49 protein-coding genes and 4 tRNA genes (1 of these 53 only partly in view) are annotated in these 43,223 nt (G+C 68.6%); 25 read left to right on the forward strand and 28 right to left on the reverse strand.

What is annotated here, in order from left to right:
- Nucleotides 1-259: the 3' end of a beta-N-acetylhexosaminidase gene (locus tag ACIA8R_RS50995; protein WP_397045279.1), read on the forward strand. The gene continues 1,334 nt to the left of window position 1, outside the view; 259 of the gene's 1,593 nt are visible here — the last part of the coding sequence; its start codon lies off the left edge, out of view; it ends in the stop codon at nt 257-259.
- A gap of 7 nt (nt 260-266) precedes the next feature.
- Here the strand turns inward: ACIA8R_RS50995 and ACIA8R_RS51000 are convergent, their stop codons facing one another.
- Genes ACIA8R_RS51000 through ACIA8R_RS51010 form a run of 3 tightly spaced genes read right to left on the reverse strand, consistent with a single transcriptional unit; the run spans nt 267 to nt 2,558 of the window.
- Entirely contained in the window at nt 267-827 is a 561-nt protein-coding gene (locus ACIA8R_RS51000) for a GNAT family N-acetyltransferase (protein WP_397045281.1), read from the reverse strand.
- Between the two features lie 21 nt (nt 828-848).
- Nucleotides 849-1,901 (reverse strand): quinone-dependent dihydroorotate dehydrogenase, encoded by a 1,053-nt coding sequence (locus tag ACIA8R_RS51005; protein ID WP_397045283.1) that lies wholly within the window; start codon nt 1,899-1,901, stop codon nt 849-851.
- Nucleotides 1,902-1,907: 6 nt separating this feature from the next.
- Complete coding sequence (locus ACIA8R_RS51010) at nt 1,908-2,558, reverse strand: response regulator transcription factor (RefSeq protein WP_357708038.1); 651 nt, start codon at nt 2,556-2,558, stop codon at nt 1,908-1,910.
- Nucleotides 2,559-2,576: 18 nt separating this feature from the next.
- On the opposite strand from ACIA8R_RS51010, the gene ACIA8R_RS51015 reads away from it, so the two are divergent.
- Nucleotides 2,577-2,951: a tautomerase family protein gene (locus tag ACIA8R_RS51015; protein WP_357708036.1), complete on the forward strand. Its 375-nt coding sequence runs from the start codon at nt 2,577-2,579 to the stop codon at nt 2,949-2,951.
- Nucleotides 2,952-2,990: 39 nt separating this feature from the next.
- Nucleotides 2,991-4,370: a dihydrolipoyl dehydrogenase gene (gene lpdA / locus ACIA8R_RS51020; protein WP_357708034.1), complete on the forward strand. Its 1,380-nt coding sequence runs from the start codon at nt 2,991-2,993 to the stop codon at nt 4,368-4,370.
- A 56-nt stretch (nt 4,371-4,426) separates the two neighbouring features.
- Here the strand turns inward: lpdA and ACIA8R_RS51025 are convergent, their stop codons facing one another.
- A complete protein-coding gene (locus ACIA8R_RS51025; RefSeq protein ID WP_397045286.1) occupies nt 4,427-4,891 on the reverse strand; it encodes a DUF1772 domain-containing protein in 465 nt (154 codons plus the stop codon).
- Between the two features lie 116 nt (nt 4,892-5,007).
- Here ACIA8R_RS51025 and ACIA8R_RS51030 point away from each other — a divergent pair, with 116 nt between their 5' ends.
- Entirely contained in the window at nt 5,008-5,496 is a 489-nt protein-coding gene (locus ACIA8R_RS51030) for a hypothetical protein (RefSeq protein WP_397045288.1), read from the forward strand.
- On the opposite strand, the gene ACIA8R_RS51035 is transcribed toward ACIA8R_RS51030, so the two are convergent.
- Nucleotides 5,497-6,327 (reverse strand): nucleotidyltransferase family protein, encoded by an 831-nt coding sequence (locus ACIA8R_RS51035; RefSeq protein WP_397045290.1) that lies wholly within the window; start codon nt 6,325-6,327, stop codon nt 5,497-5,499.
- A 138-nt stretch (nt 6,328-6,465) separates the two neighbouring features.
- Between ACIA8R_RS51035 and ACIA8R_RS51040 the strand changes: the two genes are divergently transcribed.
- The 7 genes from ACIA8R_RS51040 (at nt 6,466) to ACIA8R_RS51070 (ending at nt 13,290) form a co-directional block, all read left to right on the forward strand.
- On the forward strand, nt 6,466-7,221 hold the full coding sequence (locus ACIA8R_RS51040; RefSeq protein WP_397045292.1) for a hypothetical protein: 756 nt from the start codon (nt 6,466-6,468) through the stop codon (nt 7,219-7,221).
- A 79-nt stretch (nt 7,222-7,300) separates the two neighbouring features.
- Nucleotides 7,301-7,768, forward strand: a complete 468-nt coding sequence (locus ACIA8R_RS51045; RefSeq protein ID WP_357708027.1) for a hypothetical protein — start codon at nt 7,301-7,303, stop codon at nt 7,766-7,768.
- A 76-nt stretch (nt 7,769-7,844) separates the two neighbouring features.
- On the forward strand, nt 7,845-8,561 hold the full coding sequence (locus tag ACIA8R_RS51050) for an ABC transporter ATP-binding protein (protein WP_397045294.1): 717 nt from the start codon (nt 7,845-7,847) through the stop codon (nt 8,559-8,561).
- Nucleotides 8,558-9,283, forward strand: a complete 726-nt coding sequence (locus ACIA8R_RS51055; protein ID WP_397045296.1) for an ABC transporter permease — start codon at nt 8,558-8,560, stop codon at nt 9,281-9,283. The genes ACIA8R_RS51050 and ACIA8R_RS51055 overlap by 4 nt, the downstream gene beginning before the upstream one ends.
- Entirely contained in the window at nt 9,280-10,461 is a 1,182-nt protein-coding gene (locus ACIA8R_RS51060; protein WP_397045298.1) for a sensor histidine kinase, read from the forward strand. Before ACIA8R_RS51055 ends, ACIA8R_RS51060 begins: the two co-directional genes overlap by 4 nt.
- Nucleotides 10,462-10,464: 3 nt before the next feature.
- Nucleotides 10,465-11,091 carry a response regulator transcription factor gene (locus tag ACIA8R_RS51065; protein ID WP_357708022.1) on the forward strand — a complete coding sequence of 209 codons (627 nt, stop codon included), beginning with the start codon at nt 10,465-10,467 and terminating at the stop codon, nt 11,089-11,091.
- Nucleotides 11,092-11,247: 156 nt separating this feature from the next.
- A complete protein-coding gene (locus tag ACIA8R_RS51070; protein ID WP_397045300.1) occupies nt 11,248-13,290 on the forward strand; it encodes a cellulose binding domain-containing protein in 2,043 nt (680 codons plus the stop codon).
- A 54-nt stretch (nt 13,291-13,344) separates the two neighbouring features.
- On the opposite strand, the gene ACIA8R_RS51075 is transcribed toward ACIA8R_RS51070, so the two are convergent.
- Complete coding sequence (locus tag ACIA8R_RS51075; protein WP_397045302.1) at nt 13,345-15,174, reverse strand: protein kinase; 1,830 nt, start codon at nt 15,172-15,174, stop codon at nt 13,345-13,347.
- Between the two features lie 152 nt (nt 15,175-15,326).
- Nucleotides 15,327-16,310 carry a DUF5937 family protein gene (locus tag ACIA8R_RS51080; RefSeq protein ID WP_397045304.1) on the reverse strand — a complete coding sequence of 328 codons (984 nt, stop codon included), beginning with the start codon at nt 16,308-16,310 and terminating at the stop codon, nt 15,327-15,329.
- A 141-nt stretch (nt 16,311-16,451) separates the two neighbouring features.
- Here ACIA8R_RS51080 and ACIA8R_RS51085 point away from each other — a divergent pair, with 141 nt between their 5' ends.
- Entirely contained in the window at nt 16,452-17,300 is an 849-nt protein-coding gene (locus ACIA8R_RS51085) for an isocitrate lyase/phosphoenolpyruvate mutase family protein (RefSeq protein WP_397045306.1), read from the forward strand.
- 90 nt (nt 17,301-17,390) lie between these two features.
- Here the strand turns inward: ACIA8R_RS51085 and ACIA8R_RS51090 are convergent, their stop codons facing one another.
- Complete coding sequence (locus tag ACIA8R_RS51090; protein ID WP_397045308.1) at nt 17,391-18,320, reverse strand: PP2C family protein-serine/threonine phosphatase; 930 nt, start codon at nt 18,318-18,320, stop codon at nt 17,391-17,393.
- Nucleotides 18,321-18,600: 280 nt separating this feature from the next.
- On the opposite strand from ACIA8R_RS51090, the gene ACIA8R_RS51095 reads away from it, so the two are divergent.
- Nucleotides 18,601-19,464, forward strand: a complete 864-nt coding sequence (locus ACIA8R_RS51095) for a pentapeptide repeat-containing protein (RefSeq protein WP_397045310.1) — start codon at nt 18,601-18,603, stop codon at nt 19,462-19,464.
- Here the strand turns inward: ACIA8R_RS51095 and ACIA8R_RS51100 are convergent.
- On the reverse strand, nt 19,430-19,822 hold the full coding sequence (locus ACIA8R_RS51100; RefSeq protein ID WP_397045312.1) for a hypothetical protein: 393 nt from the start codon (nt 19,820-19,822) through the stop codon (nt 19,430-19,432). The genes ACIA8R_RS51095 and ACIA8R_RS51100 overlap by 35 nt on opposite strands.
- A gap of 135 nt (nt 19,823-19,957) precedes the next feature.
- Complete coding sequence (locus ACIA8R_RS51105; RefSeq protein ID WP_397045314.1) at nt 19,958-20,266, reverse strand: hypothetical protein; 309 nt, start codon at nt 20,264-20,266, stop codon at nt 19,958-19,960.
- Nucleotides 20,267-21,741: 1,475 nt separating this feature from the next.
- On the opposite strand from ACIA8R_RS51105, the gene ACIA8R_RS51110 reads away from it, so the two are divergent.
- The 4 genes from ACIA8R_RS51110 (at nt 21,742) to ACIA8R_RS51125 (ending at nt 24,939) form a co-directional block, all read left to right on the forward strand.
- Nucleotides 21,742-22,350, forward strand: a complete 609-nt coding sequence (locus ACIA8R_RS51110) for a DUF6461 domain-containing protein (RefSeq protein WP_397045316.1) — start codon at nt 21,742-21,744, stop codon at nt 22,348-22,350.
- A 294-nt stretch (nt 22,351-22,644) separates the two neighbouring features.
- Nucleotides 22,645-23,454 carry an endonuclease/exonuclease/phosphatase family protein gene (locus tag ACIA8R_RS51115; RefSeq protein WP_364101287.1) on the forward strand — a complete coding sequence of 270 codons (810 nt, stop codon included), beginning with the start codon at nt 22,645-22,647 and terminating at the stop codon, nt 23,452-23,454.
- A 535-nt stretch (nt 23,455-23,989) separates the two neighbouring features.
- A complete protein-coding gene (gene xerC / locus ACIA8R_RS51120; protein ID WP_397045318.1) occupies nt 23,990-24,775 on the forward strand; it encodes a tyrosine recombinase XerC in 786 nt (261 codons plus the stop codon).
- Nucleotides 24,757-24,939, forward strand: coding sequence for a tyrosine-type recombinase/integrase (locus ACIA8R_RS51125; protein ID WP_397045320.1), 183 nt, complete (start codon nt 24,757-24,759; stop codon nt 24,937-24,939). The genes xerC and ACIA8R_RS51125 overlap by 19 nt, the downstream gene beginning before the upstream one ends.
- A gap of 32 nt (nt 24,940-24,971) precedes the next feature.
- Here the strand turns inward: ACIA8R_RS51125 and ACIA8R_RS51130 are convergent, their stop codons facing one another.
- The 5 genes from ACIA8R_RS51130 to ACIA8R_RS51150 all read right to left on the reverse strand — a co-directional run bounded on the left by ACIA8R_RS51130 (nt 24,972) and on the right by ACIA8R_RS51150 (nt 27,245).
- Nucleotides 24,972-25,286 carry a hypothetical protein gene (locus ACIA8R_RS51130; protein ID WP_397045322.1) on the reverse strand — a complete coding sequence of 105 codons (315 nt, stop codon included), beginning with the start codon at nt 25,284-25,286 and terminating at the stop codon, nt 24,972-24,974.
- Nucleotides 25,287-25,409: 123 nt separating this feature from the next.
- Nucleotides 25,410-25,486, reverse strand: a tRNA-Phe gene (locus tag ACIA8R_RS51135).
- A gap of 5 nt (nt 25,487-25,491) precedes the next feature.
- A tRNA-Asp gene (locus ACIA8R_RS51140) sits at nt 25,492-25,566 on the reverse strand.
- A gap of 100 nt (nt 25,567-25,666) precedes the next feature.
- A tRNA-Glu gene (locus ACIA8R_RS51145) sits at nt 25,667-25,739 on the reverse strand.
- A complete protein-coding gene (locus ACIA8R_RS51150) occupies nt 25,740-27,245 on the reverse strand; it encodes a metallophosphoesterase (RefSeq protein WP_364101293.1) in 1,506 nt (501 codons plus the stop codon).
- 87 nt (nt 27,246-27,332) lie between these two features.
- On the opposite strand from ACIA8R_RS51150, the gene ACIA8R_RS51155 reads away from it, so the two are divergent.
- Both ACIA8R_RS51155 and ACIA8R_RS51160 read left to right on the forward strand, forming a co-directional pair.
- Nucleotides 27,333-27,683 carry a metallopeptidase family protein gene (locus tag ACIA8R_RS51155; protein WP_397045324.1) on the forward strand — a complete coding sequence of 117 codons (351 nt, stop codon included), beginning with the start codon at nt 27,333-27,335 and terminating at the stop codon, nt 27,681-27,683.
- A gap of 109 nt (nt 27,684-27,792) precedes the next feature.
- Nucleotides 27,793-29,079 carry an MFS transporter gene (locus tag ACIA8R_RS51160; protein WP_357709938.1) on the forward strand — a complete coding sequence of 429 codons (1,287 nt, stop codon included), beginning with the start codon at nt 27,793-27,795 and terminating at the stop codon, nt 29,077-29,079.
- On the opposite strand, the gene ACIA8R_RS51165 is transcribed toward ACIA8R_RS51160, so the two are convergent.
- Entirely contained in the window at nt 29,080-29,373 is a 294-nt protein-coding gene (locus ACIA8R_RS51165) for a PspC domain-containing protein (RefSeq protein ID WP_357709940.1), read from the reverse strand. It lies immediately after the preceding gene.
- A 91-nt stretch (nt 29,374-29,464) separates the two neighbouring features.
- On the opposite strand from ACIA8R_RS51165, the gene ACIA8R_RS51170 reads away from it, so the two are divergent.
- Both ACIA8R_RS51170 and ACIA8R_RS51175 read left to right on the forward strand, forming a co-directional pair.
- Nucleotides 29,465-30,619, forward strand: coding sequence for an acyl-CoA dehydrogenase family protein (locus ACIA8R_RS51170; RefSeq protein ID WP_357709942.1), 1,155 nt, complete (start codon nt 29,465-29,467; stop codon nt 30,617-30,619).
- A gap of 49 nt (nt 30,620-30,668) precedes the next feature.
- Nucleotides 30,669-30,741 (forward strand) — tRNA-Lys (locus ACIA8R_RS51175).
- A gap of 71 nt (nt 30,742-30,812) precedes the next feature.
- On the opposite strand, the gene ACIA8R_RS51180 is transcribed toward ACIA8R_RS51175, so the two are convergent.
- The 9 genes from ACIA8R_RS51180 to ACIA8R_RS51220 form a co-directional block, all read right to left on the reverse strand.
- A complete protein-coding gene (locus tag ACIA8R_RS51180; protein ID WP_397045358.1) occupies nt 30,813-32,129 on the reverse strand; it encodes a tyrosine-type recombinase/integrase in 1,317 nt (438 codons plus the stop codon).
- Nucleotides 32,129-32,302 (reverse strand): helix-turn-helix domain-containing protein, encoded by a 174-nt coding sequence (locus tag ACIA8R_RS51185; RefSeq protein WP_397045327.1) that lies wholly within the window; start codon nt 32,300-32,302, stop codon nt 32,129-32,131. Before ACIA8R_RS51185 ends, ACIA8R_RS51180 begins: the two co-directional genes overlap by 1 nt.
- Nucleotides 32,302-33,924, reverse strand: coding sequence for a replication initiator (locus tag ACIA8R_RS51190; RefSeq protein WP_397045329.1), 1,623 nt, complete (start codon nt 33,922-33,924; stop codon nt 32,302-32,304). Before ACIA8R_RS51190 ends, ACIA8R_RS51185 begins: the two co-directional genes overlap by 1 nt.
- Nucleotides 33,921-35,348: an FtsK/SpoIIIE domain-containing protein gene (locus ACIA8R_RS51195; RefSeq protein ID WP_397045331.1), complete on the reverse strand. Its 1,428-nt coding sequence runs from the start codon at nt 35,346-35,348 to the stop codon at nt 33,921-33,923. Before ACIA8R_RS51195 ends, ACIA8R_RS51190 begins: the two co-directional genes overlap by 4 nt.
- Nucleotides 35,349-35,432: 84 nt before the next feature.
- Entirely contained in the window at nt 35,433-35,744 is a 312-nt protein-coding gene (locus ACIA8R_RS51200) for a hypothetical protein (RefSeq protein WP_397045332.1), read from the reverse strand.
- A complete protein-coding gene (locus tag ACIA8R_RS51205) occupies nt 35,741-36,007 on the reverse strand; it encodes a hypothetical protein (protein ID WP_397045334.1) in 267 nt (88 codons plus the stop codon). The genes ACIA8R_RS51200 and ACIA8R_RS51205 overlap by 4 nt, the downstream gene beginning before the upstream one ends.
- On the reverse strand, nt 36,007-36,432 hold the full coding sequence (locus ACIA8R_RS51210; protein WP_397045336.1) for a plasmid replication, integration and excision activator: 426 nt from the start codon (nt 36,430-36,432) through the stop codon (nt 36,007-36,009). The genes ACIA8R_RS51205 and ACIA8R_RS51210 overlap by 1 nt, the downstream gene beginning before the upstream one ends.
- Nucleotides 36,433-36,544: 112 nt before the next feature.
- Nucleotides 36,545-37,282, reverse strand: a complete 738-nt coding sequence (locus tag ACIA8R_RS51215) for a GntR family transcriptional regulator (protein ID WP_397045338.1) — start codon at nt 37,280-37,282, stop codon at nt 36,545-36,547.
- Nucleotides 37,283-37,714: 432 nt separating this feature from the next.
- Nucleotides 37,715-38,011: a hypothetical protein gene (locus ACIA8R_RS51220; RefSeq protein ID WP_397045340.1), complete on the reverse strand. Its 297-nt coding sequence runs from the start codon at nt 38,009-38,011 to the stop codon at nt 37,715-37,717.
- Between the two features lie 333 nt (nt 38,012-38,344).
- On the opposite strand from ACIA8R_RS51220, the gene ACIA8R_RS51225 reads away from it, so the two are divergent.
- The 4 genes from ACIA8R_RS51225 to ACIA8R_RS51240 all read left to right on the forward strand — a co-directional run bounded on the left by ACIA8R_RS51225 (nt 38,345) and on the right by ACIA8R_RS51240 (nt 41,499).
- Complete coding sequence (locus ACIA8R_RS51225; RefSeq protein ID WP_397045342.1) at nt 38,345-39,139, forward strand: GntR family transcriptional regulator; 795 nt, start codon at nt 38,345-38,347, stop codon at nt 39,137-39,139.
- 15 nt (nt 39,140-39,154) lie between these two features.
- Nucleotides 39,155-39,346, forward strand: a complete 192-nt coding sequence (locus tag ACIA8R_RS51230; protein WP_397045344.1) for a zinc ribbon domain-containing protein — start codon at nt 39,155-39,157, stop codon at nt 39,344-39,346.
- 78 nt (nt 39,347-39,424) lie between these two features.
- A complete protein-coding gene (locus tag ACIA8R_RS51235) occupies nt 39,425-39,817 on the forward strand; it encodes an SCO5389 family protein (protein ID WP_397045346.1) in 393 nt (130 codons plus the stop codon).
- Nucleotides 39,818-40,716: 899 nt separating this feature from the next.
- Nucleotides 40,717-41,499, forward strand: coding sequence for a class I SAM-dependent methyltransferase (locus tag ACIA8R_RS51240; protein ID WP_397045348.1), 783 nt, complete (start codon nt 40,717-40,719; stop codon nt 41,497-41,499).
- Nucleotides 41,500-41,678: 179 nt separating this feature from the next.
- On the opposite strand, the gene ACIA8R_RS51245 is transcribed toward ACIA8R_RS51240, so the two are convergent.
- The 3 genes from ACIA8R_RS51245 to ACIA8R_RS51255 all read right to left on the reverse strand — a co-directional run.
- Nucleotides 41,679-42,086, reverse strand: coding sequence for a hypothetical protein (locus ACIA8R_RS51245; protein ID WP_397045350.1), 408 nt, complete (start codon nt 42,084-42,086; stop codon nt 41,679-41,681).
- Between the two features lie 12 nt (nt 42,087-42,098).
- Nucleotides 42,099-42,485, reverse strand: coding sequence for a hypothetical protein (locus tag ACIA8R_RS51250; protein WP_397045352.1), 387 nt, complete (start codon nt 42,483-42,485; stop codon nt 42,099-42,101).
- 337 nt (nt 42,486-42,822) lie between these two features.
- A partial coding sequence (locus ACIA8R_RS51255; RefSeq protein ID WP_397045354.1) for a helicase-related protein occupies nt 42,823-43,223 on the reverse strand: 401 nt, incomplete at its 5' end.

Raw genomic sequence — 43,223 nt, forward strand, 5'->3', positions numbered from 1 at the left:
CGACTACCGGCTCTGGCCGCGGTCGTGCGCGCTGGCGGAGGTGGCCTGGGCCGGCTCGGCCGGCGACGGGTTCACCGAGCGGCTGGAGGAGCACCTCGGGCGGCTCGACGCGATCGGCGTGGAGTACCGGCCGACGGCGGGCCCGCACCCGTGGCAGCGGCGGCGTCCGCACCGGCCGAGCGGCGTGCGGGTGAGCGAGGTGATGGAGCGCATCGACGCCATGACGCACGACGCGGAGTCGACCAGGCCGAGCGTCTGACCGGCGGTCACATGGGCGCGGGGCGGTCGTTGAGGATGAGCTGGAACAGCACGTGGTCCTGCCACGCGCCGTCGATGCTGACGGCGCGGGGGGCCATGCCGTACTCCTCGAAGCCCGCCTTGCGCAGGACCGCCTGGGAGGCCTTGTTGTGCAGGAGCGTGCCCGCCTCGACCCTGTGGAGGCCCAGGTCTTCGTCGGCGGCCCGGCACGCCTCCAGCACCGCCTTGGTGGCCAGCCCCCGCCCGTTGTACGCGGCGTCCACCCAGTAGCCCAATGACGCGCTCTGGGCGGCGCCGCGGATGATGCTGTTCAGGTTCATCCTGCCCACGACGCGGTCGCCGTCCGCGAGCACCCACGGCATCACGAACCCGGCCGCACGGTCCTCGGCGAGTCGTTCGAGGCGTGCGGCCTGGCCGGCGGACGTGAAGAAGTCGGCCGGCCTGCGGGGCTCCCAGGGGCGCAGGAAGTCGCGGTTGCGACGGTAGGCGTCGGCCAGCGCCTCCGCGTCGGACCTGGCGATCGCGCGCATGACGACGTCATCGGTGAGCCTCACCTCGGCATTGATCACGATCCCACGATAGGGGGAGACCTAGGCGGTGCGGCCGATCGCCTCGGTGACGGAGGACAGGCCGTGGCGGCGGACCCGGCGGGCGAGCTGCCGGTGGATGCGGGCCGCCCACAGCGGGCCGCCGTAGATCCAGCCCGTGTAGCCCTGGACCAGGGTGGCCCCGGCCAGCAGGCGCTCCCAGACGTCGTCGACGTCCTCGACGCCGCCCACGGAGATCAGGGTGAGCCGGTCGTCGACCTTGGCGCGCAACCGGCGCAGCACCTCCAGCGAGCGCGCCTTGAGCGGGCGTCCGGACAGGCCGCCGGTCTCGCCGCCGTGCCTGATGGTGGTGTTGGTCGCGATGATGCCGTCGAGGCCCAGCTCCACGGCCAGGTCGGCGACCGCGTCGATGTCCTCGTCGGCCAGGTCGGGGGCGATCTTCACCAGCAGCGGCGTGCGGCGCGGCGTCGCGTCGGCGACCTCCTTGACCGCGACCAGCAGCGGGCGCAGCAGCGCGACCGCCTGGAGGTTGCGCAACCCGGGCGTGTTGGGCGAGCTGACGTTGACCACCAGATAGTCGGCCAGCGGGGCCAGCTCCCTGGCACCGGCCACGTAGTCGGCCACCGCCTCGGACTCCGGCACCACCTTGGTCTTGCCGATGTTGACGCCGACCACGACGGGCACCCCGCGCGTACGGCGCAGCCGGCGGGCGGCGGCGCGGGCGCCGGAGTTGTTGAAGCCCATCCTGTTGATCACCGCCCGCTCCCCCGGCAGCCGGAACAGGCGAGGGTGCGGGTTGCCCGGCTGGGCGTGCGCGGTGATGGTGCCGACCTCGACGTGGCTGAAGCCGAGGGCGGCGATCGTCTCGGCGCAGGCCGCGTCCTTGTCGAACCCGGCGGCCAGGCCGAACGGGCCGGGGAAGTGCACGCCGAACGCGGTCACCCGCAGGACCGGGTCGTGCGGGGCGAACGCTCGGTGGAGCAGCCGCTTGAGCAGGGGCAGCCGGGCGAGCACGGCCAGGCCCCTGACGGTGAGACGGTGCACGGCCTCGGCGTCGAACCGCCGCAGGACCTGTGTGAACACGAGGCGATACATCACAGGTCAGGCTACCAATCCCGCTTCGTGGGCGATGATCGCGGCCTGGACGCGGTTGCGCACGTCGAGCCGGGTCAGGATCGTGCTCACGTACGCCTTCACCGTGCCCTCCACGATGTGCAGCCGCTTGGCGATCTCCGCGTTGGACAGGCCCGCGCCGAGCAGGGCCAGGACCTCCCGCTCGCGGTCGGTGAGGCCGCCGACGCGGTCGCGGGCCTGGGCCTCGCGCGTCATCCTGCCGCCGGCGAGCTGGGCGATCACACGCTGGGCCACCTTGGGCGACAGGTACGCCGCGCCGTCGGCGACCGCGTGGATGCCGGCGATCAGCTCGCGCGGGTCGCCGGACTTGAGCAGGAACCCGGCGGCGCCCACCTCCAGCGCCTTGGAGATGTAGTCGTCCTCGCCGAACGTGGTCAACATCACCACGGCCGTGGCGGGCGCGACGCGGCGCAGCTCGGCCGCGGCGGCCAGGCCGTCGAGCCGTGGCATGCGGATGTCGAGCAGGGCGACGTCGGGACGGTGGCCGATGGCCAGGTCGACGGCCTGCCTGCCGTCGCCGGCCTCGGCCACGACCTCCAGGGACGGGTCGGAGTCGAGGATCGCCCTGACCCCGGCCCGGATCATGGCCTCGTCGTCGGCGAGAAGTACGCGGATCACACCCTCTATATTGCCGACATGGCACAAGTGAAGGTTTACGGACGGCGTGACGTGTGGGGCGGACGGCAGCGGGAGATCTCCGATCTGCTGCAGTCATGCCTGGTGAGCGCGTGGGGCGTGCCTGAGGAGAAGCGCTTCCACCGGTTCCTGCTGATGGACGCCGACGACTTCGTCTGCCCTCAGCGAAGCGCGAACTATCTGATCATCGAGGTCGTGTGCTTCACGGGACGCAGCGACGACGCCAAGCGGGCGCTGATCCGGGCGATCTACGAGAAGTCGGGCTTCGACCCCGAGGACGTGGAGATCACGATCATCGAGATGCCCAAGGTGAACTGGGGGATCCGCGGGGTTCCGGCCGACGAGCTGACGCTGTCGTACAAGGTGGAGGTCTAGCGTCAAGGGTGACCTGGGGCGGGCGGTATGGTCCGAGTCATGAGCACTCACTATGACGTCGTCGTTCTCGGCGCGGGTCCCGGAGGATACACGGCCGCCGTCCGCGCCGCCCAGCTCGGGCTGCGTACCGCGGTCGTCGAGGAGAAGTACTGGGGTGGCGTCTGCCTGAACGTGGGCTGCATCCCGTCCAAGGCGCTGCTGCGCAATGCCGAGCTGGCCCACATCTTCCACAACGAGGCCAAGACGTTCGGCATCAGCGGTGAGGTGAGCTTCGACTACGGCGCGGCCTTCCAGCGCAGCCGCAAGGTGGCCGACGGCCGGGTCAAGGGCGTTCACTACCTGATGAAGAAGAACGCCATCACCGAGTACGACGGCCGCGGCACCTTCCTCGACGCCAACACGCTGCAGGTCAACGACGAGACGATCACGTTCGACCACTGCATCATCGCGGCCGGCGCCACCACCAGGCTGATCCCGGGCACGCAGTTGTCGGAGCGGGTGGTGACGTACGAGGAGCAGATCCTCACCGAGAACCTGCCGCGCAGCATCATCATCGCGGGCGCGGGCGCGATCGGCGTCGAGTTCGCCTACGTGCTGCACAACTACGGCGTCAAGGTCACGATCGTGGAGTTCCTCGACCGGGTCGTGCCGCTGGAGGACGAAGAGGTCTCGGCCGAGCTGGCCAAGCGCTACAAGCGGCTCGGCATCGAGGTGCTGACCTCGACCCGCGTCGACGGCATCGAGGACACCGGCGGCTCGGTCAAGGTCACCGTCACCCGCGACGGCCAGACCCAGGTGCTGGAGGCCGACAAGGTCATGCAGGCCATCGGGTTCCAGCCGCGCGTCGACGGCTACGGCCTGGAGAAGACCGGCGTGCAGCTCACCGAGCGCGGCGCGATCGCCGTCGACGGCCGCTGCCGCACGAACGTGCCGCACATCTTCGCCATCGGCGACGTCACCGCCAAGCTCATGCTGGCCCACGCCGCCGAGTCGATGGGCATCATCGCCGCCGAGACCATCGGCGACGCCGAGACCATGGAGCTCGACTACGTGATGATCCCGCGGGCCACGTACTGCCAGCCGCAGGTGGCCAGCTTCGGCTACACCGAGGCGCAGGCCCGCGACCTGGGCTACGACGTCAAGGTGGCCAAGTTCCCCTTCACGGCCAACGGCAAGGCCCACGGCCTCGGCGACACGGCCGGGTTCGTCAAGATCATCAGTGACAACACCCACGGCGAGCTGCTCGGCGCCCACCTGATCGGCCCCGAGGTCACCGAGCTGCTGCCCGAGCTCACGCTGGCCCAGCAGTGGGACCTCACCGTGCACGAGGTCGCGCGCAACGTGCACGCGCACCCGACGCTCGGCGAAGCGGTCAAGGAGGCGATCCACGGCCTCGCGGGCCACATGATCAACATGTGATCCCGTCGCGCGGATGCGCATCCCGGTGCCCGTCCATCGGGATGCATCCGGCCGGTTCAGACCCAGACGTACAGGGCCACGCCCAGCAGCGCCACGGCCAGCGCCGAGGCCCATCCGCGCAGCGTGTTCCACCGGGTCCAGCGCGGCGCGTACGCCTTCCACGCCAGCTCGCCCGCCTCGATGGCGTTGTTCATCGGCACGTTGACCGCGGCCGTGACGACGATCGAGCCCGCGAAGTAGACGGCGGCCGCCGCGAACGCCAGGACCGCGGGCCCGCCGTCCCCGCCGATCAGCAGGAACACGCCGGCCAGCAGTGAGGCCACGGGCGCGAGCGTGAACGTCGACAGGAACCCCGGATTCAGGATCTTCCTGTTCATGCTGCGCATGGCGGCCGTCGCGCCGTCCTCCCCCACGGCGTCCAGGCCGGGCATGACCGCGGTGGAGAAGGCGAAGAACACGCCCGCCATCAGTCCGTTCAGGACCAGGGCGAGCACCGAGAGGACGACCGCGACTACGCTCACGTCCCTATGATCCCTTAAGTCGCAGTTGTCCGGAAACGAGGGGCAAGCCGCGATTCTCATTGAACGTTCATGTATTCCTGAGATGTCTCTGAGACCGGGGGCGCAGCGTGGTGCGCGTGCCTCCAACGAACGCGCAAACGCAGATCGCACGGCTCGGCGCCGTCACGGTACGCCTGGGGCTCTTCGGCCTGGTCGCGCTGGGCATCCTGGGCGCGGCCCTGGAGCTGGCCTTCGAACGTCACTGGCAGTCCTGGCAGCAGTTCGTCCCGTGGGTGGCGCTGCTGGCGCTCGGGGCCGCGCTCGTGGTGCTCGCCCTGGACGCCTCCCCCCTCACGCTCAAGGTCGTCCGCGGGATCGCGCTGGTGGTGCTGCTCGCCTCGGCCTACGGCGTGTACGCGCACATCTCGGCCAACCATGACATGGGCGCCTTCGACCCCCGATACGCCGACACCTGGCAGACCCTCTCCCCCCTCACCCAATGGTGGTACGCGCTGACCAAGTCCGTCGGCCCGGCCCCGCCGCTCGCGCCCGGCATGCTCGCCCAGAGCGCGCTCCTGCTGCTGCTGACCACCCTGGCCCCCGCCAGGGCCAAGGAGAACGCCTGATCACACCCCGCAGGCGGCCCGGACGTCGGCGACGAGCCGTTCGGCGGCGACCACCGTACGGGTGATCTCCTCCCGCGTGCCGCCGACGGACGCGAACAGCGCCTGGGCCCGCTCCCCGAACCCGGCGGGCGCCGAGGGCAGCCGGTCGGCGGCGGCGACCATGCCCTTCTCGTTGATCAGCCAGGTCCCGTCGGCCGCGTGCAGGGCGTGACAGGCGACGCCGATCGCCCGGAACAGCGCCCCGGCCGCGTACGCGGGGTCCTGGCCGGCGGCGCCGTACCCGGCGATCGTCAGCGAGAAGCCTGCCTCCCACAGCCCCTGGACCAGCGCCTCGCGCAGCGCGGGCGGGTACTCGGCCGTCTCGGCGCGCAGGGCCGCCAGCTCGCCGGACGGATCGGCGAGCACCTTGCACAGCGCCACCTCGCCCGCGTAGGCGTGGGAGTAGAAGCCCAGCGGATGGCCGGCCTGGACGCCGACCTCGTACCGGCCGGCGCGGCAGTCGTGCCAGACGCGGCGCACGCGGTCGAGGTCGCGGTAGATCCAGTCGACCCGCAGGCCGTCGATGGTGAGCCAGCCGCCGCCGTCGACCCACGGGCCCCAGCCGCCGGGCTCGGTCACGTCGGTCGGCTCACCGGTCATCTCCCGGGCCAGCTCGCGCAGGTCGGCGACGGCCAGGCGCCCCCGGTAGTAGAGGCCGAGGTCGATGTCGGAGTCGGGCCGGTGGGTGCCGCGTGCCCGGCTCCCGCCGAGCGCCACGGCCACCACGCCGGGCACCTCCGCCAGCCTTCCGGCGATCTCCCGCAGCCGTTCGTCAGTCATCTCGTCCGCCATTCAGCCCACCCTAGCGAGGCTCAAACCGCATATTTCTGAACCACTCCGACATCTTTCGCGTCACACTCATGCACCGCCCGGTGTGTGACCCGTGAGACTGGAGACACCGAAGTGGCTTTAGGTCGCAAGCTCGTAGCCATGGCCGTGATGACGGCCGCCGTGCTCACCACGGAAGGGGCCGTGGCCCGGGGCGAGGCCCGCCCGCCGGCCGCCGCCGCCCAACAGCCGACCCCCGTGACCACCACCGCCCTGACCGCCGGCCCCATCACCGGCGCCGAGCCCGCCTGCATGCGCGTCAAGGGCGCCGAGGCGTGCGTGGGCCCGGACGGCAGCGACCGGCCGGGCATCTGGATCGAGGACACGCGGAACGACAAGCTGCACGCCGCGGTCGAGTACCACCTGAACGAGTACCTCGGCACCAAGTACGTCATCCACAACCTGGGCGGCAAGGGCGAGATCCGGGGCAACCGCGAGATCGGCAGGACCGTGACGTTCCGGGCCGCCGTGTACGAGGGCAACCACCGCGTCAAGGTGGGCCGCTGGAAGACGGTCCGCAACCTCACCAAGTACCCGGTCAGGCGCGACACCGAGGTCACCCCGGCCGCCGCGCGGGGACGTTCGGAGCGGTGCACGTCCACCAAGGGCGGGGCGAGCGTGTGCTTCCACGAGCGCGACACCTACGTCTTCGCCTGCGACACCAGGGCCGACGAGTACCAGGCGCGCGCCGAGTACTTCGTGGCCGGCGACCCGACCGCCCGGTACGAGATCCACCAGCTCGCCGGCCTCGGCACCTGCGGCAAGGCAGAGCACGGCGACAGGTCGGTCAGCATGTACCGCGCCTCGGTCTTCAACGGCTCCCGTCGGGTCGCGACGCGGCAGTACAAATACAACTAGTTTGCAAGCGGCCCGGCAAGCCGGATGAAATCGGTCCAATGCACCGTGTGGTCATCCCCCGAGAGGAAGGAACCCCTCGATGACCACCTCCCGTACCGCCGCCGTCCTGACCGGTGTCGCCGCCGCCGCCCTGCTCGCGCTCGCCGCCTCCCCCGCCCAGGCCGCCTCGGCGGCCTCGTGGGGTCCCTACTACGCCCCCGGGCACGCCGCCAAGGCGACCGGCTCGCTGAGCGCGACCGGCGAGGACCACGCCGACCTGCCGACCGCCGACGCGGTGCGGATCTCCGGCAAGCTGACCGACCAGACCCGCAAGGACTCGGCCTGCGGCTGGGCGGTGTTCCGGATCACGTACCGCGACGGGAGCAACCTGCCCTTCAAGGAGCGCAGCGTCCGGAACTGCTCCTACGGCTCGGCCAAGCGGTTCTCCTTCGAGTACCGCGACGTCTACCAGGTCGAGCTGAAGGTCTGCGCCGAGGGCAGGGGCTCCAAGCCGTCCCTGAACTGCCTGTACGCGGGCACCTGGAAGACCCTCTACCTGTCCAAGTGACGCATCGGCGGCGGCGTCCCGGCCATCCACCGATCGGTGGATGTCGCGGCCGCCGCTCCGCCGTGATGCTCAGATCATGACAGTCATCGAGATCGACGACCTGCGCAAGAACTACAGACACACCCGGGCGCTCGACGGCGTCTCCCTGACCGTGGAACGCGGCGAGATCTTCGGGCTCGCCGGGCCCAACGGCGCGGGGAAGACGACGGTCGTGGAGTGCGTGTCCGGGCTGCGGCGTCCCGACGGCGGCAGCGTGCGCGTGCTGGGCCTCGACCCGCAGGGCGACCGGCGGGCGCTGCTCCAGCGCGTCGGCGCCCAGTTGCAGGAGGCCGCCCTCCCCGACGGCATCAAGATCGGCGAGGCCCTGCGGCTCTACGCCTCCCTGTACGACCACCCCGCCGACTGGCGGGCCATCATGGACGAATGGGGCCTGACCGAGAGGAAGGACGCCCGCTTCGGCGGCCTGTCCGGCGGCTGGAAGCAGCGCCTGTTCATCGCGCTGGCGCTGGTCGGCGACCCCGAGGTGGTCCTGCTCGACGAGCTGACCACCGGCCTCGACCCCGACGCCCGCCGCACCACCTGGGGGCTGATCAAGGCCATGCGCGACCGGGGGATCACCGTCGTCCTGGTCACCCACTTCATGGACGAGGCCGAGGCCCTGTGCGACCGGATCGCCGTCATCGACCGCGGCCGGGTGGTGGCCGAGGGCAGCCCGCGCGAGCTGATCGGCGAGGCGCGGGCCGCCTCCCTGGAGGACGCCTACTTCACCCTGACGGGGAGGGCCCAGGCATGAAAGGCTTCACGCGAGTCATCGCCGTCGAGCTCAGGCTGGGGTTGCGCGATCCGATGTCGGCCTACTTCGCACTGGCCTTCCCGCTGGTCATGCTCTGGGTCAAGCTGCGCGGCGGCGACCGGCCGCTGCCCGGCGGCGAGCGGCTCGTCGACGCGACCGTGCCGATGCTGACCGTCTTCGTCGTGGGGCTGGCCGCGCTGGTCGTCCTGCCCGCCACGCTGGCCCAGTACCAGGAGCGGCGGGTACTCAAGCGGCTGCGGGCCACCCCGGCCACGCCGTTCATGCTGTGCGGCGCCCAGTGGGCCGCGCACATGCTGCTGGCCGTGCTCGGAAGCGTGCTGCTGGTCGTCCTCGGCGTGGCCGGCTACGGGCTGAGCGCGCCCGCGAGCCTTCCAGGCGTGGTCCTGGCCTGGTTGCTCGGCGCGCTCAGCCTCGGCGCCGTCGGGCTGCTGCTGGGCGCGCTGGCCCCCAGCGGCCGGGCGGCGACCGTGATCGGGCTCGCCCTGTTCTTCCCCATGGTGTTCCTGTCCGGCGCGGTGATCCCGCGCGAGACCATGTCGGGGTCGATGCGGGCGATCGGGGACCTGACGCCCATGGCGCCCGCCGTCCAGGCGATCCGCGACGGCTGGTCGACCGGCGCGCTTCCGCCGCTCGCGCTCGGGATCATGGTGGCGGTCGGCGTGGTCGCCGGCGGCGTCGCGGTGAAGGCCCTGCGGTGGTGAGCCGGTGGGAGCGGGTGACCGCGGCCCTGCCGTACCTGCTGGTGCTGCTTCCCGCGCTGTTCTCGCTGCTGCGGGCCTGGCGGGTGGAGGTGCTGGCGCTGGCGCTGTTCGCGGCGGCCTGGCACTGGTTCGTGGTCGCCTACCGTCCCGGCTGGACGGCGCGGGCGTGGGTGGTGGCCGGCTACTTCGTGGTGCTGCTGGCGGTGGTCGTGGCGCTGGTGCGGATCGACACGGTCTTCACCGTGACCGGGGTGGGGGTGTTCGTCCAGTGCTTCGCGCTGCTGCCGGGGTTGTGGGCGTACGCGGGGGTCGCCGTGACGGTCGGGACGCTGGTCGCCGCCCGTCCGCCGGACGGTCGCAGCCCGGTCGAGCTGCTGGCCTCGTTCGTGGTCGGGGTGCTGGTGGCGTCCATGACCGGGCTGGTGTTCCAGACCGTCTCCGAGCAGAACACGCAGCTGAAGGAGAAGAGCGCCCGGCTGGCCGCGCTCGCCGAGGAGAACGCCGAGCTCCAGGCCCGGCTCCTGGTCCAGGCCCGCGAGGCGGGCGTGCTCGGCGAGCGGCAGCGGCTGGCCAGGGAGATCCACGACACCGTCGCCCAGGGGCTGACCGGCATCCTCACCCAGCTGGAGGCGGCCGACGAGGCCGTCGGAGCGGCGCCTGCGGTGCGCGCGCGGCTGGCGACCGTACGCGAGCTGGCCAGGGAGAGCCTGACCGAGGCCCGCCGCTCGGTCCAGGCGCTGCGCCCGGCGCCGCTGGCCGCGGCGCAGCTCGGGACGGCCCTGTCGGAGGTGGCGGCGGCCTGGTCGCGGGCGTCGGGGGTGCCCGCCCCGGTGTCGGTCACGGGCGACGCCCGGCCACTGCACACCGAGGTGGAGAGCACGTTGTTGCGGGTGGCCCAGGAGGCGCTGGCCAACGTGGGCAAGCACGCGCGGGCCGCCCGGGTGGGGATCACGCTGTCGTACATGGAGGACGTGGTGGCGCTCGACGTCCGTGACGACGGGTCCGGCTTCACCCCCGGCTCCGGCTCCACCGGCGGGTCCGGCGGCGGGTTCGGGCTGGTGGCCATGCGGCAGCGGGTCACCCGCCTGGCCGGCAGCCTCGCCGTCGAGAGCGCCCCTGGCCAGGGGACGGGCATCTCCGCCACCGTTCCGGCCATCCCCGCCGACCCGGGAACGTGAGCCATGCCCGTACGCCTGATCATCGTCGACGACCACCCGGTGGTCCGCGACGGGCTGCGCGGCATCTTCGAGACCGACGGCTTCGAGGTGGTCGGCGAGGCCGCCGACGGCGCCGAGGCGCTCGCGGTGGCCCTGCGCACCGGCCCCGACGTCGTGCTCCTCGACCTGCGCATGCCGGGGACGAGCGGCGCCGAGCTCATCCGCCGGCTGCGCGAGCAGTGCCCCGGCACGCACGTGCTCGTGCTGACCACCTTCGGCGACGACGCCGACGTGGTACCCGCGATCGAGGAGGGCGCCACCGGCTACCTGCTCAAGGACACGCCACGCGCCGAGCTGCGGCAGGCCGTGCTGGCGGCGTCCCGCGGCGAGACCGTGCTGTCGCCGGCCGTGGCCGGGGTGCTCACGCGGCGCGCGCACGCGCCGGAGCAGCGCACGCTGAGCCCGCGCGAGCTGGAGGTGCTCGCTCTCATCGCCCGCGGCGCGACCAACCGTGAGGTGGCCAGGCGGCTGTTCGTCACCGAGGCCACGGTGAAGACCCACCTGCTGCACGTCTTCGCCAAGCTGGAGGTCAAGGACCGGGCGGCGGCCGTCGCGGCGGCGTACGACAGGGGCCTGCTCAAGCCCGCCTGACCGGCGTCACGCGTGAAAGTTTCAGCGCCGATTGACGGGCCGGAGCCGACGTCGCATGATCATGCTTGCCTCCTGGTCAGGAGGGGGCGTCGAGTCAACCGCTACCCACGGCTTCTTCTCACGGCTTCTCACGGCTTCCCACGGCGAGGTACCCCGATGCCTGGCATGACCCTGCCCCGGGCCGCGACCGCGGCCCTCCTGACCCTGACCGCGCTGATCGCTCCCCCGGCGCGCGCCGATGACGTCACCCCCGTCGCGGTGACCGTCAACGCCCGCGCCGCCCTGGCCACCGCCCCCGAGACCGGCATCGGTTCCAACCATGCGATCTGGGACTCGAACCTGGGCACCGACCAGACCGCCGACCTCCTCAAGGACGCGGGCGTCAAGCTGCTGCGCTACCCCGGCGGCTCCTACTCCGACATCTACCACTGGGCCACCCACACCGCCCCCGGCGGGTACGTCGCCCCGAACACCGACTTCGACACCTTCATGCGCGGCGTGCGGCGTACCGGCGCGCAGGCCATGGTGACCGCCAACTACGGCACCGGCACCGCCGAGGAGGCCGCCGCCTGGGTCCGGCACGCCAACGTCACCAAGGGCTACGGCGTCAAGTACTGGGAGATCGGCAACGAGAACTACGGCAACGGCCACTACGGCAGCGCCTGGGAGGCCGACGACCACGCCGACAAGAGCCCGGCCGAGTACGCGCGCAACGTCGTCGCCTACGCCGACGCCATGAAGGCGGCCGACCCGTCCATCAAGATCGGCGCGGTGCTGACCACCCCCGCCAACTGGCCCGACGCCATCACCGCCGAAGGCGACGACGGGAGCTGGAACAAGGTCGTCCTGTCCCTGGCCGGGCCGAAGATCGACTTCGTGATCCTGCACTGGTACCCCGGCGCCCTGGACAGGGCCGGCCAGATCCCGGACATGATCCAGCTCACCCGGCGGCAGATCGCCGCGTACGCCGGGCCCGGCTCGGACCGGATCGGCCTCGCGATGACCGAGTTCAACACCGGCTCCAGCAGCAACGGCACGAACACCCAGCCCGGCGCCCTGGCCGCCGCCGACGCCTACGCGAGCCTGCTGGCGAACGGCGTGTTCACCGTCGACTGGTGGAACGTGCACAACGGCATCGGCAACGTCACCGAGGTCGAGGGGCACACCGACTACGGTGACTTCGGGCTGCTGTCCAGCGGGGTCTGCAACTCGTCCGGGGTGTGCGAGCCGCCGTTGAACACGCCGTTCGCGCCGTACCACGCGCTGCAGATGGTCAGCAGGTTCGCCCGTGCCGGGGACCAGTTCGTCCGGGCCGGGACCGACCAGCCGAAGGTCAGCGCGCACGCCGTCCGGCGGCCCGACGGCGGCCTCGCGGTCATGCTGATCAACACCTCGCCGGACACGTCCTACCCGGTCGCCGTGGACTACGCGGGCTTCACGCCGGCCGCGGGCGCGCCCACCGTACTGACCCACACGAACGGCGCCACCTCCATCACCACCGCGACCACCGGCACCGCCACCAGCCAGACGCTGCCCCCGCTCTCCCTGACCACCTTGGTCCTGCGCCCCGCCACGCCGCAGACCGGCCTCCCCGGCGCGCCCGGCCGCCCCACGGCCTCGAACGTCACCGACAAGGCCGCCACCCTCTCCTGGCCCGCCGCCGCCCCCGGCGCCCGCCCGATCGCCAAGTACGAGCTCCACCGCCAGAACGGCGCCGTCAGCGAGCAGCTCGGCGAGACCGCCGGCACCTCCTACACGGTGGGCAACCTCAGGCCCGGCAGCACCTACACGGTCAACGTGATCGCGCGCGACAGCGGCGGCGGCGTCTCCTGGGCCTCCCCGCCCCTGACCTTCACCACCGGCACCCCCGCCACCAGCTCCTGCGCCGTCCGCCTCACCGACCAGACCGACTGGGCCAGCGGCTACGTCGGCGCCATCGAGATCACCAACAACGGCGCCCCGGTCAACGGCTGGACCCTGAGCTTCACCTGGCCGAGGCCCTGGCAGAGTCTGGGCAGCGGCTGGAGCGCCACCTGGACCGAGACGGGCTCGAACGTCAAGGCCGTCAGCGAGCCCGGCAACGCGTCCCTGGGCACGGGCGCCTCGACGACGATCGGATTCGTCGGCAACTACGCCGGCCCGAACCTCCTCCCCACCACCTTCACCCTCAACGGCGCCGTCTGCACCACCAGAACGTGACCACTGGCTTGACCGCGCGAAGGGCCGTTCCCCATCGGGCGGCCCTTCCGCGTGTCACCAGAGGAGCCAGGGGCTCTCCGCGCCACCGCCGAACGCCGCCGTCCCCGCTCGCCGCCACCGCTGCCGTACGTCGTGCTTGGCCCGGATGGCCGGTGCCGTGGTGGTGAACGGCCCGCAGGTGGCGACCTCCCCGTCGTTGCGCGGGGCCACCCCGGAGCAGATGAACGGCTGAGAGACGTTCTGATCCGCGTCGGTGTTGTAGAGCTGGACGTGCACGTCCGAGCGAACCGTACTCGCCCCTCTGATGCGTCCCTTCAGGTAGAAGACATCGCCCACCATGGCCATGCAGGGCGACATCTCCACCCCCGAGCCGTTGCCCACCGAGATCCACGAACGGCACTTCCAGTCCGGCTGGGAGCTGCGCGGCGGAGCGCTCGTCCCTTCCGTGCCGGGGTCCACGGTGTGCGGGGCCTCCGTCTTCCGCCCTGGCGGCGTCCGGCGGGGCTCGGCCGTACGGGCCGGCGTGGGGTCCGTGGTCGCGCTGGGCGCCGCCGTGCGTTCCGAGCCGCCCGTTCCCGGCGTACGGACCGGCTCCTTCGGCGTCTTCTTCGGCGACGACTTGAGCGGTTCCTCCTCCGCGTCGTCCGGCTGGGACGTCTTCTCGTCCGGCTCGGACGGAACGGGCGTCGCGGTCCCGGCCACTTCGGCGGTCGCGAGCCCCGGAAGCCCTGCCGCGTCGTTCACGGCCCCCGCGTCCGGCGTACGCCATGGCGCCATGACGGCCACCGCGGCCGCGGTGAGCACCACCGCCGTGGCGGTGCTCGCGACGACGATCCACTGACGAGACCGCCCCCGCCGCTGCGCAGCCGCCCCGGAAGGAACCGTCCCGTCCCCACCGCCTGCACCGGCGGACGGCACCGAGCCCCCGCCACCAACCGGCCCAACCCCAACTGCACCCCCGGACGGAGGACCCGCCCCACCGGCACCCGCGGGCGGCGGCAACGGCTCGGACGTCGCGGACGGAGCCTCCCCCTTCGCGACCCGCGGCAAGGCGGCCAGCCCGGTCACCGACGGCACCGCCTCCCGCAACGCCACCGCCACCTGCCCCGCCGCCGGACGCCCGGCCGGATCCTTGGCCGTGCAAGCGGCGATCACCGCCCACAGCGCGTCGGGCATCCCGGGCAACCGCCGGGGCATGGCCATCGCATGCTGCCGGAGCAGAGCCATCGGATGCTCACCGACGAACGGCGGACGCCCGGCCATCAGCTCGTAAAGGATCAGACCGACCGCATAGACGTCCACCGCCCCCGTGGGAGGGCCACCGTCGGCCACCTCGGGCGACAGGTACGCGGGCGTCCCGATGATCGAGGTCGTCTGCGTCAGCCCAGGCCCGAGGACGATCCGCGCGACCCCGAAGTCCGTCAGCCGCACCTGCCCTGTTGGCCCGTCGATCAGGACGTTCCCCGGCTTGACGTCCCGGTGCACGACACCCATCGCGTGCGCCGCCGCCAGCGCCTCGGCGACCTGGGCCATCAGCTCGGCGGCCACAGCCGGGGGCAGCGTGCCGTGCTGCTGGAGCAGGCCGCGCAGATCCCCGCCCTCGACCAGGTCCATCACCAGGGCGAGCCGCTCCCCCTCGATGACGAAGTCGCGCATCGTGACGATGTGGGGATGGCGTAGGGTCCGCAACACATTGCGTTCCTGGACGAACCGCAGCACCAGGTCCTGGTCACCGGCGAGGTTGCTGCGCAACATCTTGACCGCCACGGTCTCCCCGGTCTCCCGGTGCCGCGCCCGCCAGACGGTCCCCATCGCCCCGGCGCCGATCTCGTCGAGCAGCACGTACCGGCTGCCCAGGAACGCCTCGGCCCCATCCGCGTCCATCGCCCGCCTTCCCCCCGAACAATGGGGATCACAATAGTCAGGATGATCGGGACAAAAAAGATCAGCGCCCTCGCGGCCTCACACCGCACCCCCGGCTGACCAGGCCCGGCCCCGGTCGCGCGAACGCCCCCGGAACCAGCCGGCCTTCAAGCTCACACCTGAGCCGTGAGCAGAGCGTCCGCGAGCCCCGTACGGGCGTAGAACACCGTGCGGCCGGCCCGATGGGTGCTGGTCAGCCCGGCGGCCCGCAGCGCGGTGAGATGCTGCGACACCCCCGCCGCGGAAAGCCCCGACCGCTCGGCCAGCTCGGTGGTGGAGGCGGGCGAATCCAGTTCGGCCAGGAGCAACGCCCGGGACCGGCCGATCACGGCGGCGAGGGCGTCCATCGGCGCGTGCCTGCGCGACTCCCACAGCACGCCGATCCCACGGGCCGGATAGGCGAGCTGAGGCGGCTCCGACGGGACGGACCGCGTCAGCACCCGCGGCCACGCGAAGACCGACGGCACCAGAAGCAGCCCCGCCCCGGTCTCGATCCTGGTGATGGCACAGTGCCGCTGCGCCAGCTGGAGCCCTCCGCTGTCCCAGCGCACGGTGGGGTGCAGCTGGTCGAGCGTCCGAGCCGTACCGCTCTCGGCCACCTGACGCCCCCGATGGAAGACGTCCGCCTCCAGCACCGACCGGATCCGCGCCCAGTAGGGCGCGATCGCGAGCTCCCAGTACGCCTCGATCTCCGCGACGACCCTGGGCAGGTACGTCCGAGGGTCGCGGTGCAGGTTGCGCAGCCGGGGCGACAACCGGCCGCCCCGCTCGCCGGACAACAGGTCGAGGTCCCGCCGAACCCGCTCCGGGTCGCCGGCCTCGATGGCCGCCAGCTCGTCGGGCAGCTCATGGGACGCGGTCGTCGGATTGAGAAAGTCGGGAAGGTGACCGGCGGACGGAACCATGTCGGCCAGCCACCCACGATCGAGCCCCGCCGCCGCCAGCCGCGGACGCACCTGCTCGGCCCACCCACGATGAGGATCGGCCACCGTGGCCCCGGCCAGCACCCGGCAACTCGTGACGACCTCCCACATGGGAGAGACCGCGAACCGGGTCTCGGCCAGATCGTTCACCGAAAAGGCCAGCCGCGCCTTCATGCCGCCTCCAGAGCGTCCACGATTCGGTCAGAGCTTAATCAATGGACGCCTACTCCTCCGCCCGGCAACATCCCGGAGCAGGCACCCACCGAGCCATGGTGCCGGACTCCGAACACCCCGAAGGCGGTCACGCACATGCCTGTGGACAACTCTCCCGCCACTGCCGCGACGGCGACGGAAAAGGCCGATCTGTTCAGAAAGCTCAGCACCGACTCCGTCCTGATCCTCCCCAACGCCTGGGACGCCGCCAGCGCCGCCGTGATCGCCGCGGCCGGGGCCTCGGCCATCGCCACGACCAGCGGCGGCGTCTCCTGGTCCCTCGGCCGCGGCGACGGCCAGCACCTCACCCGGGACGAGATGCTGCAAACCGCCCGACGCATCGTGAACACCGTCGACGTACCCGTGACGGTCGACGTCGAGGGCGGCTACGGCCCCACCCCCGAGGACGTCGCCCAGACCGTCCGGGCGGTGGCGAAGGCCGGCGCGGTGGGCGTCAACCTGGAGGACTCCCAGGCCGTCGGCGGCCCGCTGTTCGACCTCACCGACCAGACCACCAGATTCCGCGCGGCCCGGGAGGCGGCAGCCTCGGCAGGTCTCCCCGGACTCTTCGTCAACGCCCGCACCGACGTCTTCCTCTTCGCCATCGGCCCCTCCTCCGGCCGCCTGACCGAAGTGATCAGGCGCACGGCGGCCTACGCCGAGTCCGGAGCCGACGGAATCTTCGTCCCCGGCCTGCTCGACCTCGACGCGCTGGCCACGCTCTGCGCCGAGTCCCCGCTCCCGGTCAACGCGATGGCCGTCGCCGGCGGCCCCACGGTCGCGGAACTCACGCAGGCAGGCGTACGCCGGATCAGCCTGGGCACCGCCCTCGCCCAAACCGCCTACACCGCCGCCCGCAAGGCCGCCGAAGAACTCCTCACCGCCGGCACCTACGAAGCCCTGGCCGACTCCCTGGACTTCGGCGAACTCAACACCCTCTTCCACCCCTGATCCCCACCACTCCGCCACCCGGCCCGGCCGATGCGGGAACCGCAGCCGCCGCAATTCAAACATCGCGTTCCAACGATTCATGCGACGCCACTAATCACTGAACGTGTATTCCTTCCGATGCACCTCGAAATCGACGAACTCGATGACGATCAGAGTGATGTCGTCCGAACCAGCGCGCTCCGCAGCAATGGCTTCGAGACGATCAGCCGCTTCTGGCGATCCGCCTGGCCCACTCAGACTCTCCATCAGGAGCGCGTGAGAAACCACCGCGCCGAGTCCGCCCGTGCACAGCAGGATCCGGTCACCGGCGGACAGACCGAGGGCTACCAGGCCAGGGGCGTGCCCCTCGGGCCGTCCGTCGAGGAAGTGCGAGATCCGTTCCGGCGGCATCGGCAGGCTGTCGGCCTCAGCCATACCGTGGGCGTGCCCCTCGGTCGTCCAGATGAGCTCAGCGGTCCCGTCCTCTGTTCGCCGCACGACGTACGCCTGCGTATCGCCCATGTTCGCAAAGGCCGCCATGGTCCCAGACCACACCATGGTCACCAGGTCGGCGCCCATGCCCGCCTGCTCGGGTCGAGCCTCGATCTGTTGCCGGATGGACTCGTTCGCCGAGTAGATCGCACGCTCAAGAATGGCTGTCAGATCAGACGGGTCGATTTCGCGATCGTACCTCCGCAAGGCTTCGGTCACGAGACGGCAGGCAGCGTCGCCATCAGCTCGCCCTCTTCGGCCGTCGGCGATGGCGAACAGGAAAGAACTCATGTAGATGTCGTCCTCGACGCATCGATGTGCAGGCCCGAGGTAGGTGCGGGAGGCCGCATTCCAGGTGAGTCTCACGATTTCACGTACCTTCAATATCAGAGCAGAGATCTTCAGACGGCACTCGCGCGGACGAATTCGATCTTGCACCTTCACACTCGATGGCAAGGCAGGGACGACGGCAATTGAGAGGGCGACAGCGCCGACCTCACTGACCTGGACATTGCCCGCACTCCCTGAGAGAGCCAATTTCGCTTCCATCGAGGAATTCACCGCGGCTGAGAACGCGCACTGAGAGCAGCACGAGGCGGTCGTCTTCCACCCGCGGCATTCGATCGGCCTGCGGTGGCTGCGCACATGGGGAGGCCCTGGTGATCAGCGGCCGGAATCCGCCGTCCCGCAGTTTGTCGGATGGGACTGCCAGACTCCGCATTATGCATGACCTGTTCCTCTCAGCGACCACCGTCGCAGCCAGTCCTCCCGGCATGAGGAGACGCTCCGCGGACACGTGTTCCGATCGCAGCCGTGGCAGGTGGCGCGCATGAGCACGTTCGAGCAGCTCAGCCTCCATCCGAGTCCGGAGGGATGGGATCCTACGTGCATCGCGCGCGGTGAGTTTCGCGGTCAGCGGTTCGAGTTGCCGGCCGGAGTGTCGAGCGTGACCTTCGATCAGGCACGGCTGGTGGACGTGGACTTCTCCGGAACGCGGTTCGCCGAGTTCACCGTTCACAGCAGCGAGTTCGAGGAATGCGACTTCACGGACGTCGTCTTCGAACGTCTGTCGATGGCCACGACCTGCAGGCAAGGAACATGGGACGGCGTCCACTGGCCTCAGTCGGTCTTCCGCGACTGCGTATTTCGGCGCACCCGCTTCCCGTACTCCACGTTCTTCGGCAACGTCCGCTTCGAGAGGTGCACCTTCGACCGGTCCCGGTTGAGAGACCAGACGCACACCTTCGAGGCAGAGTTCGTCGACTGCGTCTTCCGCGGTCGCGTACAGAACGTCAACTTCTGGGGTCGCCCGATGCAGGACCAGACCGCGCTGGGCAGGGAGCGCAACGACTTCAGCGGAAACGACCTCACCGGCGCGGAGCTGGACTACGTCGCCTTCCACCACATCGACCTGCAGGCGCAGCGCTGGCCCGGCTTGCCCGGCTACGCGCTCCTCGACCGGATCAGCGCGCGTGTGGCCGCGGTGCTGCCCCTGGTGGAGCAGTGGCCGGACGCCCGCCAGCGGAACAAGGCGCGCTTCAGCCTGGAGTTCCTTGCTGACACGGCCCTGGCACAGAACGACGATCAGGCGCTGGTGAGTCCGTTGGACATGGGCCGCAAGCTGCCTCCCGCGCTGCGCGAGGAGTTGTTCCAGGCGTTCAGACGCACGTCCAGCGATACAGGCCCTGATTGAGCCGTACCGCCTCGCGGGCCAGGTCCCGCAAGGCCGTGATGCGTTGGACCTCGAACTCGTCGAGCAGTTCCTCCTCGGCGTACTCACTCAGCCTCACGTCGTCCACGGCGGCGAGCGCGGCAACGGTCTCGGGCGCTGCCCGGTCCACGCCCGCCGACTCGCCGTCGTCCACGACGGTCTCGCTGTCGCCGAACTCGCTGAGATCGCGTCCGCTGAGCTCCGCGACCAGCGAGTCGAGCCCGTCGAGCCATCCCTTGCAGTCGACGAACGGCAGGTTCATGCCCTCCGGCCCAGTGTTCAGAGCCAGCCGGGCGGACTGGTCGGAGTCCACCGTGAAGTAGTCGACGAGAACACCCATGGCCGGCCACCCTACCGATCAAGCCCACAGGTAACACAGCAGACCGGGATCAACGCCCCCGAAGGCGGAGTAAGGCGAGATCCACGAACGTCCGCACTCGTGCGCCTCTGACGCCACCCCGTCGGCCACTCAGGCTCAACGGTTGATCGGCACCAACCCGGCAAGATCCCCCAGGAATTCCTGCTCGGTGACCTCGAAAGACGCGAACTCACCAAGGTCCAGCTCGGCGTACGTCAACCCGCCGTACTGGTCCTCATCGTGCTCCTCGTCGTAGTCAAGGACAACGCCACTGGCGTACACCTCAACCTGACGCCGAACCTCTCCCGACGCATCGACAGCGAGGTGGTACACCGACGTGCCCCACCTCGCGTACTCGTCCCTGCGGTTCTCATCCCACGGCCGACGAAAGTGCCTCACCCCACCGTCCGCTCGCGTCAGGAACACCCGTGAGGCGCAGGAACACGCCGAAGGGCTGCTGAGACCACTGGGAGGAGTGGACAGAACACGGCCCGGTCTTCCCCTCGCGCTGCGGTACCCCGATGGAGCCGGACAACCTACGGCGAAGCTGGGGAGCGATCCGCAAGACCGCTGGCCTCGACGAGATGCGCTTCCACGACCTCCGCCACCTGTGTGACGCTCTAGCTCCACCTCGGCGTCCCGCCCCAGGTCGTCCGCGACATCGTCGGCCACAGCGACATCGAAGTCACCATGACCGTCTATGCCCATACGTCGCTCGATGACAAGCGCAGCGCCCTTCGCAAGCTCGGGGACACGCTTAGATAACAATGCTCTTCGACATGGCCCTAGGAAGACCTGCTACCTGGCGCTTTATTCGCGGCGGCGGAACAGAGCCAGCGACTTGATACGAAGATCTTGGGCTGTCTCTATGATTTGCTCATGCTCATCAAATGATTGCTTGTCACACCCGACTCCCAAGGGGTGCCCGCTGCAGCGGCACTCCTGCCGCAGGAGGAAGGAGGTGAAGGCGATGCCGAGAAAGCATCGGAAGCGGCCGGCAGATGAGCGGGCGTGGATGGTGCCAGCCTTAAAGGCCGTCGCGGCTCTGGGAAGCCTTACAGCGGCCATTTTGAGGTTCCTGCGGGAGCTCTGAGGCTGGGCACCACCCGACTCGGTCGGCCCGACAGCCAGTCGGGTCGGCCACACACCAGGCGAGTGCGTGTCCGGCTTGCAGCATTGGAAGACGGTCGCCTCCCTATGGAGCTAGCCCCCCTCACTCACCGGTAGAAGTGTAGGGCTAATTTACTGACGACTGCATATTCTCTGTCGAACAGATGCAACGTCGGCGTAGAGCCTGACGCAAGACGTTGCTGTCAGGGAAGATCCGAAAGCCTCGAACGGTAATCCGTTCTGGGCTTCCTTGCTGTTCAAAGCTGGTGGTCAGGGGCAGGGTCGAACTGCCGGCCTTCCGCTTTTCAGGTGTAGCAATCATCCTGCTCCCCATCTGCTACCACGAGTCAGCTGGCCGTCCGTGGTGCCCTTCGTGTGAGCTTGGTGGCCGACGTTGCCGTCAGCGTTGCCGTCACGGATCCCCCGGGTGCCCGATGGCAAGGACCGACAGAGTCGGTCCGCAGCAGCCGATCGCCCCCGCCAGGACGGCGGGTGCCGAAGTCAGCGATCGTCACGGCCCCAGCCGAACACTTCATCACGAGTGAGGACACGATCGTCCACAGACGTCCACCAGGCTCGTGGTTGCCTGATCAAGCGGCAGAAACGGAGGCAGCCAGTCCACCTCCGTCCACACTCATCCGAGGCCGTCGTCAGCACTCCCGTCAGCAAGGTCGGTGCTCAGCCCTCGTCCTTCGGTGGCAAGTGGACCCGTACCGCAGGGCCGCCAGCCCCGAGGAACGGAAGCCACGCGGCAGCCACTTTTTGTCATTCTCGGCTGGCAGCATGTCGGCGTGATCGCGACTGCCGCTGACTACGCCTGGTTCACCTTCGGCCGGTTCATCCACGACCAGTACACCGATCTTCGGGAGGCATGCTGTTTCACCCTCGTTCGCGGGCTGGCACCTGAGCAGGTCCTGGCCCGGACTGGGGCCGAAGGCTTTCCGCCCATGGGGCTCAAGGAGCTGATCAAGGCAGGGGTCTCCGACCTCGGTAGGTCCCGCTCCGGATATGGCCACTTCTTCGGGGTCGCACCCATCGGTGACTGGGCGTTCATCGTCGAACCCAACGGCTTCATGGGCGTTCTCCCCAGCATCGCCGGACGGCTGTCGGCGGGCACCCGGCTGGTCTCCCATTTCCGCAATGTCAACGGGCGGGAAGACTTCCTCTGGATGGAAGACGGCCAGGAGCGTCTGGCCTTGGAGCCGAGCTTTTCCGACATCGACTCCTTCACCAAATGGGATGAGGAATTCACCGAGATCGCGCGGCAGGTCGAATTCGACGCCGCACACAGCAGTGAGTCGTTCTTCGCGATGGCCGAGTACCTGACTGGGGTCAAGGTGACGCCGGAACTGCTGGAACAGTCGGTCTACCTGTGTGGAGCCGCGCCCGACTCACAGTAACCACAGCCATAAGCGAACCAATCAGCCGGAATTCTCCGTGCCATTCGGCCCGCGGCTGGCCACCTACGTCCCCAGCGGCGCCGCGCTCGAACAGATCAGCCGTCCACACTGAGGCTTTTCCAACCTGATCGGGCCGATCAAGCAGGAGAGAACCGGGACGGGTTGGCATAAGAGGCTCTCGGCAGCTCGTACGCACGGGTCTGACCCCATGAAGACCCATAGGCTCCTGATTGCCAGATATGCCGGTTGAGCGGTCTTGCGACGGCTCGGATCATGTGTGGAGGGAGCTCTGTGATGATGATCAGCCAGCTCGTGATCGCCGGGCTGTTGTTCCCGAACCTGTCCGTACAGGCACAGCCCCCTCTCCTCCACGTGATGACGTGGAACGTCTGTGCGGGCACCAACGCCGGGTGCGCGCTCTTTCGCCGCTCGAACGCCGAGCTGGCCTGGCACGTGGCAGTGCTGGCGACCGAGGCGGACGTGGTCTTCCTTCAGGAGTTCTGCACGGGCGCCGACGCCGACCTGGAACACGAGCTCGAACGCCGTACCGGCCGGAATTGGAGCGTCCGGTCGGCCGGGCTGAAGTACTCGGACGGTTCCCCGTACCAGTGCCTGCCTGACAGAAACGGCAGGCCGCGTGGGGTGCTGAGCGTCACCCTGGCCGTGGCCGGAGCGGACACCGGCCTCGTCGTGCACCCGCTGACCTCACCGCCGTGGGGAGCCCGCAGGTACGCCGTCTGCACGGCCGACCGGGCGTTCTGCACCGCGCACTTCTCGTCGGGATCGAGTTACGACGACAGGCAGAAGGGCAGGCCCTACCGGCACATCCAGTTGCGTGAGCTGTTCAAGCTCGGCCGGGGTGTGATCGGCGGCGACCTCAACCTTGTGCCGCGCGACGCCGCCGCGGCCTACAAGGGCCGCGACGAATGCGACCCGCGCCGGCGCTGGACCTACGTGACCCGCAGGCGGAAGATTGATTACGTGTTCGCCGGCGAGGGCCGCGTAAGGAAATGCTTCGTCGATTACGCCCGGAGCACGTGGTCTGATCACGTCCCGTTGCACGCCTGGGTGAGAGCAGGCTCAACGCCGCCTGCACCACGCTGAGCCGGCCCAGCACCAGGTTGTTCGTCATGCCCTACCAGGGAAACCCGAATTTTGCGCATCCACGCTGCCGGCCAGGGACGAGTTGGGATACGCCCTCACTGAGGCTCTTTCATGGGTCCACCGAGGATGAAAACAGCTCACTGTCGCTGCTCATGGCGGTCTTGCGGCACTCCGGCGCTGTCTGTGGTCAGGCTCCCCCGGCGTCACTGAGCCTGCGCTCGATGTGCGGTGGGCCGGTCGGGTGGGATCGGCCCGAAGAGGCCGCACGCCCGCCCGGTCCGGCGGCCGCCGCCGCCTCATCGAAGCCGGAGCCCTGACCGAGTGCATCAAGACCCTGGCGGAGGTGGCCTGATGACCGAGGCCGTGCGCGCCCCCCTGAAGAGGAACCCAAGCGCCGGACCCATCACCGCTCTCGTAAGCGCTCGAATGGCGAAGGGACGATCTATCAACGGAAGGACGGCCGATGGGAGAGAGGCCGCCTTCGTCCTCACGACAGCTGGCACATACAAGCGCGTCCGCGCGTACGGCCACACCCATGAAGAAGCTCACCAAGCTGATCGCACAAGCCGATCAGGGCATCCCGGTTGCCTCGGAAAGCTGGACGCTGGCCCAGTTCCTTAGTTACTGGCTCACGCACATTGTCCAGGAGGAGCGGCGGCCCAAGACCTACCAGGGCTATGAGGGCGTCGTCCGCATCCACCTCATTCCCGGCCTGGGCAAGAAGCGCCTCGGCAAGCTGACCGCTCAGGATGTCCGGGTCTTCATCAACCGGGTTCGTAGGGAATGCCAGTGCTGCAGGCATGGATGGGACGCCTCCCGCGAGCGGCCCACGTGCTGCGCTCTCAAGACCCCGAAATGCTGCGGTTCACATCTGTCCACGCGAATGATCCAGTCCATTCTCGCCGTTCTCCGAAACGCACTCGAACGGGCCGTACGCGAGGAGATCATCCCTCGAAACGTCTCGAAGCTAGCCACGGTCTCCGTTCCCTCGTACAAGGTCAACCGTGGTCTGACGACCGAGCAGGCGCGACGCGTGCTGAGGGTTTCTCGCGAGGACCGGTTCCACGCGCTGTACGTCCTGGCCCTCTGCCTCGGCCTGCGCCGAGGGGAACTGCTCGGCCTTCGCTGGAAGGACGTCGACCTCGACGCGGGCACTCTGGAGGTGGTCCAGACCCTCCAGCGCGTCGGTGGCGAACTCCGGTTCGTCCGCCCCAAGACGGAGAACTCCGAGCGCACGATCCCGCTGCCCGAGATCTCCGCCGAAGCTGGGGAGCCGTCCGCCAGGCCGCAGGCCTCGGTGAGATGCGCCTCCACGACATGAGGCACACCTGCGTGACCCTCCTCCTGGACCTCGGCGTCCCGCCGCACATCGTCCGGGAGATCGTCGGCCACAGCGACATCGAGGTCACCATGACGATTTACGCGCACGCCTCCCTGGAGGAGAAGCGCAAGGCTCTCGGCAAGCTCGGTGACGCCCTGGCGTAGAGCAATCCCGTTCTCTTGACGTCCCGGAGTCTTCACTCCGGGACGTCTTTGTGTCCAACCATTCCGATTCTCACCTGATGGTTGTGCTCGGCGTGCCCGATGACCTTGCCCTCGATCACCGCATCGATCTTAGGAAGCTCGCAGTCGGCAGGCATCCCGACGATCTCCGCGAGTCCGATCGCGTCAGGAACACCGGGGAGCCGCAGGAACACCCCGAAAGGCCGCCGGCCGACGACCGTTCCCGTCACTCGCGTCCCCACCGGTAGAGCTTGACGTGTCGCGGTCCATGCATGGCGCACCCGCTCGGCGAATCCGGGCCCCTCGTCGGGCCACCTGTATTCAGACACGTTCGGATCCTAGGAGCCGAAAATCAGGAGCCGTATGCCGACGTTGCCTTCAGGGTTGCCGTCAGCGGACACAAAAATGCCCCGGAGCGATAATCGCTTCGGGGCTTTCTTGCTGTTCAAAGCTGGTGGTCAGGGGCAGGGTCGAACTGCCGACCTTCCGCTTTTCAGGCGGACGCTCGTACCAACTGAGCTACCTGACCCAGAGCGGTCCTGACGGGACTTGAACCCGCGACCTCCACCTTGACAGGGTGGCGAGCACTCCAAACTGCTCTACAGGACCTTGCGTTTCTTGCGTTTCTTTCTGTTTGCGCTCGCTTAGCTTACCAGCTTTCCGGTGGCCTTTCGACCAGCCGGTTCGCGGTGCGCCAAGCGCTCGCAAGTGCCCCCAACGGGATTCGAACCCGTGCCGCCGCCTTGAAAGGGCGGTGTCCTAGGCCGCTAGACGATGGGGGCTCAGGATTCCCTGTCGCCTTCCGTCGGAGACCTCTGAAGCATAGGGGACGATTGCCCCTGATGCCAAAGTGGCTGACCGGCGGTCGGTGACGCGGTGCCGATGATCGATCCCGTTGGAGACGGGGCGTTCGTTGGCTCCGGAGAAATCATACGTTGTGGGTCGGCCTCCACGTGACGCTGGATGTACACCGACTGCTCCCCCAGCCCGCCCAGCGTGATGTCGTCCCAGGCGCGCAGGCGTCTGGTCTCGCGGTCGAAGTACAGGACCGAGGCCTGTACGGGCGTGGGCTGGGCGTGTTCGAGCGCCCGAAGGCCGGCGCCGCCGGTCGATCCCTGGACGAGCATGCGCGAGCCGGACGGCAGCATGGACGTCGAGCGGTCATGCGTGTGACCGGCCAGGATCATGGGCGCGGCCCCGCTGAACCCCCGGCCGACGTCGGGGTCGTGGACGGCCACCACGTCCGCCTTGTCCACGTTGGCCAGGCGTGCGCGGGCGAACCGTTTGAGCGCGTCCGGGTCCGAGTCGACGGCCACCGATTTGTCGGGGGTGAAGCGAGGGTCGCCCAGGCCGTAGATGCGCAGGCCCGCGACCTTCTCCACGCGGTCGTCCAGGACCACGGCGTTCTTCTGCCGCTCGACCGCCCTCTGCGTGATCATGGAGTCGTGGTTGCCCCGTACGTACACGTACGGCACCCCGAGGCGGCTGATCTCGTCGACGAACTTGTTCTCCGGCTTGGTCCCGTGGTCCGAGATGTCGCCGGTGTCGATGATCATGTCGACGGCGAACTGGTCCTTGAGCGAGCGGATGACGTTCCAGGCGATGGGGTTGATGTGGATGTCCGAGACGTGCAGGACGCGGATGGATTTGGGGTCGGCGTCGTACAGGGGCAGGGTCGAGACGGTGTCGTACAGCTTCGAGACGTTCGTGACGAGCTTGGTGAGCTGCGACCGGTACGACTCGAACTTCGTCACGATCGACTCCGCGCTGCCCACCAGCGACGGCGCGGCGGCGACGAGCCCTGAGTAGCGCGGCTCCACGAGCGAGCTCGGACGGAACGTGAGGGCGGCGAGCGCCCCGGTGCCCGCGAGGCCCACAGAGGCCGCCAGGAGGCCCACCAGAGCCGTCCTGGGGCGCCTGTAGACCATCAGGACGGCTATCAGGGCCCCCGCCCCGGCACAGAGCATGCTGCGGACCGCCAGGGCCCGCACGCCGTCCAGGAGGTCGCTCTCGATGAGGCCCGGCAGGCGGTCGGCCAGTTTGGGGTCCTCGATGAGCGCCTTGGCGCGCTCCTGGTCGATGTTCTCCAGGGTGATGCGGAGCCTGAGCGGGGCGTCGTGGGTCCGGAAGGTCAGCGTGCCGAGAGGGCTGGCGTCGACGACCGTCTCGCCGCGCCAGGCGGGCCTGAGCGACATGCCCGTCTCGACGGGACCGACCTGGGCGTGCACGGTGCCGCTCAGGAATATGCCCAGCCAGGCGCCGGCGGCGGCCACCATGAGCACCGCCACGACCCTTGTCGCGCGCGACCGAATGACTGCTTTCGACCTGTCAACGAACTTCATACAGTTTCTTGCATACCTGACCGGCAGGGCAGAATGGCATGCGTGATCGAGGTTTCGCGGGAGAAGTTCGAGGAGCTCGTGGCCCAGGCTCTGGACACGATCCCCGCCGAGCTCACCCGCGTCATGAGCAACGTCGTCGTCACGGTCGTCGATGATCCGCCGGAGCCCCACCTGCTCGGCCTGTACACCGGTGTCCCCCTCACAGAACGCGGCGACTGGTACTCAGGTGTCCTGCCCGACCGGATCGAGATCTACCGCAATCCCATATGCCAGATATGCAGGACAGAAGAGGAAGTCGTTAACGAGGTGCGCATCACTGTTGTCCACGAGGTGGGACACCATTTCGGGATCAGTGATGACAGACTTCACGAACTGGGCTGGTGACCCTTTGCTTCTCGTTGACTTCTTTGGGTTGCGCCTTGCCTCATGATCGGGCACCTTAGGTCACATAGCGAACACGGTGAGTCAGGCACAGCGGAGTCCAATGGGGGCCATGCAGGCAGGTAGGCCGCCGGGACGGCATCGCCGTGCCGAGACAGATCAGGCCACCTACGGCGAGGTCATCGCCATCCGGGAATTTCGGGCGCTTTGGTACGGCCAGGGCCTGTCCCTGCTCGGTGACCAGCTCGCCCAGGTCGCGCTCGCCGTCCTCGTCTACTCCCGCACCGGTTCGGCCCTGGCCACCGCGGCCGTCTACGCGCTGACGTACCTCCCGTCGATCGTCGGGGGGCCGCTGCTGGCGGGGCTGGCCGACAGGTTCGCGCGCCGGGGCGTCATGATGACCTGCGACGTCGTCCGCGCGGTCCTGGTCGGCGTGATGGCGCTGCCGATGATGCCGTTCTGGGCGTTGTGCGTGCTGGTGTTCTTCGTGGTGCTGCTCAGTGCCCCGTTCTCGGCCGCGCGCGCGGCGCTGCTGCCCGAGGTGCTCGAAGGCGACCGGTACGTCGTCGGCTCCGCGTTGCAGAACATGACGAACCAGGCCGTACAGATGCTGGGGTTCGCTGCGGGCGGAGCGGTGATCGCCACCTTGGGCCCCTACCGGGCGCTCGCTCTCGACGCGGCCACGTTCCTCGCCTCGGCCCTGATCCTGGTCTCGGGCGTACGTCCGCGGCCGGCCGCCGACCAGGGGGGCGCGAAGCCGTCCATGTGGGCGATGACCAGGGCGGGAGCCTCACTCGTCTTCGGCTCGCGCAGGTTGCGAACACTGGTGCTGTTCGCGTGGTTGTGCGGCTTCTACATCCTTCCTGAGGGCATCGCCGTGCCCTACGCCGCCGAACTCGCCACGGGGACGCTGTCGGTGCCCGTGATCACCGGTCTGCTGATGGCCGCGATGCCGACGGGCACGGTGGTGGGCGCCTTCCTGTTCAGCAGGTACGTGACGCCGGCGCGGCGGCTGCGCCTGATGGGCTGGATGGCCATGCTGAGCTGCGCGCCCCTGGCGGTGACGGCGCTCCGGCCGCCGCTCGCGGTGGTGCTGGCCGCATGGGTTCTGTCGGGGATCGGTGGGGCGTACCAGCTCGCAGCGAATGCGGCTTTCGTCCAGAGTGTGCCGCCGGAGCGGCGTGGCCAGGCCTTCGGGCTGGTGCAGTCGGGGCTGATGGCCGTCCAGGGGTTGGGGATCCTGGTCGGCGGGTTCGCGGCGGAGAGACTCGGTCCTGAGCTGGTGGTCGCACTCTCCGGCATCACCGGAGTGATCGCGGCGGCCGTGCTCGCCCTGATGTGGACCGAGTCCCGGGACGACCGTAATGCCCAGGAAGTGCCCGCCCAGGCGCCGGCCTGATCACTGCTGCGGCTTGTGCTCGCCGGTCCAGTCGGTGGCGTTCTTCTGCTGCTGCTGCTTGATCAGGTCCTGGACGATCGAGGTGTCCCGCTCCTCGGACGGCATCAGGAGCCAGCCGATCGCGTACACCCCGACGCCGACCCCGCCGAACAGGGTGGCGATGGCGAGGGCGACCCTGACCAGGTTCGCGTCGACGCCGACGTACTCACCGATGCCCGAGCAGACGCCCGCGACGACCCGGCCCTTGTTGGTGCGACGCAGCTTCTTGACGTTGTACTCGCTGAATTCGTTCATGTCTCAAGACTGCCCCTGGGGGTGGTGTTAGCACATCAGGATTCCCCCTGGTAGAACCCTGGTAACCCCTTACGCGAGGAGAGGACCCGCCATGGACGACCTGCTGCGCCTCGACGACCGACTCAACGGCGACCAGCGGCTGATCCGCGACACGGTCCGGTCTTTCGTCTCCGACCGCGTCCTTCCGCACGTGGGCGACTGGTTCGAGGAGGCCGTCTTCCCCGCGCGCGAACTCGCGCCGGAGCTGGGCTCGCTCGGCCTGCTGGGGATGCATCTGGAGGGTTACGGGTGCGCCGGCACCGACGCCACCTCCTACGGCGTGGCCTGCCGCGAGCTGGAGGCGGGCGACTCGGGCCTGCGCTCGTTCGTGTCGGTGCAGGGCTCGCTGGCGATGTTCCCCATCTGGCGGTACGGCTCCGACCAGCAGAAGGAGGAGTGGCTGCCGCGCATGGCGGCCGGCACGGCCATCGGCTGCTTCGGCCTGACCGAGCCGGACCACGGGTCCGACCCGGCGAACATGCGCACGTACGCCAAGAGGGACGGATCCGACTGGATTCTCAACGGCTCCAAGATGTGGATCACCAACGGCTCGATCGCCGACGTCGCCGTGGTGTGGGCGCAGACGGACGAGGGCGTCCGCGGCTTCGTCGTCCCCACCTCCACGCCGGGTTTCTCCGCCCCTGAGATCCACAAGAAGTTGTCCCTTAGGGCATCGGTCACCTCGTCCCTGTACTTCGATGACCTCCGCCTGCCCGCCTCCGCCGTGCTTCCCGGGGTCACCGGCCTCAAGGGCCCGCTGTCGTGCCTTTCCGAGGCCCGTTTCGGCATCCTGTGGGGGGTCGTCGGGGCCGCCCGCGCCTGCCTGGAGTCGGCGGTGGACTACGCGAAGACCCGCGTGCAGTTCGACAAGCCGATCGGGGCCTTCCAGCTCACCCAGGAGAAACTGGCCTGGATGTACGTCGCCGCCGCCCAGGCCCAGCTCACGGCCCTGCACCTGGGTGCGCTGAAGGACGAGGGACGGCTGGAGCCCCGGCAGATCAGCTTCGGCAAGCTGGCCAACGTACGGGCCGCCCTGGACATCGCCCGCCAGGCCCGTTCCGTCCTGGGTGGAAACGGGATCACCCTGGAGTACCCTGTGATCAGGCACATGAACAATCTGGAGTCTGTGCTGACGTACGAGGGTACCCAGGAGATTCACACACTGGTGCTGGGCGAGGCTCTCACGGGGCTGGCCGCTTACCGGTGATGGAGGCGTCGCGGGCGGGGCGGTAATCTCTGTACCCTTGCTCGTGCGAGGGGCGTTAGCTCAATTGGCAGAGCTGCGGACTTTTAATCCGTAGGTTCCGGGTTCGAGCCCCGGGCGCCCTACCCCAACGACCTGGGCGGACTCCCCGATCTCCATGATCTGGAAGCCCGCCCGGTTGCATTTCGAGTTGCAGTTATCCCCAAAGTGCCCGGCCCATGCGGGCTGCGGCTTCGGTCGAGAGTGTCGCCGTGATGTGGGTGTAGCGCTTCGTCGTGGTCAGTTGTGAGTGGCCGAGGATTTCCTGAACGACGCTGATGTCCACGCCTTGCTCGATGAGAAGCGTTGCGGCGGTGTGGCGAGCGTCGTGGACTCGGGCGTCTTTCTCGACTTCGGCGAGGCGGAGCAGTTCTTTCCATTCATCCCAGTCCTGGCCGGCGTCGATGGGGCGTCCGTCCGGATGGCACCAGACGAGGTCATAGTCCTGCCAGCGCTCCCCCGCTGCTTCCTTCTCGGCCTGCTGGGCTTCCTGGTGGAGCTTGAGGAGTGGGATCAACGGGGGCGGGATCATGACGGTTCGCTTGCTCTTGCCCTTGGGCTTCACGAAGATCCAGCCGCCGACGCGCTCAGGGCAGGCGGGCGCGTGCTTGGCACAGTTGGGTCCGCAGTACTTCTGCCCTTCCTTGTCGCACACGTGCTTGCGGCCGGAGGTGCGCTTGGCCTTGGGGCAGTCGTTTGGGCACGGGTAGCGATGAAGTCGCTGCCCGCAGGCGTGCGGGTCCTTGCAGCCGTGGCGGTAGCGCTGGTGCTTGATCTGCCAGAAGACGCGGATGACGCCTCGCTTGAGGTCCACGTACTTCCACCGCAGGCCCAGCGCCTCACATTGCCGAAGACCGAGAGCGAGTGCCACGGACCAGCGAGTGCCGTTCCTCTGGTTGTTGGCCACGTCGAGGACATCGCGGGCCTCGTCGGCGTCAAGCGGTTCGATCTCCACGTCCTCGGCGGCAGGGGCGTCGATCAGGGTGCAGACGTTGCGGGCGACCTTCTCGCGCCGGACTGCGATCTTGAGGGCGCGGGAGAGGATCCGGTGGATCTGCACGATGGTGTTCTGGGCGAGGCCCTGCTGTGTGAGGTACGCGTAGAAGGCGTCCAAGTGCTCCGGGCGTAGCCGGTCGAGGCGGTGAGCACCGAGGCGGGGGATGATCCAGTGTTCGGCCTTGGGCCGATAGGTGCTCTCCAGGGTGCGGTCGCTGACCTTGAGAGGGGCGATCTCGTCGAGGTACGTATGCATCCACTCGGCGACCGTGGGTGCGAGCCCCGGCTTGTCAGACTTGCCGGAGTCCCGCTTCCCCTCCAGCTCACGGACTTTCTTGGTCACCTCGGTCTCACTGTCGCCCACTCGATGGCGCCGGTCGGGCGTACCGTCGTCCTTGACGCCCATGGTCACGTAGCCGTGCCACTTGCCATCCTTGCCGAGGAAGACCGAGGATCGGCCGTTAGGCTTGCGCGCCATCACACCGCCTCCAGGTCACGGGCGAAGTCGAGCAGGGCGGCAGCAGGGATCAGGCGGTATCCGTCGTGCTTGATCGATCGGAGTTCGCCGGTCTTGATGAGCCGGAAGACTGCCGTGCGGCTCATCCCCAGGACCACGGCCGCGTCGTTCGGTCGGTAGAAGAGTCTTTCCATTACGCCGCCCTCCCTTCAGTTGCCGAAAGATCTTGTCCGTCTGCTCTGGCCTGGAGTTCGGCCATGTGAGCACGCCAGCGTTGCCGTTCGCGGACGGATCGCAGGAGCCGGACGGCCAGCGGTGCCACGTTGGCGTCTCCGGCCGGGACCGGCTTCCAGACGTAGCGGTGTGGGTCGGGCATCTCGTCGTTCTGGCCGAGGGCTTCCAGGACCCAGGTGCGGCGGTCCTGCTTGTGTTCGGCCAGGGTCTTGTTGGACCACTTGCGGGAGACCAGGACGCGCCGTCCGGCGTAGCCGAGGTGGTCGGGCTTGTGGGCCTTGCCGTGGCAGCGGCCGGGGAGCATTCCGGGTTTGGCGCCTTTGGGTTGGATGCCGTAGCGCAGCCAGTTGGCGCAGGTGGGCGAGCAGGGTTCGGTGCGCAGGGCCTCGGTGAGGCGGGCGGCGTGCTCGCGGCGGGCCGGGTTGTCGGCGGCGTGGTCGAGGGGGTCGGCCAGGCTCTTGGTCAGGTACTTGGTGAGGTAGCCCAGCCACTTCCCGGCGGCGGGTGTGCCCGCCAGGACGCTTTGGATGTTGTGTTGCTGGCCGAAGCGGATCACGTGCAGGGGTTCGGCGTTTTCGTCGGCGTCGAGCTGGTCGAGGGCTTGGTCCCAGGTGGGCAGGACCTCACCCGTGTGGGGGTCAAGGTAGCCGGCCCCGTCCTGCCAGATGGGCAGGTGATCGCCGTCGAAGCGGACTTCGTCGGTCGGTGGCCACCACACCTGGTGATAGGTCGCGGCGATGATCTGCTTGAGTTCGGCGCGGGGTAGCGTCCCGCGGATCGCGATGTGCAGGTGCGGGGCGAGGCGCTGCTGTGGTTCGACCGTGCCGAAGTACTGCACGTCATAGCCCGCGACGCGGCGCAGGTTCTGCACGAACCGGTCCACCAGCTTGGAGAAGTGCAGCGCGTCCCGAGCGGCACGCCGGTAGTTGTAGCTCTCCGGATCAACCGGGACGCCGTCACGGACCTTGCCGTACGAGGGCAAGGTGAGCGTGACGAACAGCGAGGGGCGGAACACCTTGCCGTCCGGGGTGGCGAAGGTGCGTCCCAGGGTGGTGTCGGCCATCTTGCGCTTGGGCAGGTCCGGCGCGTCCTGCCGTCGCCGGGTCGAGCGGGTGCGCTTCGGAGCGGTCCGGCCGAGAACACTCCCCCGCATCCCGGCCGCGTTGATCTCCTCGTCCAGACCGGCGATGGCGGCGTCCCAGTCGGCGGTGTCCTCGCCGAGTTGTTCTGCCTCCTCACGCCGGGCCTGGAGATCGGCGCGGAACTCGACAAGCCATCGTTGATCGTCGGTCGGCGCGTCAGGGGTGATGGCGGGTTCGTGGTCGAGGTGCCAGCCCTCGCGGCACTGGGCGATGCGGAGTTGCCGGTTGCGCTTGGCGCACGGCGGGCACTTAGTCTCCAGCGTGGCACCGCACGGGACGTCGATGAGTTCCCACTTGCCGGTGTGGGTGTCGAGCCGCTTGAGCGGGACGGGCCGGATGCACACGCCGTGCAGCTTGGCGACCTCTTCAACGACGTCCCGGGCCAGTGGCATTGCCATCCGGATCGTCCGGGGTAGTGCGCGGTCGTGCGGGTTGGTCATGCAGCCTCCTCTCGCTCGGTGAACAGGGCGACCATCTGGCGGATGTCGTCGTCGCATACGTAGGCGGCGCGGACTCGGATCGGTTCGGGTGAGGTTTCCAGTCGCATGTACGCGACACCTGCGCCCAGCTCGGGAATCGGTGAGATGTGGTCGGCGAGTGCGCCCCGGTCGCGTGCGCCGTCGCCGAGGACCATGTCCACCTGTTCGGATTCGTCCAGGCGGAGGGCGATCTTGTCGGGGAACAGGTTGCGGATGTTCATGACTTCCTTGCGTGGGTCTTGGAGGGCGGCCATGACGCCGACGCCGACTGAGCGGCCTTGGGTTGCCAAGGTGGCCAGGGCGGCGGAGATGCGTTGCCGCAGGTGCTTGTCGGGCTGGTAGGCGGTCAGGAACGCGACTTCGTCGACGAGGACCAGGACGAACGGGTCCTCGATGGTGGGTGTGTGGGAGCGCTGGAGGCCGGCGAAGCGGGCCGCGCGTTTCTGCATGACGCTGACGGCCTCGTCGAGCAGGTCGGCGCAGTCGGACGGGTCGGCTGCGTAGCGGCCTTGGAACAGCTCCCGGCCGAGGGACAGCTCCATCAGCTTGGGATCGAGCGCCCAGACTTCGGCCAGGCCCGCCCGCATCGCGGGGAGCAAGCCGCGGATCGTGTCCCACAGGAAGGAGCCCTTGCCGGCCCCGGTCGCGCCCGCGATCAGAACGTGGGTTCCGTGGACCTTGAGCCGGAGCGGTCGGCCGTCCTCCTGTTTGCCGATCTCGACCGGGCCGACCGATGGCTGCTCGGGGATGGGAAGGGCGGGCATGGGAGCGGCGAGTGGATCGGTGCGTGGAAACGTGAGCAGCAACCGCCCGCCCTTGATGAGCGCGACTCGGCATGAGGTGGTGCCGAAGCCTTGGGCGAGGTTGTCGAGGCGGTCGGACCAGTCCTTGACCGCCTGACCGGCGAGCATCCGGACGACGATGCGGTCGGCCCATCCGTCGCAGGTGACGCGCAGCATACGCGGCATGTAGACGCGACCGTTGACTCGTCTGGCCAGGCCGGAGACGTCCATGACGCCCTGCCAGTGGCGGCGGTAGACCGACACCAGCCGCCACCAGGCCAGCAGGCGAAAGCCGACGAGGCGGGAGAAGGAGCCGGGTTCGGTGAAGGCCCAGGCGAGCAGGGCCAGGACGGCGAAGCCGAGCATGGAAGCGGTGGCGGGCCAGCCGTACCAATGCCAGAAGACGCCCAGGGCGACCGGCAGGGCGACGACGACCGGATGCCGCCACGTCGTACGGACGAGGGCCGACAGCAAGCGCCAGCCGTAGACGAGGAAGGTGATGATGGCGGGGGTCTTGACGACGGCCGGGCGGAAGACGACGGCCGTGTCGGGCGTGGTGGAGACGAGGTTGCGCGCCTCGTCGCCAGGCAGCCGCTTGAACATAAGCTGGGAACCTCTCGTGATGTGGAGTCAGGGGAGAACCGAGGGGCCGCCGGAAGTTGCCGCTTCCAGCGGCCCCGCCTCATGTCAGGCCGCCGGGTCGGTGGCGTCCTTGTCGGCCTGTTCGGCGTGCAACTGCTCGCAGTCGGCCAGGTAGCGAGCGGCAGCGGTGAAGATCTCGCGGGCGATGGCCAGGTCGGCATCGGTGACCGGCCCGGCCCCGCTCGTGGAGATGTGCACGTTCGCCTCGGACGAGGTGAACTCCAGGTACGGGCGCGGGTTTTCGAGCAGCAGTCCGGCGCTGGCCCGGAGGCCCGGCGTGTGGAAGGAGACCCGGACGTGCGGCTCGGAGTCGGGCCGGATGGACAGGGTGACGTAGGTGTAGGGGCGGAGAGTCATGCCGCGACCCCCTGTCCATCCGGCAGGCCGTAGAAGCTGCGCTCCAGCGAGCGGACGAAGCGGTGAGCCGCGTGGGCGAGCTGGCGGGCAAACTCCAGGTCCTCCGCCGTCACGGGACCGTTCGTGGTGACCAGGACGGAGGTGGCGCCGAAGTCGAGCGCCAGGACGGGCTCACGGCGGGCGAACGGGTGGTTCATGGTGCGGGCGGCGTGCCCGCTGGTCAGCCGGATCACGCTGGTGCGCGGGGTACGACGTCGGGTCATCAGGCGGCGTCCTTTCCGGCCGAAGCCTTGCTCTGGGCGGACTGGTTGAGCTGGCGAGGTGCGTGCATCTCGCGAACCTTGATCGAGTACGCGAGCCGTCCGTTGCCGTTGACGTAGGGCGTGACGGACATGCCGGTGAACTCGACCGGCGTGAACGGCAGCCCCGGCATGGATTGCGGGGGCACCGGCTGGACCGGCGCGAGGATCTTGACCGCCACTGTCTTCTGTGCGGCTTTGACGGTCGGGTCGGCGTCCATGACCGCGATCTGCCACACCGGCTCTCCGGTGAGCTTGTCACGGGCCTGGACGAACCGGCCGCCGGTGGAGGCGTCGAAGTCCTTGACCGGCTCGACCTCGCCGACGACGTAGCAGCCGTGCGGAAAGACCTGATCGAAGCCGATCGCGATGGGACCTTGTATAGCCATGGTCTGTTCTCCTGTCGTACTGTCGGTAACTCGTACTGTCGAGTTAGAAGCTACCCCGAAAACGAACACTCGACAATACGAGTTTCCGAGATTCGCTGTGACTTAGGTCACATCACAGTGCGTAGGCGTCTTCAAGCTCATGCAACGCACCCGGAAGCGCGATGTCGACGATCAGGACCGGGCGGCCCGAGGCGTCGAAAACCCGAGCCAGCACGCCCAGCACTGCGGCCGACTTGCCCACTCCCAGCACCTTGACCTCGTCGGGCAGAGGGTGGCGGGCGGCCAGTCGTTCCACGACATGATCCAGCCTCAGCCCCTTGACCCCTTGCAGGTGCTGACGGACGCTTACGGTCAGTGGCGCCTGTCGGCCGAGGTCGGTGCCTTCGGCCAGTTCGATCGGGCACCAGAAGGTGACCAGTTCGCACGGCTCGTCAGCGTCACTGAGCAGAACACGGCGCATCATGACCGGCGTCCCCTCGGGCAGGGTCAGCATCGCCGCCACGTTCCCCGGCGCCGGCCGTGCTCCCGCCTCGATGACCGCTCCGCCCTCGCTGGATTCCACCCGGTCGAGCACGGCACGGCCCGGCCGAGAAGACTCACCCTCGGAGCCGGGCGGCGGGGTCTTCACATAGGAGCCCTTGCCGTGTTCGCGGTCAATGATCCCGCGAAGCTGCAACACCTGAAGCGCTCGCACCACCGTGGGACGGCTGACCGCGAACTCACGAACGAGCTGAGTCTCCGAGGGCAACTGTGAGCCTGGGGGGTAGGTGCCGTCCGCGATCTTGCGCCGGATCGCGGTGACGATCTGGGCATACTTCGGAGGAGCGTACTCATCATCAGATACGGACATGACAACAACCCAACTACTCGACTTATCGTCAGCATAGACGCGGACTCTTGTCTTGCAAAGCTGATCAAATGCGGCTGGGGAAAGTTGACGCAGGGGGCCCTTAAACCCCCTCAAGCCCTTCGACCTCATCGACCGCATCGCCACGCTCGCCCTATCGAGCCAACCCAGACAAGAGCTTGGTCCAGTTCGCCTGAGCTTCGACGGAGGACCACCGATGGGTTTCCTGCACCTGATAGCCGCTGTCGAGCTGGACAATTCGCCGGATGAACGCTCGGCCCCCGCCCTCGCACAACTCGTACATCGGGACTCTGCAGGCGCAGGTCCACGCCAGCACCCGCACCCGCTCACGTGCTTGGGAGCACTGCCAGAGCAGCCGCGCATGACCGCGCTGGGCCATACCGACATGCGGACTCAGGCACCCCTCGGGCGGAATCACGGCGCGGCCTTAGGGTCCGGCCCCGACTCGGGCGACGAACCCGCCTGGCGGAGATCTCCGTACCGGAACGCGACCCGGCGGGCGGCGCGCGACGGGTCCAGCGCCGGATGCCACGCGTAGACGCAACGCTTGCGCCGATCGTCCCAGCCGATGCGCCACCAGAACCGCTCGCCGTCACACCACACGACGAGCCCGACCCAGACTGACACCAGCGCCAGGCCGTACCCGTCGTGAACATCGGCGGCAATCCCCACACACTGGAGTTCGGCCTGCAGCGACTCGGCCATGTCCAACGGCGAAACGCTTGGGGAAGCCGGACGGCGAACTTCTCTCACGATGACCGCCTCTGCTCGGTCGTTCTAACGGGAGAGCCCCAGCAGGTCGAGCAGTTGTCACGCACGCGAGGGGACGGGCCTGCCTCGCGCGGCCCGGCGATCAGCTCCTTGCGAGGACTCACGTACTTCCATCCCCGGCCGCCGCAGGACACGCATCGATTGGTCATGAAACCCCGCCCTTTCCAACTCGCCGAACCCTGCTAGCCTGGAATGGATTCACATACCAAGCATGTTCCAGTAGACCTGGTATGTCAATCCATACCAACCAATTCGTTCGGGTGGGAGTACCAAATGGGACTCAGCAGCACAGACGCCGCCGCACAGTCGAAGAAGCCCGCATACGTCCGCATCGCCGGCGCTATCAGGGAGCAGATCAAATCCGGCGCGTTGCAGGCGGATGACCCAGTTCCGAGCGCAGCCGCGATCTGCGAGCAGTACGAGGTCAGCATGATCACGGCGAAGAGCGCACTGAACCTGTTGCGCACCGAGGGCCTGGTCTACGGCATCGCGGGCAAGGGCACCTTCGTCGCCCAGAACCGGCGCATGGTCCGAACGGCCCCTCACCGGTACTTCCAGAGCAACGACCGCACATACGTCCAGGAGGCAGAGCGCGCCGGCCTCACGCCCGAGGCCCGCCACGAGACCCAGGTGATGGCCGCTACCGAGTCGGTCGCCCAGCGGCTGGAAGTCGCCGCCGGGGAACATGTGATGGCGACGCGGTACCGGATCTTCGCCGGTGGGCGCCCAATGAGCATGTCCACCTCATGGGAGCCACTGACGATCACTGGCGGAACCGAGATCGAACATCCCCACCAGGGCACATACGCGAACAGCGGCCTCAACGCCCGGTTCGCCGCCATCGGCTGGACGATCGAACAGGTGGAGGAACACCTGATCGTCCGGCCACCCACACCCGAGGAGACTACGGAGCTGATCATCCCTGACGGAGTGCACGTCATCGAGGTGCACCAGACCGTCCGGGCAATCCAGGACGGCACCGACAACCTCGTTCCGGTCGAGGCGGCCGACATCGTGTTCCCCGCCGACCGCAACGAGTTCACATACTTGATGGACCGGCCCCGGTGACGTCAGGATGCGCCTATGACCGACGATCCATACCTGGTGGATGAGTTCGGCGAGCCCATCCCACTCAGGCCAGAGGGCTGCCCCAATTGCGGCCAGCAGTTCGCGACACGACAGGCCCGAACGTGCTGGAAGTGCGGCGCCCCTCTGGACGATGAAGACCAAGCCGACAGCGGCGTAGAGCCCCCGTCGAGACCCGACGGGGGCTGAAACATAACCTCGGCGGAAGTGTGTTCCAGCAGACACGGAGCCTTGACCGAGGAGCTACCACGGCAGGACGCTCCAGGTATGTCGCTAACCGTTCCGCCCGCCCTGCTCGACAAGGTACGGCACGGCCATGTCGAGGAGGCTGAATTCATCGACTGCGTGCGCACCTCCCTGCCTTACGCATGGGAGCTGGTCAGCAACCTGATCGAACGTCTGCACGCAGGAACCGCCGAGTTCGCCGACAACCAGATCCCGCCACCCAGCGAGGAGGCACGCGGCCAGCTACTCCGCATGCTTTCCAGCGACGCCATGCGCAGCTCCATCGAAAGGCACTTCGGGGTCGCTCTCGCGTTCCAGAACTGCCACCGTCTGGCTGTGTTCCGCGCCGATGCGGTCGGCGGCTCCACCCACGAGGAGTTCGTCTCGCCGCTCGCCCAACTCCGCAACCAGTCGCCCGAGCTCGTCAACTGCTGATCATCCCAGCGACCAACTGAGGCACCGTTCTTTGGAGCGGTGCCTTTGTCGTATCGCGACGGCATGCCGCGGTACCGCGATCATTGCCGAGTTGTGCTTTTAGGTATCAAGCGGCGGCGCAGCGCGCCGCCGTACCCCCGGCCCTCCGCCCGCCCGCCGTCCGGGCGTGCGGCCTGGGGGCCGGTCCCGGACGGCGGCGGGACACCGGGCCGGCCACCGCACACCGCCCCCGCCGTACCAACCGAACGCACCGGCCGGGGTTGCCACGCCGCCACACAGGTACAGCCCTTACGATCGCCTGCCTGTGGCTGGCCATAGTAGGTGGCTGGGGGCGATCGACGATCCGTGCTTCGTTCCTCAGCACGGCTCACCGAGCAGCGGTCGTCCGTCGTGCTTCTGCGCGCCCACTCACGCCTGTGATCTGTCATCGGCTAGGAAGGGACGGTGAGCACCGATTCCAAGAATCAGGTGGGTCACCACGTCCACCTGTAGCCGGAATGCATGCTCTCGCCGATGGGAGGTGGGGCGGCGATCTTCTCGATCCATTGAGTCAGCCACTTCGCGACCGTCCACCGCTGGCCGGCCTTTCGGACGTTCCCTCCGTCCCGCTGGCGTTCCAGCTCACGCACGGCCTCGATGACATCGGGTTCCGTCTTGTGCTTCACGTGGCAGCGGTCGGACGTGCCATCGTCCTAGACACCCGCTGCGGGACAGCGGCCGACCAACGCTCCGCCGACGTGCTGGAGCTGCATCCCCAAGGCTCTGGAGCAATGCCATATCCTCCGCGAGGACTTCACCCTGTACACCGTGAGAGCCGTCAAGACCGCCGGGGCGTTGGCTGACCTCTACTGGCTGGGGATCTTCCGTGAACCGATCCCAGCTCGTCTATGGTGCCATCTATGGAGGACCTGTTTGGCGGGGCCGCGTCGTACTACGCCAGACACCGCCCCGGCTACGGTCAGGCGACAATCGGGTACCTGGCGGAAGCGCTCGGCGCGGACAGCCGGGTGCTGGATCTCGGCTGTGGCCCTGGAACGATAGCGATCCCGCTGGCGCGGCGGGTGACGGCGGTGCTCGCTGTGGACCCGGCGCGGGAAATGCTCGCCGAGGGTAGGCGGCTGGCCGAGGGCATCACCAATATCGCCTGGTTGCCTGGCGATTCGACCGCTCTGCGGGCGTTGCCGCCGTTCGAGCACGTGGTGATGGGTCGGTCATTTCACTGGATGGATCGCAGGTCCGTACTGACGGAGCTGGACGAGTTGTTGCCGCCCGGCGGCGTGGTGGCTCTTGTCGGTCCGGCGAGGCAGTGGGGAGAGCCCTGGCAGCCGGACTCGCAACCCTGGCAGCCAATCGAGAGGCGAATATGCGAGGAATTCGGCCTCGACATCCACACCGCCGCCAACTCCTTCCACGCCACCGGTGAGCACCACCATGACATGCTGGCCGCCTCACCCTTCAGCAGCCTGGAATCCCGGGTATTCAGCCGACGGCTGACCTGGGATGTAGACGGGTTGGTCGGGCTCCAGCTCTCCTATTCCTACAGCTCGCCCGCCATGCTCGGCGATCACCTGCACGCCTTCGTCAAGACGCTGCGACGGGCCCTGCTCGCCGACAACCCCGCAGGCCGGTGGGAACAGAAACTGGCGACCGAGGTGCTTGTCGCCAGGCGGCCCGGGCACTGAACACCCGGAAGCGCCCCCGGTGTTACAGCCGAATCTCCTCCAGGTGGGTCTCATTTAGAGTCTCAGTTCGCCCCGGACAGGGGCGTTGACCAGCGTCTTGGCAGGGTGGGTCAGGCCGTTCCTGTTGGTGGCCGTCGCAGGTCGCCAGGGTTGCATTTTGAGTTGCAATACGAGGCCGTTCAGAGCCGTTCAGGACCGACCGCGTACAGGTGTTGACCTGCATTGAACGATCTGGAACGGCTCGAACTGGATCTTTTAATCCGTAGGTTCCGGGTTCGAGCCCCGGGCGCCCTACCACTCCGCATCGCCTGGACGACCCAGCTTGCGGTCGGATGGGCGGTGGTGCCCAGCACGCGGACGCGCCGGCTGGCGTGCTCGATGACGGCCAGGATGTACTGGCGCTGCCCGGTGAGGGTGACGGTCTCGATGAAGTCGCAGGCCAGCAGCGCCTCAGCTTGCGAGCGCAGGAAGTCAGCCCAGGTGACAGACGCCCGCTCGGGGGCCGGATCAACGCCTTCCTGCTTAAGGATCTCCCAGACCGTGGAGGGCGCGACCGTGATGCCGAGCGTGGCCAGCTCGCCGTGCACCCGCCGATAGCCTCAGGAGGGGTTCTCCCGGACCAGGCGCAGGATGAGTGCGCGGATGGAACGGACCGTGGGCGGGCGCCCCGGCCGCTTCGGCCGACAGCTCCCGGCATGACGACGTCTCATCAGATCGCGGTGCCAGCGCAAGACGGTGTCCGGGCGGACGAGGAGCCGCACCCGGCGCAGGACCTCGCGGGGCAGCGACGTCAGCAGGGCGGCGAGGAAGGCGCGGTCCTCGGGAGCGAATCTCACCCTGGCACCGACGCCGAGCTGCCGTTCGAGAACGGTGATCTGATGGCGGAGAGCGAGGATCTCGACGTCCTTGTCCCGATCCCCCATCGGTAGCAACCGCAGTACGGCGAAGGTGTTCGTGACGGCGAGATAGGCCAGACGAAAGAGCACGAACGATCATCATGCCGCACTCCGAACGGCTGGAGATCATTTGCGTCAGGCGATCCCCAGCAAGCCCATGACCTGGTCGGATGACATTATCGGCAGGCGCAAGGTCCTGGCCCTGCTCCACCATGACCCCAACCGCCCCTGACCAGGCCGGGACATCGCCCGCCACCTCCGCGATGTCACCCTCGACACCATGTACCGACAACTGTCTCGCTGGGCCGGCAGCCAACTCATCTGCAAGATCGGCCGGGTATCCACACCGCCCGGCCAATCTCTTCAGCACTCCTGCCAACAGCCCAAAAGCCTTGACCACCTGGCCTTGGGCGAGCCCCATCCGCTGCTACCGGAATCGTCTGCCGTTCCGTCCCGACCGACGACTGACAACCGGTGCTGTGATGGTCACGGGGATGCCTGAGGGAGCCTGGGCGCCCGTGATACGCCTCAGCTCGGCCTCGCCCGAACGGACCTCGCTGGTCTGCGGGACGATACCGGCGTCGGCCATCAAGCGGGTCATGTCACGGCGCTGATTGGGCAGCACCAGGGTGACGACGCTGCCGGACTCGCCGGCGCGGGCGGTGCGGCCGCCGCGGTGCAGGTAGTCCTTGTGGTCGCTCGGCGGGTCGACGTTGACGACGAGGTCCAGGTTGTCGACGTGGATGCCGCGGGCCGCGACGTTGGTCGCCACCAGCGCCGTGACGTGGCCGCTCTTGAACTCGGCGAGGGTGCGCGTGCGCTGGGGCT

The organism is Nonomuraea sp. NPDC051191 (genome assembly GCF_044455665.1).
Lineage (GTDB): Bacteria > Actinomycetota > Actinomycetes > Streptosporangiales > Streptosporangiaceae > Nonomuraea.

What these genes read in the sequence shown, in the direction of transcription:
- ACIA8R_RS51005 (WP_397045283.1), bottom strand. Translation starts at nt 1,901, where the DNA reads ATGTATCGCCTCGTGTTCACACAGGTCCTGCGGCGGTTCGACGCCGAG.
- ACIA8R_RS51015 (WP_357708036.1), top strand. Translation starts at nt 2,577, where the DNA reads ATGGCACAAGTGAAGGTTTACGGACGGCGTGACGTGTGGGGCGGACGG.
- lpdA (WP_357708034.1), top strand. Translation starts at nt 2,991, where the DNA reads ATGAGCACTCACTATGACGTCGTCGTTCTCGGCGCGGGTCCCGGAGGA.
- ACIA8R_RS51035 (WP_397045290.1), bottom strand. Translation starts at nt 6,327, where the DNA reads ATGGCGGACGAGATGACTGACGAACGGCTGCGGGAGATCGCCGGAAGG.
- ACIA8R_RS51040 (WP_397045292.1), top strand. Translation starts at nt 6,466, where the DNA reads ATGGCCGTGATGACGGCCGCCGTGCTCACCACGGAAGGGGCCGTGGCC.
- ACIA8R_RS51045 (WP_357708027.1), top strand. Translation starts at nt 7,301, where the DNA reads ATGACCACCTCCCGTACCGCCGCCGTCCTGACCGGTGTCGCCGCCGCC.
- ACIA8R_RS51050 (WP_397045294.1), top strand. Translation starts at nt 7,845, where the DNA reads ATGACAGTCATCGAGATCGACGACCTGCGCAAGAACTACAGACACACC.
- ACIA8R_RS51055 (WP_397045296.1), top strand. Translation starts at nt 8,558, where the DNA reads ATGAAAGGCTTCACGCGAGTCATCGCCGTCGAGCTCAGGCTGGGGTTG.
- ACIA8R_RS51065 (WP_357708022.1), top strand. Translation starts at nt 10,465, where the DNA reads ATGCCCGTACGCCTGATCATCGTCGACGACCACCCGGTGGTCCGCGAC.
- ACIA8R_RS51070 (WP_397045300.1), top strand. Translation starts at nt 11,248, where the DNA reads ATGCCTGGCATGACCCTGCCCCGGGCCGCGACCGCGGCCCTCCTGACC.
- ACIA8R_RS51075 (WP_397045302.1), bottom strand. Translation starts at nt 15,174, where the DNA reads ATGGACGCGGATGGGGCCGAGGCGTTCCTGGGCAGCCGGTACGTGCTG.
- ACIA8R_RS51080 (WP_397045304.1), bottom strand. Translation starts at nt 16,310, where the DNA reads ATGAAGGCGCGGCTGGCCTTTTCGGTGAACGATCTGGCCGAGACCCGG.
- ACIA8R_RS51090 (WP_397045308.1), bottom strand. Translation starts at nt 18,320, where the DNA reads ATGGAAGCGAAATTGGCTCTCTCAGGGAGTGCGGGCAATGTCCAGGTC.
- ACIA8R_RS51095 (WP_397045310.1), top strand. Translation starts at nt 18,601, where the DNA reads ATGAGCACGTTCGAGCAGCTCAGCCTCCATCCGAGTCCGGAGGGATGG.
- ACIA8R_RS51100 (WP_397045312.1), bottom strand. Translation starts at nt 19,822, where the DNA reads ATGGGTGTTCTCGTCGACTACTTCACGGTGGACTCCGACCAGTCCGCC.
- ACIA8R_RS51115 (WP_364101287.1), top strand. Translation starts at nt 22,645, where the DNA reads ATGATGATCAGCCAGCTCGTGATCGCCGGGCTGTTGTTCCCGAACCTG.
- xerC (WP_397045318.1), top strand. Translation starts at nt 23,990, where the DNA reads ATGAAGAAGCTCACCAAGCTGATCGCACAAGCCGATCAGGGCATCCCG.
- ACIA8R_RS51125 (WP_397045320.1), top strand. Translation starts at nt 24,757, where the DNA reads ATGCGCCTCCACGACATGAGGCACACCTGCGTGACCCTCCTCCTGGAC.
- ACIA8R_RS51155 (WP_397045324.1), top strand. Translation starts at nt 27,333, where the DNA reads ATGGCATGCGTGATCGAGGTTTCGCGGGAGAAGTTCGAGGAGCTCGTG.
- ACIA8R_RS51160 (WP_357709938.1), top strand. Translation starts at nt 27,793, where the DNA reads ATGCAGGCAGGTAGGCCGCCGGGACGGCATCGCCGTGCCGAGACAGAT.
- ACIA8R_RS51165 (WP_357709940.1), bottom strand. Translation starts at nt 29,373, where the DNA reads ATGAACGAATTCAGCGAGTACAACGTCAAGAAGCTGCGTCGCACCAAC.
- ACIA8R_RS51170 (WP_357709942.1), top strand. Translation starts at nt 29,465, where the DNA reads ATGGACGACCTGCTGCGCCTCGACGACCGACTCAACGGCGACCAGCGG.
- ACIA8R_RS51180 (WP_397045358.1), bottom strand. Translation starts at nt 32,129, where the DNA reads ATGGCGCGCAAGCCTAACGGCCGATCCTCGGTCTTCCTCGGCAAGGAT.
- ACIA8R_RS51185 (WP_397045327.1), bottom strand. Translation starts at nt 32,302, where the DNA reads ATGGAAAGACTCTTCTACCGACCGAACGACGCGGCCGTGGTCCTGGGG.
- ACIA8R_RS51190 (WP_397045329.1), bottom strand. Translation starts at nt 33,924, where the DNA reads ATGACCAACCCGCACGACCGCGCACTACCCCGGACGATCCGGATGGCA.
- ACIA8R_RS51195 (WP_397045331.1), bottom strand. Translation starts at nt 35,348, where the DNA reads ATGTTCAAGCGGCTGCCTGGCGACGAGGCGCGCAACCTCGTCTCCACC.
- ACIA8R_RS51200 (WP_397045332.1), bottom strand. Translation starts at nt 35,744, where the DNA reads ATGACTCTCCGCCCCTACACCTACGTCACCCTGTCCATCCGGCCCGAC.
- ACIA8R_RS51205 (WP_397045334.1), bottom strand. Translation starts at nt 36,007, where the DNA reads ATGACCCGACGTCGTACCCCGCGCACCAGCGTGATCCGGCTGACCAGC.
- ACIA8R_RS51210 (WP_397045336.1), bottom strand. Translation starts at nt 36,432, where the DNA reads ATGGCTATACAAGGTCCCATCGCGATCGGCTTCGATCAGGTCTTTCCG.
- ACIA8R_RS51215 (WP_397045338.1), bottom strand. Translation starts at nt 37,282, where the DNA reads ATGTCCGTATCTGATGATGAGTACGCTCCTCCGAAGTATGCCCAGATC.
- ACIA8R_RS51225 (WP_397045342.1), top strand. Translation starts at nt 38,345, where the DNA reads ATGGGACTCAGCAGCACAGACGCCGCCGCACAGTCGAAGAAGCCCGCA.
- ACIA8R_RS51230 (WP_397045344.1), top strand. Translation starts at nt 39,155, where the DNA reads ATGACCGACGATCCATACCTGGTGGATGAGTTCGGCGAGCCCATCCCA.
- ACIA8R_RS51235 (WP_397045346.1), top strand. Translation starts at nt 39,425, where the DNA reads ATGTCGCTAACCGTTCCGCCCGCCCTGCTCGACAAGGTACGGCACGGC.
- ACIA8R_RS51240 (WP_397045348.1), top strand. Translation starts at nt 40,717, where the DNA reads ATGGAGGACCTGTTTGGCGGGGCCGCGTCGTACTACGCCAGACACCGC.